54 protein-coding genes and 3 tRNA genes (1 of these 57 running past the window's edge) are annotated in these 56292 nt (G+C 68.9%); 37 read left to right on the forward strand and 20 right to left on the reverse strand.

Features of this window, described 5'->3' with window-relative positions; all coding sequences use genetic code 11:
- Positions 1-19 precede the first annotated feature (19 nt).
- Positions 20-691: an ACT domain-containing protein gene (locus B840_RS05165; RefSeq protein ID WP_042621259.1), complete on the reverse strand. Its 672-nt coding sequence runs from the start codon at positions 689-691 to the stop codon at positions 20-22.
- 159 nt (positions 692-850) lie between these two features.
- Between B840_RS05165 and gatC the strand changes: the two genes are divergently transcribed.
- From gatC to B840_RS05180, 3 genes are all read left to right on the forward strand, one after another.
- Positions 851-1147: an Asp-tRNA(Asn)/Glu-tRNA(Gln) amidotransferase subunit GatC gene (gene gatC, locus B840_RS05170; protein ID WP_042621260.1), complete on the forward strand. Its 297-nt coding sequence runs from the start codon at positions 851-853 to the stop codon at positions 1145-1147.
- Between the two features lie 6 nt (positions 1148-1153).
- A complete protein-coding gene (gatA, locus tag B840_RS05175; RefSeq protein WP_042621261.1) occupies positions 1154-2638 on the forward strand; it encodes an Asp-tRNA(Asn)/Glu-tRNA(Gln) amidotransferase subunit GatA in 1485 nt (494 codons plus the stop codon).
- A 118-nt stretch (positions 2639-2756) separates the two neighbouring features.
- The gene (locus tag B840_RS05180) at positions 2757-3533 is read left to right on the forward strand and encodes a siderophore-interacting protein (RefSeq protein ID WP_042621262.1); all 777 of its coding nucleotides are present in this window, start codon (positions 2757-2759) and stop codon (positions 3531-3533) included.
- Between the two features lies 1 nt (position 3534).
- Here B840_RS05180 and B840_RS05185 read toward each other — a convergent pair whose 3' ends face one another.
- Positions 3535-3858 carry a hypothetical protein gene (locus B840_RS05185; protein ID WP_042621263.1) on the reverse strand — a complete coding sequence of 108 codons (324 nt, stop codon included), beginning with the start codon at positions 3856-3858 and terminating at the stop codon, positions 3535-3537.
- A gap of 53 nt (positions 3859-3911) precedes the next feature.
- Between B840_RS05185 and B840_RS05190 the strand changes: the two genes are divergently transcribed.
- Genes B840_RS05190 through B840_RS05200 form a run of 3 tightly spaced genes read left to right on the forward strand, consistent with a single transcriptional unit; the run spans position 3912 to position 6906 of the window.
- Positions 3912-5315 carry a DHA2 family efflux MFS transporter permease subunit gene (locus tag B840_RS05190; RefSeq protein ID WP_042621264.1) on the forward strand — a complete coding sequence of 468 codons (1404 nt, stop codon included), beginning with the start codon at positions 3912-3914 and terminating at the stop codon, positions 5313-5315.
- Between the two features lie 10 nt (positions 5316-5325).
- Positions 5326-6357 carry a 6-phosphofructokinase gene (locus B840_RS05195; protein ID WP_042622538.1) on the forward strand — a complete coding sequence of 344 codons (1032 nt, stop codon included), beginning with the start codon at positions 5326-5328 and terminating at the stop codon, positions 6355-6357.
- A complete protein-coding gene (locus B840_RS05200) occupies positions 6358-6906 on the forward strand; it encodes a mismatch-specific DNA-glycosylase (protein WP_042621265.1) in 549 nt (182 codons plus the stop codon).
- Here the strand turns inward: B840_RS05200 and B840_RS05205 are convergent.
- Positions 6878-7873: a PrpF domain-containing protein gene (locus B840_RS05205; protein WP_042621266.1), complete on the reverse strand. Its 996-nt coding sequence runs from the start codon at positions 7871-7873 to the stop codon at positions 6878-6880. The genes B840_RS05200 and B840_RS05205 overlap by 29 nt on opposite strands.
- 31 nt (positions 7874-7904) lie before the next feature.
- Here B840_RS05205 and gatB point away from each other — a divergent pair, with 31 nt between their 5' ends.
- The 3 genes from gatB to mgrA all read left to right on the forward strand — a co-directional run bounded on the left by gatB (position 7905) and on the right by mgrA (position 11806).
- Complete coding sequence (gene gatB, locus B840_RS05210) at positions 7905-9410, forward strand: Asp-tRNA(Asn)/Glu-tRNA(Gln) amidotransferase subunit GatB (RefSeq protein ID WP_042621267.1); 1506 nt, start codon at positions 7905-7907, stop codon at positions 9408-9410.
- 413 nt (positions 9411-9823) lie between these two features.
- On the forward strand, positions 9824-10690 hold the full coding sequence (locus tag B840_RS05215; RefSeq protein WP_042621268.1) for a CPBP family intramembrane glutamic endopeptidase: 867 nt from the start codon (positions 9824-9826) through the stop codon (positions 10688-10690).
- Positions 10691-10717: 27 nt separating this feature from the next.
- Positions 10718-11806 carry an L-glyceraldehyde 3-phosphate reductase gene (mgrA, locus tag B840_RS05220; RefSeq protein WP_042621269.1) on the forward strand — a complete coding sequence of 363 codons (1089 nt, stop codon included), beginning with the start codon at positions 10718-10720 and terminating at the stop codon, positions 11804-11806.
- Positions 11807-11812: 6 nt separating this feature from the next.
- Here mgrA and B840_RS05225 read toward each other — a convergent pair whose 3' ends face one another.
- Positions 11813-12481, reverse strand: a complete 669-nt coding sequence (locus B840_RS05225; RefSeq protein WP_042621270.1) for a LysE/ArgO family amino acid transporter — start codon at positions 12479-12481, stop codon at positions 11813-11815.
- 70 nt (positions 12482-12551) lie between these two features.
- Between B840_RS05225 and B840_RS05230 the strand changes: the two genes are divergently transcribed.
- Positions 12552-13427, forward strand: a complete 876-nt coding sequence (locus B840_RS05230; protein ID WP_042621271.1) for a LysR family transcriptional regulator ArgP — start codon at positions 12552-12554, stop codon at positions 13425-13427.
- On the opposite strand, the gene B840_RS05235 is transcribed toward B840_RS05230, so the two are convergent.
- Entirely contained in the window at positions 13424-14509 is a 1086-nt protein-coding gene (locus B840_RS05235) for a glutathione S-transferase family protein (protein ID WP_042621272.1), read from the reverse strand. The two genes, B840_RS05230 and B840_RS05235, sit on opposite strands and share 4 nt — an antisense overlap.
- Before the next feature lie 164 nt (positions 14510-14673).
- Here B840_RS05235 and B840_RS13785 point away from each other — a divergent pair, with 164 nt between their 5' ends.
- The gene (locus B840_RS13785) at positions 14674-15645 is read left to right on the forward strand and encodes a DoxX family membrane protein (protein WP_042621273.1); all 972 of its coding nucleotides are present in this window, start codon (positions 14674-14676) and stop codon (positions 15643-15645) included.
- Here B840_RS13785 and B840_RS13790 read toward each other — a convergent pair.
- From B840_RS13790 to B840_RS05260, 4 genes are read right to left on the reverse strand one after another with little or no spacing between them, the layout of a single operon-like run.
- Positions 15629-16891: a glycosyltransferase 87 family protein gene (locus B840_RS13790; protein ID WP_229676573.1), complete on the reverse strand. Its 1263-nt coding sequence runs from the start codon at positions 16889-16891 to the stop codon at positions 15629-15631. The genes B840_RS13785 and B840_RS13790 overlap by 17 nt on opposite strands.
- 10 nt (positions 16892-16901) lie before the next feature.
- Positions 16902-18740: a dihydroxy-acid dehydratase gene (gene ilvD / locus B840_RS05250; RefSeq protein ID WP_042621274.1), complete on the reverse strand. Its 1839-nt coding sequence runs from the start codon at positions 18738-18740 to the stop codon at positions 16902-16904.
- A complete protein-coding gene (locus tag B840_RS05255) occupies positions 18737-19297 on the reverse strand; it encodes a PH domain-containing protein (protein WP_042622540.1) in 561 nt (186 codons plus the stop codon). The genes ilvD and B840_RS05255 overlap by 4 nt, the downstream gene beginning before the upstream one ends.
- Before the next feature lie 10 nt (positions 19298-19307).
- Entirely contained in the window at positions 19308-20840 is a 1533-nt protein-coding gene (locus B840_RS05260; protein WP_084603077.1) for a mechanosensitive ion channel family protein, read from the reverse strand.
- Positions 20841-21154: 314 nt separating this feature from the next.
- Between B840_RS05260 and B840_RS05265 the strand changes: the two genes are divergently transcribed.
- The 3 genes from B840_RS05265 to ilvC all read left to right on the forward strand — a co-directional run bounded on the left by B840_RS05265 (position 21155) and on the right by ilvC (position 24690).
- Positions 21155-23029, forward strand: coding sequence for an acetolactate synthase large subunit (locus B840_RS05265; protein ID WP_042621275.1), 1875 nt, complete (start codon positions 21155-21157; stop codon positions 23027-23029).
- Positions 23030-23033: 4 nt separating this feature from the next.
- On the forward strand, positions 23034-23549 hold the full coding sequence (gene ilvN, locus B840_RS05270) for an acetolactate synthase small subunit (RefSeq protein ID WP_042621276.1): 516 nt from the start codon (positions 23034-23036) through the stop codon (positions 23547-23549).
- Between the two features lie 127 nt (positions 23550-23676).
- On the forward strand, positions 23677-24690 hold the full coding sequence (gene ilvC, locus B840_RS05275; RefSeq protein WP_042621277.1) for a ketol-acid reductoisomerase: 1014 nt from the start codon (positions 23677-23679) through the stop codon (positions 24688-24690).
- Between the two features lie 158 nt (positions 24691-24848).
- Here ilvC and B840_RS05280 read toward each other — a convergent pair whose 3' ends face one another.
- Genes B840_RS05280 through B840_RS05290 form a run of 3 tightly spaced genes read right to left on the reverse strand, consistent with a single transcriptional unit; the run spans position 24849 to position 27317 of the window.
- Complete coding sequence (locus B840_RS05280; protein WP_042621278.1) at positions 24849-25574, reverse strand: ABC transporter ATP-binding protein; 726 nt, start codon at positions 25572-25574, stop codon at positions 24849-24851.
- The gene (locus tag B840_RS05285; RefSeq protein ID WP_042621279.1) at positions 25567-26340 is read right to left on the reverse strand and encodes an ABC transporter permease; all 774 of its coding nucleotides are present in this window, start codon (positions 26338-26340) and stop codon (positions 25567-25569) included. Before B840_RS05285 ends, B840_RS05280 begins: the two co-directional genes overlap by 8 nt.
- On the reverse strand, positions 26337-27317 hold the full coding sequence (locus tag B840_RS05290; RefSeq protein ID WP_042621280.1) for an ABC transporter substrate-binding protein: 981 nt from the start codon (positions 27315-27317) through the stop codon (positions 26337-26339). Before B840_RS05290 ends, B840_RS05285 begins: the two co-directional genes overlap by 4 nt.
- A gap of 142 nt (positions 27318-27459) precedes the next feature.
- On the opposite strand from B840_RS05290, the gene B840_RS05295 reads away from it, so the two are divergent.
- The 12 genes from B840_RS05295 (at position 27460) to B840_RS05350 (ending at position 40705) form a co-directional block, all read left to right on the forward strand.
- Entirely contained in the window at positions 27460-29250 is a 1791-nt protein-coding gene (locus B840_RS05295) for a GmrSD restriction endonuclease domain-containing protein (RefSeq protein WP_042621281.1), read from the forward strand.
- A 100-nt stretch (positions 29251-29350) separates the two neighbouring features.
- Positions 29351-30961 carry a phosphoglycerate dehydrogenase gene (serA, locus tag B840_RS05300; RefSeq protein ID WP_042621282.1) on the forward strand — a complete coding sequence of 537 codons (1611 nt, stop codon included), beginning with the start codon at positions 29351-29353 and terminating at the stop codon, positions 30959-30961.
- 207 nt (positions 30962-31168) lie between these two features.
- A complete protein-coding gene (locus B840_RS05305) occupies positions 31169-31717 on the forward strand; it encodes an OsmC family protein (RefSeq protein ID WP_042621283.1) in 549 nt (182 codons plus the stop codon).
- Between the two features lie 2 nt (positions 31718-31719).
- The gene (locus B840_RS05310) at positions 31720-32748 is read left to right on the forward strand and encodes an acyl-CoA dehydrogenase family protein (RefSeq protein WP_042621284.1); all 1029 of its coding nucleotides are present in this window, start codon (positions 31720-31722) and stop codon (positions 32746-32748) included.
- 3 nt (positions 32749-32751) lie between these two features.
- Positions 32752-33252 carry a flavin reductase family protein gene (locus tag B840_RS05315; protein ID WP_042621285.1) on the forward strand — a complete coding sequence of 167 codons (501 nt, stop codon included), beginning with the start codon at positions 32752-32754 and terminating at the stop codon, positions 33250-33252.
- A 233-nt stretch (positions 33253-33485) separates the two neighbouring features.
- On the forward strand, positions 33486-34100 hold the full coding sequence (locus tag B840_RS05320; protein WP_042621286.1) for a hypothetical protein: 615 nt from the start codon (positions 33486-33488) through the stop codon (positions 34098-34100).
- 71 nt (positions 34101-34171) lie between these two features.
- Entirely contained in the window at positions 34172-35185 is a 1014-nt protein-coding gene (locus B840_RS05325) for a 3-isopropylmalate dehydrogenase (RefSeq protein ID WP_042621287.1), read from the forward strand.
- A 42-nt stretch (positions 35186-35227) separates the two neighbouring features.
- Positions 35228-36709 carry a hypothetical protein gene (locus B840_RS05330; RefSeq protein WP_042621288.1) on the forward strand — a complete coding sequence of 494 codons (1482 nt, stop codon included), beginning with the start codon at positions 35228-35230 and terminating at the stop codon, positions 36707-36709.
- A 59-nt stretch (positions 36710-36768) separates the two neighbouring features.
- A complete protein-coding gene (locus B840_RS05335; protein WP_042621289.1) occupies positions 36769-38625 on the forward strand; it encodes a DUF294 nucleotidyltransferase-like domain-containing protein in 1857 nt (618 codons plus the stop codon).
- Complete coding sequence (locus B840_RS05340) at positions 38625-39281, forward strand: exonuclease domain-containing protein (protein WP_042621290.1); 657 nt, start codon at positions 38625-38627, stop codon at positions 39279-39281. Before B840_RS05335 ends, B840_RS05340 begins: the two co-directional genes overlap by 1 nt.
- Before the next feature lie 30 nt (positions 39282-39311).
- Complete coding sequence (locus B840_RS05345; protein ID WP_042621291.1) at positions 39312-40112, forward strand: fumarylacetoacetate hydrolase family protein; 801 nt, start codon at positions 39312-39314, stop codon at positions 40110-40112.
- 2 nt (positions 40113-40114) lie between these two features.
- Positions 40115-40705, forward strand: a complete 591-nt coding sequence (locus B840_RS05350) for a class I SAM-dependent methyltransferase (RefSeq protein WP_042621292.1) — start codon at positions 40115-40117, stop codon at positions 40703-40705.
- On the opposite strand, the gene B840_RS05355 is transcribed toward B840_RS05350, so the two are convergent.
- The gene (locus B840_RS05355; protein ID WP_042621293.1) at positions 40702-41814 is read right to left on the reverse strand and encodes an isochorismate synthase; all 1113 of its coding nucleotides are present in this window, start codon (positions 41812-41814) and stop codon (positions 40702-40704) included. The two genes, B840_RS05350 and B840_RS05355, sit on opposite strands and share 4 nt — an antisense overlap.
- Before the next feature lie 111 nt (positions 41815-41925).
- On the opposite strand from B840_RS05355, the gene B840_RS05360 reads away from it, so the two are divergent.
- Positions 41926-42813 (forward strand): CE1 family esterase, encoded by an 888-nt coding sequence (locus tag B840_RS05360; RefSeq protein WP_052491101.1) that lies wholly within the window; start codon positions 41926-41928, stop codon positions 42811-42813.
- Positions 42814-42821: 8 nt separating this feature from the next.
- Positions 42822-44318, forward strand: coding sequence for a glutamate--tRNA ligase (gltX, locus tag B840_RS05365; protein WP_084602806.1), 1497 nt, complete (start codon positions 42822-42824; stop codon positions 44316-44318).
- Here gltX and B840_RS05370 read toward each other — a convergent pair.
- The gene (locus B840_RS05370; protein ID WP_042621295.1) at positions 44315-44536 is read right to left on the reverse strand and encodes a helix-turn-helix domain-containing protein; all 222 of its coding nucleotides are present in this window, start codon (positions 44534-44536) and stop codon (positions 44315-44317) included. The two genes, gltX and B840_RS05370, sit on opposite strands and share 4 nt — an antisense overlap.
- A complete protein-coding gene (locus B840_RS05375; protein ID WP_042621296.1) occupies positions 44536-45000 on the reverse strand; it encodes a DUF2975 domain-containing protein in 465 nt (154 codons plus the stop codon). The genes B840_RS05370 and B840_RS05375 overlap by 1 nt, the downstream gene beginning before the upstream one ends.
- A gap of 239 nt (positions 45001-45239) precedes the next feature.
- Here B840_RS05375 and B840_RS05380 point away from each other — a divergent pair.
- From B840_RS05380 to B840_RS05400, 5 genes are all read left to right on the forward strand, one after another.
- Positions 45240-45311 (forward strand) — tRNA-Gln (locus B840_RS05380).
- Positions 45312-45349: 38 nt separating this feature from the next.
- Positions 45350-45422, forward strand: a tRNA-Glu gene (locus B840_RS05385).
- A gap of 705 nt (positions 45423-46127) precedes the next feature.
- Positions 46128-46200 (forward strand) — tRNA-Glu (locus B840_RS05390).
- An 84-nt stretch (positions 46201-46284) separates the two neighbouring features.
- Positions 46285-46752, forward strand: coding sequence for a nucleoside deaminase (locus B840_RS05395; protein WP_042621297.1), 468 nt, complete (start codon positions 46285-46287; stop codon positions 46750-46752).
- A gap of 15 nt (positions 46753-46767) precedes the next feature.
- Complete coding sequence (locus B840_RS05400; protein ID WP_042621298.1) at positions 46768-47337, forward strand: HD domain-containing protein; 570 nt, start codon at positions 46768-46770, stop codon at positions 47335-47337.
- Here the strand turns inward: B840_RS05400 and B840_RS05405 are convergent.
- A complete protein-coding gene (locus B840_RS05405) occupies positions 47318-47887 on the reverse strand; it encodes a DUF2202 domain-containing protein (protein ID WP_052491102.1) in 570 nt (189 codons plus the stop codon). The genes B840_RS05400 and B840_RS05405 overlap by 20 nt on opposite strands.
- Positions 47888-48044: 157 nt before the next feature.
- Here B840_RS05405 and B840_RS05410 point away from each other — a divergent pair, with 157 nt between their 5' ends.
- A complete protein-coding gene (locus B840_RS05410) occupies positions 48045-48989 on the forward strand; it encodes a pyridoxal-phosphate dependent enzyme (RefSeq protein WP_042621299.1) in 945 nt (314 codons plus the stop codon).
- On the forward strand, positions 48986-51637 hold the full coding sequence (locus B840_RS05415; RefSeq protein ID WP_042621300.1) for an FAD/NAD(P)-binding protein: 2652 nt from the start codon (positions 48986-48988) through the stop codon (positions 51635-51637). Before B840_RS05410 ends, B840_RS05415 begins: the two co-directional genes overlap by 4 nt.
- Here B840_RS05415 and B840_RS05420 read toward each other — a convergent pair.
- A complete protein-coding gene (locus B840_RS05420; RefSeq protein ID WP_042621301.1) occupies positions 51634-52197 on the reverse strand; it encodes a DUF2202 domain-containing protein in 564 nt (187 codons plus the stop codon). The two genes, B840_RS05415 and B840_RS05420, sit on opposite strands and share 4 nt — an antisense overlap.
- A gap of 90 nt (positions 52198-52287) precedes the next feature.
- The gene (locus B840_RS05425; RefSeq protein WP_042621302.1) at positions 52288-52998 is read right to left on the reverse strand and encodes an IclR family transcriptional regulator; all 711 of its coding nucleotides are present in this window, start codon (positions 52996-52998) and stop codon (positions 52288-52290) included.
- Positions 52999-53054: 56 nt separating this feature from the next.
- Here B840_RS05425 and leuC point away from each other — a divergent pair, with 56 nt between their 5' ends.
- Positions 53055-54473, forward strand: a complete 1419-nt coding sequence (leuC, locus tag B840_RS05430; RefSeq protein ID WP_042621303.1) for a 3-isopropylmalate dehydratase large subunit — start codon at positions 53055-53057, stop codon at positions 54471-54473.
- A 10-nt stretch (positions 54474-54483) separates the two neighbouring features.
- The gene (gene leuD / locus B840_RS05435) at positions 54484-55080 is read left to right on the forward strand and encodes a 3-isopropylmalate dehydratase small subunit (RefSeq protein ID WP_042621304.1); all 597 of its coding nucleotides are present in this window, start codon (positions 54484-54486) and stop codon (positions 55078-55080) included.
- Between the two features lie 72 nt (positions 55081-55152).
- Here the strand turns inward: leuD and B840_RS05440 are convergent, their stop codons facing one another.
- Both B840_RS05440 and B840_RS05445 read right to left on the reverse strand, forming a co-directional pair.
- Entirely contained in the window at positions 55153-55716 is a 564-nt protein-coding gene (locus B840_RS05440; RefSeq protein ID WP_042621305.1) for a DUF4395 domain-containing protein, read from the reverse strand.
- Positions 55717-55800: 84 nt separating this feature from the next.
- A protein-coding gene (locus tag B840_RS05445) for an NUDIX hydrolase (RefSeq protein WP_042621306.1) crosses the window boundary here: on the reverse strand, positions 55801-56292 show its 3' end. Its footprint extends 513 nt past the window's final position; only the last 492 of its 1005 coding nucleotides appear in the window; its start codon lies beyond the right edge, outside the window; its stop codon occupies positions 55801-55803.

Consider the following 56292-nt stretch of genomic DNA (forward strand, 5'->3'; position numbering starts at 1 on the left):
ACGGAGCTGCGGGCCGGCGTCAGCTCAGGATCGCACCGACGATGCCGCCGATGTGGCCGAGATGCTGGACCTCGGTGGCCAGGAAGTCGGGCCCGCCGGTGCGTCCGACGACCAGCACCATGCCGGTCTTGCCCAGGGGAGTGGCGGCCAATGCCGAGTCCAGCAGCCCCCAGGACTCCGGCACCCATTCCTCGGCGTCGGGGTTGAGGATGCGGGGGCTGGCGATGTCGACGTCGACGGGGGAGGAGCCGTCATCCTCCGGCGCCGCCTGGGAGGCGGCGATGCGGGTGATCGGGGTGCCGGGCGCGGTGTTGTCGAGCACGACGGCCCACGAGGCGGTCATGGACCGCGGGATGACCGTGACCAGCTCCTCCATTGCGCGCGGGAGGTTGCGGGAGTGGGAGGCGACCTCGGCGAGCATCTGGATCTGGCCGCGGCGGTCCACCCGTCCGGAGAAGGGGCGGATGGAGTCCACCTCGACGCCTTCGACCGTGCCGGCTGCGGTGATCAGGGTGTCGGCCATGACGCCCTTGGGGAGTGTCACCACGATGTCGTCCATCACCGTGCCGTCGGGGAAAGTCTCGACGACGTCGACGGACTGGATGTTGCCGTCCACCAGCCCGATCGCTTCCGCGAGCTGTCCGAGGCTCCCCGGGATATCGGGGAGCAGGACACGGATCAGAAATGACATGGCGGAGGGAACTCCCTTTCGGAGGGCAATAATTCAGGTTGACTTCATCATAGGTAACAACTGTCCTATGCCGTGCGGGCACCTCACCTGAGGTCGTGTCACGGGCCTGCAGTAGCATGGGGAAAGTTCATTTAACGATGCGTAAAGGATGTAGTCCCCGTGTCCGAAATTTCACGTGATGAGGTGGCACACCTCGCCATGTTGTCCCGACTCGCCCTGAGCGAGGACGAGCTCCAGCTCTTCGCCGAGCAGATCGACGAGATCGTCGGCGCCGTCTCCGCGGTGCAGAAGGTCGACACCGAGGGGGTTGAGCCGATGAGCCACCCGCACTCGATCGCGACCGCCATGCGCGACGACGTCGTGGTGCCCACCCTCACCGCCGAGCAGGCCCTCGATCAGGCCCCGGCAGTCGAGGACGGCCGTTTCATGGTTCCGCAGATCCTGGGCGAGGAGTAACCCCACATGACCACGTACACACTGCCCGATTCCGGGCTGACCTCCCTCACTGCCGCCGAGCTGGCGGACAAGATACACTCCCGCGAGGTGTCCTCCCGCGAAGTGACCCAGGCGCACCTGGACCGCATCGCCGAGACCGACGGTCAGATCAACGCCTTCCTGCATGTCGGCGCGGAAGCTGCGCTGCAGGCGGCGGACGACGTCGACAAGCGCCTCGATGCGGGAGAGGCCCCGGCCTCCCCGCTCGCGGGTGTTCCGCTGGCGCTCAAGGATCTCATCGTCACCACCGACGCGCCGACGACCGCCGCGTCGAAGATCCTCGAGGGCTGGATGAGCCCCTACGATGCCACGGTGACCCGCAAGATCCGCGAGGCCGGCATCCCGATCCTGGGCAAGACCAACCTCGACGAGCTCGCGATGGGTTCCTCCACCGAGAACTCCGCATTCGGCCCCAGCCGCAACCCCTACGACCTGGAGCGCACCCCCGGCGGCTCCGGCGGAGGTTCCGCCGCGGCGCTCGCCGCCGGCCAGGCCCCGCTGGCTATCGGCACCGACACAGGCGGCTCGATCCGCCAGCCGGCCGCGCTGACCAACACTGTCGGCGTGAAGCCGACCTACGGCTCGGTCTCCCGCTACGGCCTCATCGCCGCGGCCTCCTCCCTCGAGCAGGCCGGTCCCACCGCCCGCACGGTTCTCGACGCGGCGCTCCTGCACGAGATCATCGCCGGCCACGACCCGTTCGACGCCACCACCGTCGACCGTCCGGTCACCGGCCTCGTCGACGCGGCCCGCGCGGGCGCCTCCGGCGACCTCACCGGCCTGAAGGTCGGCGTGGTCAAGCAGTTCGACCGCGACGGCTGGCAGCCCGGAGTGATGAGCAGCTACCACGCGTCCCTGGAGCAGCTCGCCTCCCAGGGCGCCGAGGTCATCGAGGTCGACTGCCCCCACTTCGACGACGCGTTGGCCGCCTACTACCTGATCATGCCGTGCGAGGTCTCCTCCAACCTGGCGCGCCTGGACGGCATGCGTTACGGCCTGCGGGTCGGCGACGACGGCACCCACTCCGCCGAGGAGGTCATGGCGCTCACCCGCGCCGCCGGCTTCGGGCCCGAGGTCAAACGCCGCATCATCCTGGGCACCTACGCCCTGTCCGTCGGCTACTTCGACGCCTACTACCTGCAGGCGCAGCGCGTGCGCACCCTCATCGCGCAGGATTTCGCCAAGGCCTTCGAGCAGGTGGACGTCCTGGTCACCCCGACGACCCCGTCCACGGCGTTCAAGCTGGGCGAGAAGATCTCGGATCCGGTCGAGATGTACAACTTCGACCTGTGCACCCTGCCGCTCAACCTGGCTGGCCTGTGCGGCATGTCCGTGCCCGCCGGTTTCGCGGAGGACTCCGGGCTTCCGGTGGGCCTGCAGATCATGGCGCCGGCCTTCGCCGATGACCGTCTCTACCGCGTGGGCGCGGCCTTCGAGGCGGGCCGCAGCTAACTTCCGCAGTCGAATGGGCGATCACCGCCGTCCCGTGAGGGGCGCCGGTGGTCGCCCTTTCTTAAGTCTCCACCACCTGGTAGGTTAGGGTCACCTAATAAACACCAGGAGATGATCCATGACCACCCCCACCCGCCCGAAACGCCCCCGCAGAACCGCCACGGTGACCCACGTCCGGCGACTGACCGACGATCTGGTCCGCATTACCTTCACCTGCCCGGAGCTGATCGGCGCGGAGCTGCCGCACACCGACCACTACATCAAGATCGTCTTCGGCGGCGAGGACCAGCCGCGGCCGGTCACCCGCACCTACACTTTCCGCCGGATCAACACGGAGACCGGGCTTTTCGACGTCGATTTCGTCACCCACGGTGCCGAGGGGCTGGCGGGCCCCTGGGCGCAGCAGGCCGAGGAGGGGCAGACGATCACGTTCCAGGGCCCGGGCGGCGCATGGCACCCGGCCGGGGAGTACGGGCATTTCGTGTTCGCCGGGGATGAGTCCGCGGCTCCGGCGATGGCGGCGGGCGTCGAGAAGCTTCCCGCGGGCGCGACGGCCGACGTCTTCGTGGAGGTCGCCGACGAAGGGTCGACCTTCGAGATGCCGGAACCCGAGGGCGTGCGCCTGCACTGGGTGCCACGCAACGGGGCGACCCACGGAACCAGGTTATCGGCCGCCGTGCGCTCCGCCGGAATTCCGCACCACCGCACCAGCTGGTTCGTGCACGGGGTGGCCGAAATGATCAAGGAACTGCGCCGTTTCCTCTTCGTCGACTCCGGCGTGCCGCGCGAGGACGTCTCGATCTCCGGCTACTGGCGCATCGGCATGACCGAAGACCAGTGGCAGGAATCGAAGAAGGACTTCAACGCGGAACTCGAGGCCGCGGAGGCCCGCTAGCTTACTTCGCGTCGGAGAGCGCGTACGCGGCGCCGGCGGCGACCGCTGTGACCGCGCCGACGGCGGGCCACGAGCCGATCTTCTTGGCCAGGGGGTGCGAGGCTCCGAAGGAACCGACGTAGAGCGCGGTAAGCGCCGCGGTTGTCGCCGGGTTGGTCTTGGCGAGCCAGGAGCGGCCGGCCCAGCCGCCGGCGGCGGCGAGCACCGCACCGCCCAGGGGCCGGATGCCGGTCTCGCGGGCGGTGAGCCAGCCGCCGAGTAGGCCGAGCGACACGACGGCCGCGGTGGAGACGTTTTCAGGGGACTTGATGTCGATCATTGCCATGGGGGACAGCCTACGGGAGCGTGCCGGAGGCAGGCGGTACTAGAGTTCTCGCCATGAGCACCACCCCCGCCGCGTCGACGGTTCTGCCCGCACCCCAGGCCTGGCGGGCCCTCGCCGCCCTCTGCCTGGGCTTCTTCATGATCCTCCTGGACCAGACCATCGTCGCCGTCGCCACACCGGGCATCATGGCCGATTTCGGTGCCCGCCTGGACCAGGTGGTGTGGGTGACGTCCATCTACCTGCTGTGTCTGGTGGTCCCGCTGCTGTTCACCGGCCGCCTGGGCGACCGGTTCGGGCAGCGCACCCTCTTCCGGCTCGGCGTGGTCGTGTTCACGGCCGCCGCACTGTGCTCGATGCTCGCCCCCACCCTGGAGCTGCTCATCCTGGCCCGCGCGGCGCAGGGCGTGGGCGCGGCGATCCTCACCCCGCAGACGATGAGCGTGATCAACCGCGTCTTCCCCCGGGAACGCCGCGGCGCGGCCCTCGGGGCCTGGGGTGCGGTGGGGTCGGTGGCCAGCCTCGTCGGCCCCGTGCTCGGCGGCTTCGTGGTGGGGGAGTTCGGGTGGCGTGGCATCTTCATGGTGCACCTGCCGGTCGGCGTGCTGGCGTTCATTCTGGCGGGGCTGTGGGTTCCCCGGCTGCCCACCTTCGCCCGGCACATCGACCGGTCGTCGGTCGTCGTCTCCCTGCTGGGGATGGTCGCCGTCGTCGTGGCCGTCCAACAGGGGCCCGGGCTCGGCTGGCCCGCATGGTCGGTCGGGCTGGGGGCCGCGGGTGTGGCCCTGGTCGGCCTGTTCATCAGGCTCCAGTCGACCGCGGCGGGGCGGGGGAGCGAACCCCTGGTGCCGCTGGAGATCTTCCGGAACCTGAACTACTCGCTGGGCGTGTTCTCTATCGCGACGATGGGTTTCGCGGTCTCGTCGATCATGCTGCCCATCATGCTGTGGCTCCAGGACGGTCGGAGCCTCAGTTCACAGGAGGCCGGCCTCATGCTCATCCCCATGGCGCTGGTGGCGGGCTTCGCCTCCCCGCTGATCGGCCGGGCGGCCGACCGCGTGCATCCCCGTGTCCTGTCCGTCACCGGCTTTGCGTCGATGGTCGTGGCACTCGGGTTCACGTCGTGGGTGATGCTCGCGGGCGCTCCGATCAACCTCTTCCTGGTCTCCGCCGTCCTCCTGGGGGTCGGCAACGCGCTGGTGTGGGCGCCGAACTCCGCGACCGCCATGCGCTCGGTCGATATCGCGCACATGGGCGCCGCCTCCGGCGTCTACAACACCGCCCGGCAGACGGGCGCCGTCCTCGGCGCGGCGGCGGTCGGCGCCGCCATGCAGGTCGGGGCCGAGATGAACGGTTTCGTCCCGGGCCTGGCTGGTGCCCTGCTGCTCCCGGCCGCGGTCCTCGGACTCGGTCTGGTGGCGGTCGCGTTCTTCCGTGCTGATCCCCCCGCGGCGGGTTAGAGTGGTGCGCATGCGACTTGCCACCCTCACCTCCGGCGGCGACTGCCCCGGCCTCAACGCCGTCATCCGCGGCATCGTCCGCACCGCCAGCGCGGAGTTCGGTTCCACCGTCGTCGGCTACGAGGACGGCTGGGTCGGCCTGCTCGAGGACCGCCGCGTCGACCTCTACGACGACGAGCACATCGACCGCATCCTCCTGCGCGGCGGCACGATCCTGGGCACCGGCCGTCTCCACCCCGACAAGTTCAAGGCCGGGATCGACCAGATCAAGGCGAACCTGGCGGACGCCGGCATCGACGCCCTTATCCCGATCGGCGGCGAGGGCACGCTCAAGGGCGCGAAGTGGCTGGCGGACAACGGCATCCCGGTCGTGGGCGTGCCCAAGACCATCGACAACGACGTCAACGGCACCGACTACACCTTCGGGTTCGACACCGCCGTGGCGGTGGCCACCGACGCCGTCGACCGTCTGCACACCACCGCGGAATCCCACAACCGGATTCTCATCGTCGAGGTCATGGGCCGCCACGTCGGCTGGATCGCGCTGCACGCGGGTATGGCCGGCGGCGCCCACTACACCGTGATTCCGGAGGTCCCCTTCGATATCGCGGAAATCTGCAAGAAGATGGAACGGCGCTTCCAGATGGGTGAGAAGTACGGCATCATCGTCGTCGCCGAGGGGGCCGCCCCCAAGGAGGGGACCATGGAGATGAAGTCGGGCGAGGTCGACCAGTTCGGGCACGAGACGTTCACCGGCATCGGGCAGCAGATCGCCGACGAGATCCACGCCCGCCTGGGCCACGACGTCCGCACCACCGTCCTCGGCCACATCCAGCGCGGCGGCACCCCCACGGCCTTCGACCGCGTGCTGGCCACCCGTTACGGCGTCCGCGCCACCCGCTCCGCCCACCGCGGCGAATTCGGCACGAGCGTCGCGTTGCACGGCGAACGGATCGTCAACATCCCGCTGCAGGAGGCGGTGGGCACCCTCAAGACCGTGCCCATGGACCGGTGGATCACGGCCCAGGCCATGTTCGGCTAGGTGCGCGACCTCCACCTCGGCACCTGCCGCCTGCTGGTCGTGGGCATCAACCCCGGCCTGTGGACCGAGCGTGTCGACGCCCCCTTCGCCCGCCCAGGCAACCGCTTCTGGCCGGCGCTCCACGCCGCCGGGATCACCGAGTGGCCCGTCGACGCCCGCGAAGGTCTCAGCGACGAGGACGCCGCCATGCTCGCCCGGCGCGGACTGGGCTTCACCAACGTCGTCGCCCGCGCCACCGCGGTGGCCTCCGAGCTGACCCGGGAGGAATTCCGCACCGGCGGCGCCGCGCTGGAGTCGGCGGTCGCGGAGCAGCGCGCCGCCCGCGGCGGCCCGCAGATCGTCATGGTGGCGGGTATCGGCGCCTACCGCACGGCCTTTTCCCGGCCGAAGGCGCGGGTCGGCCGGCAGGAGCACTCCATCGGCGGCGCGGAGACCTGGGTGGTGCCCAACCCCAGCGGCCTCAATGCCCACGAGACCGTTGATTCGCTGGCACGCGCGTACGCGCAGGTCTACGCGCGGCTCACAGGGATGCCTCGCCCCGCAGGATGATCCGCGCGCTGCGCGCCAATGCCACCCACTCCAGGCGGCCGTCCAGCACCTGCGCGGACACCGTCGCCTGACCCTTCGGGTGCCGGATCACGGTCTCGGGCGCGGGCGGCAGGTCGATGACCGAGCCGCCGAGCGCCACCGCTGCCCCCAGCGCCAGCAGGCCCGTGCCCGGCAGCGCGTGGTGGACCCGGCCGACCGAGGTCATCCGGGCCAGCAGGCAACCGTCCCCGCCCGGTGCCACCAGGGCCACCCGGGGAACGACCCGGGAGGGGGCCAGCCCCATCGCGCGGGCACCCTCCGCGCGCAGCTCCTCCAGCCGGGCCAGCAGGCCGGCGTCCGCGTTGAGCTCGGCGGGGCCGGTACCCGCGTCCACCCCGAGGTCGGCGGCGCGCAGGATGACCACCGGGTTGGCCACGTCGATGAGGGTGGCCTCGAAGCCCGACAACCGCGCACCGGTGACCGAGCCGCCGGGCCGGAGGAACCGGACGTCGATACGCGCGGCCGTGCCGGGCACCCCGTCCAGGCGGAAGTCGCCGGCGGGGGAGAGGCGGCCGTCGAGAAGCGGATGGGAGAGCTCGAACACGGAGCCGGTGTTGAGGTTGCGGACCCGCACGTCCGCCTGCCGGCCGCGCAACCGGAGCATGCCCTCATCGAGGGCGTAGGCGGACACCGCCGCGGAGATGTTGCCGCAGTTGCCCGCCCAGTCGACGTCGCGTTCAGCGGGGGAGACCTGCGCGAAGAGGCTCTCCAGGTCGGCTCCGGGGCTGGTGGCGGGGCCGACGAACATGACCTTGCTGTTGGAGCTGACCCCGCCGCCGAGCCCGTCGACGGCCACCGGGTCCGGCGAACCGATCAGCCGCAGGCACAGCTCGTCGCGCGCCGCGGGGTCGGCCGGCAGCTCCGACATCGGCAGGAACACGGCGCGGCTGGTGCCACCACGGACGATGGAGACGGGGACGGTGCTCATGGCCGCACAGCCTAGCGCTAGACTGTCTGCCATGACTGCCGCGATTCATGAGTTGATGGACTTTGATGAGGTCCTGGAGACCTTCGACCCCGTGATGGGCCTGGAGGTCCACGTCGAACTGGCCACGGAGACCAAGATGTTCTCCGCCAGCTCCGCCCACTTCGGCGCGGAGCCCAACTCCAACGTCGACCCCGTCTCCCTCGGCCTGCCCGGCGCCCTGCCGGTGGTCAACGCCAAGGGCGTCGAGTGGGCCATCAAGATCGGCCTGGCGCTGAACTGCTCGATCGCCGAGTCCTCCCGCTTCGCCCGGAAGAACTACTTCTACCCGGACCAGCCCAAGGGCTACCAGATCTCCCAGTACGACGAGCCGATCGCCTACGACGGCTACCTCGACATCGTGCTCGACGACGGCACCGACTGGCGCATCGAGATCGAGCGCGCCCACATGGAGGAGGACACCGGCAAGCTCACCCACGTCGGTGGCCAGTCCGGACGCATCCACGGCGCGACCACCTCCCTCGTCGACTGCAACCGGGCCGGCGTCCCGCTCATCGAGATCGTCACCAAGCCCATCGAGGGGGCCGGCGCCCGCGCCCCCGAGGTCGCCCGCGCCTACGTCACCGCGCTGCGCGAGCTCGTGGCCGCCCTCGGTGTCTCCGACGCCCGCATGGACCAGGGTTCCATGCGGGTGGACTCCAACCTCTCGCTGCGCCCCATCGGCCAGGTGGAGTTCGGCACCCGCACCGAGACCAAGAACATCAACTCCCTCAAGTCCGTCGAGCAGGCCGTCCGCTACGAGATGATGCGCCAGGCCGCGGCCCTGGTCAACGGCGAGGAGATCATCCAGGAGACCCGCCACTACCAGGAGCTCGACGGCTCCACCCGCAAGGGCCGCCGCAAGGAGTCCGCCGAGGACTACCGCTACTTCAACGACCCCGACCTCCCGCCGGTCCTCGCGCCGAAGGAGTGGGTCGAGGAGATCCGCGCCACCCTGCCCGAGCTGCCCTGGATCCGCCGCGCCCGCATCCAGGCCGAATGGGGCCTCGCCGACGCCGAGATGCGCGACCTCGTCAACGTCGGCGCCCTCAACGCCATCATCGCCACCGTCGAGGAGGGTTCCACCCCGGACGAGGCCCGCGCCTGGTGGGGCAACTACATCGCCGCCAAGGCCCGCGAGACCGACACCGAGCTCGTGGACCTGGCGATCACCCCCGCCCACGTCGCCCGCGTTATCGCCCTGGTCAAGGAAGGCAAGTTGACCACCAAGCTCGGCCGCCAGGCAGTCGACGGCGTCCTGGCGGGGGAGGGCAACGTCGACGAGGTCATCGCCGCCCGCGGCCTGGAGGTCGTGCGCGACGACGGCGCCATCGAGGCCGCCGTCGACGAGGCGCTGGCCGCCAACCCCGACATCGTGGAGAAGTACCGCGCCGGCAACACTAAGGTCACCGGCGCCATCGTCGGCGCCGTAATGAAGGCGACCCGCGGCAAGGCCGATCCGGCCCAGGTGAACAAGCTCATCGCGGAGAAGCTGGCGTAGCTGTTTTTCTGGTGAAGGCGTGCAGGCCGACGGCCTGCACGCCTTTCCCGTGCGCCGTGCCCGCGTGTTCGCCCCTGAACTGGTGGCCCGTCATGTCAGATAAGACAACGGGGCGTTTTTTCCGACACACAACACGTCATATCAATCCCGTGAGCTGCGCATATGAAAATACGGTTCTTCGTCAAATGTGACATTTGACGAAGGCCCGTATTTTCCGTTCCGGCGCGGTGCGGTCCGGCAGGGCGGAAGACCGGAAGATATCCAGCCGCAGGCTGGGCACCGCCGTTGAGGGGTGGCCGCCGGTGAAGCGGGGGACACGGGGACCTCCGCACCCTAGGCTCAAGGGGGCACGGGCTTTCATCGCCCTCGGCGGGGAGGCCGTCCCGACCGAAGGAACGTTTCGAGGCTGTCAGATGTCTTCTCCCCATGGTCCCTCCGTCCGAGCCACCACCACGCCGTGGCTGATCCTGGTCGTCGCCGTCACCATCATCCTCACGGCGGGCATCCACCTGCTGCTGAGAGCGGGCGTGTTCACGCCCCTTGTCCGCGCCACCGACGGGCTCATTCACCGGTCGTTGCTGGGGAACGCGATACTGCTTCTCGTCGTCGTCGGCGGGTTGATCCTCCATGTCGGCGGGTTAAGCCCCCGGCAGGTCGGGTTGATCCCCCGCCGGCTGCCCCTCGCGGTGGCGGTCACTCTGGGGGTGTGGCTGCTGATGCAGGCGATCCAGCTGGTCTTCCACCTCCTGGCAGACGGCACCGCCCAGGTGTCCCCGGTCTGGGCGGGGGGCGGTGCCACCGTTCTCGTCGGCGGCCTGATCGCCCAGTTCTTCGGCACCGCCCTCGTGGAGGAGATCATTTTCCGGGGTTACCTGCTGACTCAGGTGCGGGAGAAGCTGCACCGCAGATGGTCCGGGTCAGCCCGCCGGGCGCTCATCCCCGCGCTGTTGATCTCGCAGTTCTCGTTCGCCGCCTTCCACCTGCCCGGCCACATCGCCAGCGGCCTTGGTCCGATCGACATTGTGATTGATCTGGTGCGTTTGACCCTGCTCGGAACTCTGTTCGCGTTGCTCTACCTGCGGACCGGGAACCTCTTCATCGGCATCGGAATCCATTCGCTCTCCAACAACCCCACCGCGTTGTTCGTCCCGGACCCGAACCAGGATTCGCTCCTCGCACTCGCCTTCGGAGCCCTCATCATCATCTTCTGGCCGCGGCGTCGGGAACGGGAGTCAGAGACTACGGCGCGGAGCTCAGCGGCCGGGCCACGGATCCAATAGCACCGCCGGCGGCGGGGACGGGGCACAATGGTCCCCATGAGTTCCTATGTTCCCGCATCTGACCGTTACACCTCCATGCCCTACCGTCGGGTGGGCCGGTCCGGCCTGAAACTGCCCGCCATTTCCCTGGGCCTGTGGCACAACTTCGGCGACGACAAGCCGCTGGAGACCCAGCGCGCGATCCTGCGCCGGGCTTTCGACCGCGGTGTCACCCACTTCGACCTGGCCAACAACTACGGCCCGCCCGCGGGCTCCGCGGAGATCAACTTCGGGCGCCTGCTCAAGGAGGATTTCCTGCCCTACCGCGACGAGCTGATCATCTCGTCCAAGGCGGGCTGGGACATGTGGGAGGGCCCCTACGGTTTCGGCGGTTCACGCAAGTACCTCATGGCCAGCCTCGACCAGTCGCTGGAGCGCATGGGCCTGGACTACGTCGACATCTTCTACCACCACCGCCCGGACCCGGACACCCCGCTGGAGGAGACGATGTACGCGCTCCGCGACATCGTCGCTTCCGGAAAGGCCCTGTACGTGGGGATCTCCTCCTACGGCCCCGAGCTGACTGCTGAGGCCGCCCAGTTCATGGCAGAGGAGGGGTGTCCGCTGATCATCAACCAGCCGAGCTACTCCATCGTCAACCGGTGGGTCGAGGAGCCGGGCGAGGACGGCGATTCCCTGTTGACCGCCGCCGCCGACTCCGGCCTGGGCACCATCGCCTTCTCCCCGCTGGCGCAGGGTCTGCTCACCGACCGCTATCTCGGCGGCGTCCCGGCCGATTCCCGTGCCGCGGCCGCCAAATCGCTGTCCGGCGACATGCTCAGCGAGGAGAACCTGACCATGATCTCCCGCCTCAACGACATCGCCCAGGAGCGCGAGCAGTCCCTGGCCCAGATGGCCCTGGCGTGGGTGCTGCGCGAGCAGGGCGAGTACGGCGTGGAGACCGTCACCTCGGCACTCATCGGCGCGTCCAGCGTCGCGCAGCTCGACGAGAACCTCGACACCCTGGACAACCTCGAGTTCTCCACGGCCGAGCTCAAGGCCATCGACGACGTGGCCCGCGACGCCGGCATCAACATCTGGGCCGACGCCACCGCTTCGCGCCGGCACGCAGACTAGCGCCGGTCAGATCAGCGCCAGCTTCACCGCCAGCCCGGCCAGCACTGCCGCGATGGCCACGTTGAGCACGCGCCACACCTTCGGGCTCGACAACGGCCCGGCGAGCAGTCCGGCCCCGTAGCCGACGACGGGGAACCAGATGAAGCTGGCGAGCAGCGCACCGCCGGTGAACAGCCAGCGCCCGGGGTCGCCGTACTGGTTGGCCAGCCCGCCGATCATGACCAGGGAATCCAGGTAGGCGGAGGGGTTGAGCCAGGTCAGCGCCACCGCGGCCAGGGCGGGCCTGACCCAGGTGCGCTGCGGCCGCACGCGGGTGGCCAGGGCGGTTCCGCCTCCGCCGTGCTCTTCGCCTCGTGGTTCCCCGGTGGAGACGACGAGGGCGCCGACGCGGCGGTGGGCGCGGAGGGCGTCGCGCAGCGCCGCGAAGGCGAACCACGCGAGGTAGGCCACGCCGGCCCATTTCAAGGCCGTGAGGACGAAGGGGGCGCGTTCGACGAGGACGCCGACGCCCAGGGTGCCGAGGGTGAGCAGGGCGACGTCGGAAAGCAGGCAGACGAGGATGACGGCGGTGACGCCTTCGCGGCGGGCCCCCTGGCGGATGAGCAGCAGGTTCTGCGGGCCGACGGCGATGATGAGGGAGAATCCGAGCAGCAGCCCGGCGAGCACGATCGACATGCCTGACAGTCTCGCGCGCTCAGCCGATTAAGGCCAGTGATATTTCCTCACCCTGGTTTAGAATTGCTTCATGAACCCGGTCCACCTGCAGACTCTGCTCGCCATCGTCGAGGAGGGCAGCTTCGAGGTCGCTGCGGCGGTGCTCGGCGTCTCGCCCTCGGCGGTGAGCCAGCGCATCAAGGCGCTGGAGAAGGAGACCGGGCGGGTCCTCGTGCGGCGCACCAACCCGGCGACGGCGACCGAGGCGGGGGAGGTGCTCGTGCAGGCGGCGCGGCGGATGGCGCTGCTGCAGGCCGAGACTAACTCCCGGCTGCGCGGCCGGCTGGAGAGGGTGCCGCTCTCCGTGGCCGTCAACGCGGATTCGCTGGCCACCTGGTTCCGTCCGGTGCTCGCCGACGTCGCCGGTTTCCGCTCCGCCACCCTGCGCCTGCGCATCGAGGACGAGGCGCACACGCTGGCGCTGCTGCGCCGCGGCGACGTCCTGGGCGCGATCACCCGGGAGGCCGCGCCCGTCTCCGGTTGCGACTCGATGCCGCTGGGCATGATGCGTTACCGCGCGGTGGCGACTCCGGAACTCCGCGACGCCCACACCCGCGACGACGGGGTCGACTGGGCGAACATGCCCGCCCTGCGCTTCGGCCCCAACGACGCGCTGCAGGACTCCGACCTGGAGGGAAGGCTCGACGACGCGGTCCGCCGCCACCGCGCGATCTCCCAGATCCCCTCCTCCGAGGGGTTCCTGGAGGCGACGCGCGTGGGGCTCGGTTGGTCCCTGGCGCCGGAGCTGCAGGTAGACCGACTGATCGCGTCCGGCGAACTCGTGCTTCTCGACGCCACCGTCGTCCAGGTCCCCCTCTACTGGCAGCGTTGGCGCCTGGAATCCGACCTGCTCGAACGCCTCACCGCCAGCGTCGCCGCCGCGGCGGCCGCGTTGCCGGCGCTTTAGCCCTGGAACGGTTCCGGGTTCTTCAACCCCTCGCCGACGGGCACGGGCCCGGGCAGGGTGGTCCCGTCGGCGAAGGGGCGGCCGCCCAACGCCTCACGGCCGTGCGGGGTGGCGAAACCGCTCAGGTCCGGGCCCTTGGGCACGATCTGGGTGGGGTTGACCTCGGTGTGGACGATGTAATAGTGCTGCTTGATCTCGGTGAAGTCCGTGGTGTCGCCGAACCCGGGGAGCTGGAAGAGTTCGCGCAGGTACCCCCACAGGTTGGGCATCTCGGTGATCTTGTTGCGGGAGGCCTTGAAGTGGCCGTGGTAGACGGCGTCGAAACGCACCAGCGTGGTGAACAGGCGGATGTCCGTCTCGGTGACGTGGTCGCCGACGAGGTAGCGGCGGGTGGACAGACGCTCCTCGAGGGTGTCCAGGGCGGCCCAGAGGCGGTCGTAGGCGGAGTCGTAGGCCTCCTGGGAGCCGGCGAAGCCGCAACGGTAGACGCCGTTGTTGACCTCGGTGAACAGCCACTTGTTCAGCTCCTCCATCTCCGCGACGTGTTCGGCGGGCCACAGGTCCGGTGCGCCGGCGCGGTGGAACTGCCCCCACTGGGTGATCATGTCGCGCACGAGGGTGGGGTAGTCGTTGGTGACCACCTTCCGGCTCGACTCCTCGACGATCGCCGGCACCGTGATGCCGCGCGGGTAGTCGGGGAAGCGGTTGAAGTAGGCGTCCTGCAGGCGGGGCAGCTCCAGCACCGGGTCGACGCCGCCCGGGTCGAGGTCGAAAGTCCAGGAGCGTTTGTCGTGGGTGGGGCCGGTCAAGCCCAGTGAGATGACGTCCTCCAGACCCATGAGACGGCGGACGATGACGGCGCGGTGCGCCCACGGGCATGCACGGGCCGCCACGAGCCGGTAGCGGCCGGCCTCAACGGGCCAGCGGAAGGTGCCGTCGGACTGCTCGGTCGCTTCACCGGCGGGGGCGTCGGAGGTGATGCGGTCGTTGATGTACTGGGTGTCGCGCACGAATTCGCCGTCGGGGGATGCGTTCTGCGCGTCGCCGGCCCAGGAGTCGTTGCCATTGCTATCTGTTGTCATATCAACAACCTTAGCCGGGGATGTCCCTGCCGTCAACGGCGGCCACCCCGCTCCGCCCCTCGTCGCCCCGGCAGGGCCATCCGTGACGCATTCGTAGGCTTTCCGCAACGCGGCTCGCCCGCTCAAGTCGGACCTGCAGCGCGGGATTGTCCTAACCTGGCGGTATGAGCGACAAAAACCAGAACCCCGACCGAGCAGGGTCCTACGACGCCGACGGCCTCGATGTGCCCACCTACCGGCAGGACGCCCCAGCCGCCGACCAGCCCGCCGGTTCGACGGCGGCCAGCGCCCGCCCCTCGGGTGGCAACGACGCCACCACGCAGTTCCCGGAGACCTCCGGCACCGCCGCCACTACCGGCGCCTTCGGCCGGACCGGCCGCGCGGAGCCCCAGGAGATCCCCCCGGCGCAGCCTTCCGCCCCCTCCGCCCAACCTACCTACGCCGACCAGGACTTCGCGGCGCCGGGCGGCAGCACCGCGTACGAGACCTTCGCCTACGACCGTGCGCAGGAGCAGCCGACCACCGTAGCACCAGCCCCAGGCCCAGCCTCGGCTCCGGTGGCCCCGGCCCCGGCCCCGGTCGCTACGGCGCCGGTGGATGAGGCGGACGTCCGCGACCACCGCCGCGGCACCATCGACTTCGGCCTTTTCATCATCCGTCTCATGCTGGGGCTGTGGCTCATCCTCGAGGCCGTGGGCACCTTCTTCCGTCTCGGCGGCAACCCCGGCCTGTCCGGCCTGGAGGCCGACTACTCCGGTTACCTCGCGCCCGAGGGCCTGGCCATCGTCATCCCGTCGCTGCAGCTCGCCGCCGGCGTGTTCCTCGTCCTGGGCCTGATCACGCCGGTCTTCGCCATGCTGGCGACCATCGCCACCTCTTTCACCGCCCTGCACGAGCTGACCACCTCCGGCGCGGGAATCGATGTCTTCGCCTGGCCGGAATCGGTGTGGCTGTCGTTGGTGCTCCTGGGCAGTTCCCTGGCACTGCAGTTCACCGGCCCGGGCTTCGTCTCCCTCGACTACGGCCGCAGCTGGGCGCGTCGCCCGCTGCTCAGCTCCTGGCTCTTCGTCCTGCTGGCCATCGCCGGCGGCGTGGCACTGTGGTGGTTCGGCGCGGGCATCAACCCGCTGGCTTAACCCGCCGCAGGGCGAATGCCCAGGCCACCAGTACGGCGATGCCCAGCCACACGAAATCGGAGACGAGGAATTTCTCGACTCCGGTGAGATAGTGGACGTCGATGGCGTCGCCGTACCACCATTTCGGGGGCTGGGTGAGCACGAGCGCCGCCCAGGTGAACACCAGGGCGGAGAGCGCGACGGGGGCGCGCAGGACCGTCAGGCAGCGCCATGCCAGCACCGGGAGGATCAGCGTCAGCCAGATCCAGTGGTGCGACCAGGACACCGGGGAGATCAGCAGCATGATGAGGGCGTTGACCAGGGCGGCGTCGACAAGCATGTCGCGCCGGAAGAGCGCGACCATCAGCCACCCGCCGAGCACGATCGTCAGCAGCGCCGCCACCAGCCAGATGACGTTGGTCAGGGTGCTGTTCGCGTCGAGTGCCGCGTCACTGGTCCACCAGCGCATGAGCATGCCCTTGAGCGAGCTGTTGGACTGGTAGACGGTGCTCACGCCGAACTCGCTGTCGGTGCCCATACCCAGCAGCACAGTGGAGAAGTAGTCGACGGTGGCGTCCCAGCGGATCAGGGCCGCGACGCCCGTGGCGAGGAGCGCGGAGGCCCCAGCGACGAGGATCGCGCGGAAATCACGGCGCAGCAGGAAGAACAGCAGCATCGCCAGGGGAGTGATCTTGATGGCCGCGGCGATGCCGATGAGGCTGCCCTGCGGCAGGAAACGCTTGCGCGGCACCAGGTCGAGGATCACCAGCGCCATGATCACCACGTTGATCTGCGCGAACCCGGAGTTCAGCCACACCGGCTCGATGAGCAGCGCCACCGGCCAGGTCGCCGCTGTGAGGGCGGCGAGACTCAGCTTGTCGACGCTCCCGCGGGCCACCGCCCCCAGCACGAACCACAGGCAGGCGATGATCAGCGCCGAAGAGACCATGATCATGATGTCGCCGGCGAGATCGCTGTGGATGACGTCGAAAATGCTCAACGGCACGAGGATGAGGGCGCCGAACGGGGGGTAGATGAACGGCAGCGCCAGGTCACCTGCGTACATGGGCACGGAGTACATCTCTCCGCCCTCGAGGAAGGCGCGGACACCCGACCGGTAGATGATCATGTCGACGGGGAAGTCGGTGATCATCAGCTGCCGCCCGGTCACGCCGAAGCCCGCGACCAGTCCCAGGGCCGTCACCATCTTGAGAATGGTGTCCGTGGGAAGAATCGCGGGCTTGGGGGACGTGTCGGGGGAACTCACCCGGCCGATGTTAGTCGACCTGGCGGACCGCACCCTTATCGGCCGAGGTGGCCATGGCGGCGTAAGCACGCAGTGCCTTGGAGACCACGCGCTCGCGCTTCGGGGTCCACGGCTTCTCGCTGGCCTCCATCTCGGCGCGGCGGGCCTCGATCTCCTCGTCCGGCAGATCCAGCGAGAGCCGGCGCGTCTGCACGTCGATGGTGATCGGGTCGCCGTTGCGGACCAGCCCGATGATGCCGCCGTGGGCTGCCTCGGGGGAGATGTGGCCGATGGACAGCCCCGAGGTGCCGCCGGAGAAGCGGCCGTCGGTGATCAGCGCGCAGGCCTCGCCCAGGCCAGCTCCCTTGAGGAAGGACGTCGGGTGCAGCATCTCCTGCATGCCCGGGCCGCCGGCCGGACCCTCGTAGCGGATGACCACGACCTCGCCGGGCTGGACCTCCCGCTTGAGGATGGTGGAGACGGCCGCTTCCTGGGAGTCGACGACGCGGGCCGGACCCGTGAAAGTCCAGAGCTCCTCCTTGACTCCGGCGGTCTTGAGCACGGAGCCGTCCGGGGCGAGGTTGCCGCGCAGGACCACCAGGCCGCCGTCGGCGGAGTGCGCGTGCTCCACGTCGTGGATGCAGCCGTCCGCCGCGTCGGTGTCCAGCGAGCTCCACCTGTTGTCCGTGGAGAAGGGCTGGGTGGTGCGGACGCCGCCCGGGGCGGCGTGGAAGAGCTCCACGGCCTGCTCGGTCGCCTTGTCGCCGCGGACGTCCCAGTCATCCAGCCACTCGCCGAGCGAGTCGTAGGAGATGGTGTGGACGTCCTCGTTGAGCAGGTTCGCCCGGCGCAGCTCGCCCAGGATCGCGGGGATGCCTCCTGCGCGGTGGACGTCCTCGACGTGGTAGATGCCGTTCGGGGCGACCTTGGACAGGCACGGGACCCGGTGGGAGATCTCCTCGATGTCCGAGAGGGTGAAGTCGATCTCGCCTTCCTGCGCGGCGGCGAGGGTGTGCAGGATGGTGTTGGTGGAACCGCCCATGGCCATGTCCAGCGCCATGGCGTTGCGGAAGGCGTTCTTGGTGGCCACGTTGCGCGGCAGGACGGACTCGTCCTCCCCGCCGTAGTAACGGCGGCACAGCTCGACGATGGTCTCGCCGGCCTGCTCGAACAGCTGGCGGCGCGCGGAGTGCGTGGCCAGGGTGGTGCCGTTGCCCGGCAGCGACAGCCCGAGGGCCTCGGTGAGGCAGTTCATCGAGTTCGCGGTGAACATGCCGGAGCAGGAGCCGCAGGTCGGGCAGGCGGACTCCTCGATGGTGGCCAGGTCAGCGTCGGAGACGGCGTCGTTCGCGGAGGCGGCGATGGCGGTGATCAGGTCGGTGGGAGCCTGGGCCACGCCGTCCACGACGACGGCCTTGCCGGCCTCCATCGGGCCGCCGGAGACGAAGACCGCGGGGATGTTCAGCCGCAGCGCGGCGTTGAGCATACCCGGGGTGATCTTGTCGCAGTTGGAGATGCAGACCATGGCGTCGGCGGTGTGCGCGTTGACCATGTACTCGACGGAATCGGCGATGATCTCGCGGCTGGGCAGCGAGTAGAGCATGCCGCCGTGGCCCATGGCGATGCCGTCGTCGACGGCGATGGTGTGGAACTCCTTCGGCACGCCGCCGGCGGCGCGGACGGCGTCGGCGACGATGTCGCCGACGTTCTTCAGGTGCACGTGACCCGGGACGAACTGGGTGTAGGAGTTGACGATCGCGACGATCGGCTTGCCGAACTCCTCTTCCTTGGTGCCGGTGGCGCGCCACAGGGCACGGGCGCCTGCGGCGTTACGGCCGACGGTGGTGACGCGGGAACGAAGCGGGATCACTGAATGCTCCTTGAATTATCTGTGTTATCGGGGAGGTCCTTCGCAGGGAGGTCCTCGGCGGCCTCCCTCGCGGCCTGACGAGCAGCGTACTCCTCCTTGGTCACGAGGATTTCCTCGCCGTCGCGCCGGATGATGGTCACCTTGTCGTCGGCGGCCTCCCGGGCGGAGGTGAGCACGTCCGGAATCCGGCCGCGCGACGCCTTCGACAGCTCCGGCAGGGAGTTGAAGGAGATGCCGGGCATCGGGTGCGTGCGGCCGTCCTTGGTGGTCAGCAGCGCGCGTGCGCCCTTGAACCCGATTCCGGCCAGCTTGTCCCAGCCGATGGAGCGGGATCCGCGGAAGGCGTACCGGATATCGACGCCGTCTTCCCCCACCGTCGTCCGGGCCCGCAGGACCCAGTAGAGGAAGGCCAGGGGGATGAGGAGGATCCAGAACAGGTAGAGCGGGGCGGACCCGATGATCAGCAGTGAGATGCCGATCATCAGGACGGCAGCGAGGACGTTGGTTCGTTCCGGCTGGAACTGCACGGAATCTGCGGGCGCAGCGTCTGAACTCATGCGGCCCATGCTAGTTGAGGGTGGTGGGCGCGCCGGTCTCCGGGGTGACCTGCGGCTGCGTCCCCGTTTCCGTTCCTGCTCCCGTCCCCGTTTCCGGGGCGGGCGCCTGGTTCGGCTGCGGTTGCTGGGCCGGGGCGGTGCCCTGGCCGGGTGCCGGCGTCGTGGTGCCCTCCTGGGTGGGGATCGGCTGCGTGGGCGTCGGGGTCGCCGGCTGCGTGGGCACGGTGGGCTCGGGGGCGACGTCCGGCGTGGGAGCGGCGGGCGGGGTGGTGGGGGCGGTGTTCGCCGCCGGCGGGGCGAGAATCCCGGAGGGCCCTTCCCCGTCCTCGCCAGCCTCGACTGTCAGGCTCTTGAGCACCAGGAGCACGTAGAGCGCGGCGAAGAGGTACGTCGTGGAGGGGCGGACCCGGCCGCCGACGGAGGCGAGGCGGTTCCACCGGGAGTTCGGGGAGGTGTTGCGGAATACGCCGCCTGCCGGGGTTTCCTCCTCGACGGTGTCCTCGGGCTCGTCGCCCTGGACACCGCGGTCGACGACGGCCGGGTCGCGGCCCTCCTCGTCCGCGAATTCCGGCGGGACGGTCGACTCCTCGTCTCCGGCGGAGTCGTGGACGCCGGGCATGGGGGCGTCGATGAGCGGGGCGCCGGACATGGCTCGGGTGGTGACCGACTCGACGCGGTCCTTCACGTCGCCGGTGATGGTCGGGGCGGAACCGTACTCGCTCCAGAACTCGTCGAGGATCTCGGCGCGGATGGCGCGTTCGACCAGCCACTGGGAGCCTGCCTGGACCTGGATCATGAAGCGCATGTCCATGGTCCACGGCATGCCGACGGTCGCCGGTGGTGTGACGTTGACCGCCGGGTGGACGTCGAGTTCGCCGATGAGCTCCTTCGCCACATCCGGGCGGCGCAGGGCGCGGCGGGTGGCGGCTTCGGAGCGGTCGATGGCCTCCTTCGTGTCGGTGGATCCCAACAGGGGGACGGGCATGACCACGACGGCGCGGGACCAGTAGTTGGAGGAGTTGATGGCCACCCGGGCGGTGGAGTTGGAGACGATGACCGTCTCCTGCGCGAGTGTGCGGATGCGGGTGGCGCGCATCGTGACCTGGATGACGGTGCCTTCGACGACGATGCCGTTGCCCTCGAAGCGGACCCAGTCGCCGACGCCGAACTGTTTCTCCGTGAGGATGAACAGGCCGGCGAGGAAGTCGGCGATGATCGACTGCGCGCCGAAGCCGACGGCCGCGGAGACCACGGTGGCGGGGATGGCGGCGCCGGCCAGGGAGAAGCCGAGGGTCTGCAGGAGAAAAACCAGCAGCACGAAGAAGGCGATGATCTGGGCGATGTAGACGGCCACGCCGGTCAGGGCCAGCCGTGCCTTCGACTCGTCCGCGTCGGTGTTCTCCTCGATGCCGTGGGCCAGCCATCGCTGGGCGAAGCGGGCGACACGAGGGATAAGGAGGGCGATGACGAGCAGGATCGCGAGGGTGAGGCCCACATCGGCGACCCACCGCCAGGCACTGGTGAGTAGATAGGTGACGGGCATGCCGACCACGATACGACTTCCGCAAAATCGGTGTGTATGATCGTGACCATGATCAACATTCGACTCGTGGTAGTAGCTGCGCGGCGCCTGCCGTAACGACTCGCTACCCGGTCGTATCGACAAGCGCCCTCGACAGCACCCACCATCAGTGCCTGTTCGGGGGCTTTGTCATTAGTGGTCATCAGTGGTCAACAATGGTCACAGACAACTTTTGTCGCCGCCCGCCGTCCGGCGTCGCCGCCCCGCACCAGGGGGGTCGGCTCCCGGACAGCGTCCCCAACTGCATTGTCCTTGTGAATTAGGAGCTAAATAACGTGGCAGCTTCGCAATCGCCCACCCCGGCCACGGTCGCCAAGAAGGCCCCGGGTGCGGCAGCCGCCCCGGAGCGGATGACCGGTGCCCAGGCGATCGTCAGGTCCCTCGAGGAGCTGGGCACCGATATCGTCTTCGGCCTGCCCGGAGGAGCCATCCTCCCCCTGTACGATCCCCTGTTCTCGTCCACCAGGCTGCGTCACGTGCTGGTGCGCCATGAGCAGGGCTCGGGCCACGCCGCCACCGGTTACGCCCAGGTCACCGGCAAGGTCGGCGTGTGCATCGCCACCTCCGGCCCGGGCGCGACCAACCTGGTCACCCCGCTGGCCGACGCCAATCTGGACTCCGTCCCGATGGTCGCCATCACGGGCCAGGTCGGCCGGAGCCTGCTGGGCACGGACGCCTTCCAGGAGGCGGACATCCGGGGAATCACCATGCCGATCACGAAGCACAACTTCATGGTCACCGACCCCAACGACATCGCCCGCACCCTGGCCGAGGCATTCCACCTCGCGCTGACGGGGCGCCCGGGCCCGGTCCTGGTGGACGTCCCGAAGGACATCCAGAACGCGGAGTTCGACTTCGTCTGGCCGCCGAAGATGGACCTGCCGGGCTACAAGCCGGTCACCACGCCGCACTCCCGCCAGATCACCCAGGCGGTCCAGCTCATCTCCGAGGCTGAGCGTCCCTGCCTCTACATCGGCGGCGGTGTCATCAAGGCCGACGCCAACCGGGAGCTGCTGGAGTTCGCCGAGTACACGGGCATCCCGGTCGTGACCACCCTGATGGCACTGGGCGCTTTCCCGGAGTCCCACCCGCTGCACATGGGTATGCCCGGCATGCACGGCACCGTCCCGGCCATCGGTGCGATGCAGCGTTCCGACCTGCTCATCGCCATCGGCGCGCGTTTCGACGACCGCGTCACCGGCAACCTCGAGTACTTCGCCCCGGACGCCAAGGTCATCCACGCGGACATCGATCCGGCCGAGATCGGCAAGATCCGCGAGGTCGCCGTCCCGATCGTCGGCGACGCCCGGGAGGTCCTCTCCGCTTTGCTGCGCACCTACCGCTCCCAGAAGAACCTCAACACACCGGCCGTCGGCCCGTGGGTCGAGTACCTCACCGAGCTCAAGGGGCGCTTCCCGCGGGGTTACGAGGAGCAGTCCGACGGCATGCTCTCCCCGCAGTTCGTCATCGAGACGCTGTCGAAGGAGGTCGGGCCGGACGCCATCTACGTCGCCGGCGTCGGCCAGCACCAGATGTGGGCAGCGCAGTTCATCGACTTCGAGCAGCCGCGCACCTGGCTCAACTCCGGCGGCCTGGGCACCATGGGCTACGCCGTGCCCGCCGCCATGGGCGCGAAGGCCGGCCTGCCGGACAAGGAGGTCTGGGCCATCGACGGCGACGGTTGCTTCCAGATGACCAACCAGGAGCTGACCACCGCCGCCGTCGAGGACTTCCCGATCAAGGTCGCCCTCATCAACAACGGCAACCTGGGCATGGTCCGCCAGTGGCAGACCCTGTTCTACGAGGGCCGCTACTCCAACACCAAGCTGGGCTCCGGCGACACCTACGTCCCGGACTTCGTCCAGCTCTCCGAGGCGCTCGGCTGCGCCGCGATCCGGGTGACCAAGGCAGAGGAGGTCATCCCGGCGATCCAGAAGGCGCGCGAGATCAACGACCGCCCCGTCGTCGTCGAGTTCATCGTCGGCGAGGACGCGCAGGTCTGGCCCATGGTCGCCGCAGGCGCCTCCAACTCGGACATCGAGTACGCGCGCGGCCTGCGCCCGTTCTTCGACGAGGAAGAGTCCGCCGGTGAGTCCCCGGCCGCCATCGATGAGGTCATCGACGAGTCGTTCGAGCAGAAGGAGAACTAGGAACATGGCTCCCACCGATATCGTCCGCAACACGCTCAGCGTCCTCGTCCAGGACGTCGACGGCATCATCTCGCGCGTGGCCGGCATGTTCACCCGCCGCGGCTACAACCTCGTCTCGCTGGTCTCGGCGAACACCGAAACCGCGGGAATCAACCGCATCACGATCGTGGTCGACGCCAACGAGCTGGTCATCGAGCAGGTGACCAAGCAGCTGAACAAGATCATCCCGGTGCTCAAGGTCGTCCGCCTCGAGGAGGACTCCACCATCGCCCGCGGCATTATGCTGGTGAAGGTCAACGCGGACAACACCAACCGCCCGCAGGTGGTCGACGCCGCGAACATCTTCCGCGCCCGCGTCGTCGACGTCGCGCAGGATTCCGTCGTCATCGAGGCCACCGGCACCCCGGGCAAGCTCCGTGCGCTGCTGGAGGTTCTCGAGCCCTTCGGCGTGCGCGAACTCGTCCAGTCCGGACAGATCGCGCTCAACCGCGGCCCGAAGACGATGGCACCCTCCAAATAAAACCCAAGAAAATCCCACCTGGTGAGACGGTCTGGATATTAAGTCCACCTGGTGGGGTAGTCCTGTCTCATGATGTGGTACAAACAACATCAGCATCTGTATAAAACGAAAGGCGAGAATTTCTCCCATGGCTATTGAACTGCTTTACGACGCTGACGCAGACCTCTCCCTGATCCAGGGCCGCAAGGTCGCCATCATCGGCTACGGCTCCCAGGGCCACGCCCACGCCCAGAACCTCCGTGACTCCGGTGTCGAGGTCGTCATCGGCCTGCGCGACGGCTCCAAGTCCGCCGAGAAGGCCAAGGAGGCCGGCTTCGAGGTCAAGAACAACGCCGACGCTTCCCGCTGGGCCGACGTCATCATGCTGCTGGCCCCGGACACCTCCCAGGCCTCCATCTTCACCAACGACATCGAGCCGAACCTCAACGACGGCGACGCACTGCTCTTCGGCCACGGCCTGAACATCCACTTCGACCTGATCAAGCCGGCCGACAACGTCGTCGTCGGCATGGTCGCCCCGAAGGGCCCGGGCCACCTCGTCCGCCGCCAGTTCGTCGACGGCAAGGGCGTCCCCTGCCTCATCGCCATCGACCAGGACCCGAAGGGCGACGGCCAGGCGCTGGCACTGTCCTACGCCGCGGCCATCGGTGGCGCCCGCGCGGGCGTCATCCCCACCACCTTCGAGGCCGAGACCGTCACCGACCTCTTCGGCGAGCAGGCTGTCCTCTGCGGTGGCACCGAGGAGCTCGTCAAGACCGGCTTCGAGGTCCTCACCGAGGCCGGCTACGAGCCGGAGATGGCCTACTTCGAGGTCCTCCACGAGCTCAAGCTCATCGTCGACCTGATGTTCGAGGGCGGCATCGCCAACATGAACTACTCGGTCTCCGACACCGCAGAGTTCGGCGGCTACCTCTCCGGCCCGCGCGTCATCGACGCCGACACCAAGCTCCGCATGAAGGACATCCTGACCGACATCCAGGACGGCACCTTCACCAAGCGCCTCATCGCCAACGTCGAGAACGGCAACACGGAGCTCGAGGGCCTGCGTAAGCAGTACGCCGAGCACCCGATCGAGGAGACCGGCGCCAAGCTGCGCGACCTCATGAGCTGGGTCAAGAACCCGCTCACCGCGACCGCCTAAACAGTCGCGATCGTCAGAACAGGCTCCCGGGCTCCTGCCCGGGGGCCTTTCTGTCTGTCCGCCCCACGCCCTGAACCCGGGGTTTCTGGTTGTCCCCGCCGCATCTGCGCAGGGGACAACCAGAAACCCCGGGTTCAGGGCCGGTCGAGGCCCGCAGCCTAAGCGGACCTCGGATGCAACAGCCCCAGCAGTTCGCGTCGCAGCTCGGCGGGGGGCTCGACATCATGGCGGGGGCGGGGAAGATCCACCGCGATGTCGGCGATGACGGTGGCGTCGGGGGAGGGCGACATCACCAGGATGCGGTCGGAGAGCAGGATCGCCTCGTCGACGTCGTGGGTGACCATGACGACGGTGCGGCGGTCCGCCTCCCAGAGGCCCAGCAGCTCCAGCTGGAGTTCGCGGCGGGTGAGGGCGTCGAGGGCGCCGAAAGGTTCGTCGAGAAGCAGGATCTCGGGTTCGACGGCGAAGGCGCGGGCGATGCCGACGCGCTGCTGCATTCCGCCGGAGAGGCGGGCGGGGCGGCGGTCGGCGGCGTGGGCGAGGCCCACCAGGTCCAGGTGCCGGTCGGCGATCTCACGGCGTTCGGCGGCGGAGAGTTCCGGTCGGACGGAGCGCAGGCCGAATTCGATGTTGCCGCGGGCGGTGAGCCAGGGGAGCAGGGCGTGGTCCTGGAAGACGACGGCGCTGCGCCCCCCGACGGTGACTTCGCCGGTGGAGGGCTGGTCGAGGCCGGCGATCATGGACAGGATCGTCGATTTCCCGCAGCCGGAGGGGCCGAGGAGGGAGACGAACTGGCCCGGGGCGACGTCGACGGAGGTCGGCGCGATGATGCGGGTGGGGCCGTAGGAGCGGGTGATCTGCTCGAGGGTAATGGTGTTAGTCATAGCGGACCGTCTTCTGCAGTGCTCCGATGAGGTGGTCGAGGATGAGGCCGGTCAGGCCGATGAGGACGATGGCGACGACGATGGCGTCGATATCCAGGCGGTTCCACATGTTCCACACGAAGAAGCCGATGCCCTGGCCGCCGACGAGCATCTCCGCGGCGATGATGACCAGCCACGAGGTGGACAGGGACAGTCGCAGGCCCGTGATGATGCCGGGCAGGGTGGCCGGCAGCCAGACCCGGGTGACCGCCAACCACAGGGGCGTGCCCAGGGTGGTGGTCAGTTTGAGGTAGGTCGGGTGGATGTGGAGGACCGCGTCGATGGTGTTGATGAGGATCGGCCACAACGCGGACAGGACGATGACGAAGACGGCGGTGCGCTCGGCGTCGAGGAGCAGGGCGAGGCCGATGGGCAGCCACGCGAGCGGGGAGACCGGCCGGAGGATCTGGATGAGGGGGTCGACGGCCCAGCGCAGGATCTGCACCCGGCCGAGGAGGAAGCCCAGCGGGATGGCGATCACCGCGGCGATGAGGAAGCCGACGACCACCCGCTGCAGGCTGGTGAGCAGGTGCCAGAAGATTCCGACGCTGCCCGGGCCCTCCCGGTAGAAGGGGTCGGAGAGGATCTCGACGCCGCGCGTCCACACACCGCCTGGGGTGGGGGCGAGGTCGGCGATCAGGCCGGTGGAGACCGCGCCCTGCCAGCCGAGGATGAACAGGACAAACAGAACCAGACCGAGGAGTCCGGCCTTCAGGCGGTCGGTCATGCGAGCTCCCAACGGGTGAGCTGTTCGCGCATCCAGGCGGTGGCGGCGGGGTCGGTGGAGTCGCCGAAGTGGATGCGCTCGGGGTCGACGACGTCCTCGCCGGCCCAGTTCCGGTACGCGCCCTGCAGGACGGGGGAGATGAGGGCGGCGGGCTGGTTGAGGTAGATCTCGCGCGAGAGCATGCTGGCGGCCTCGGCGTGGTTGCCCGGGGCGTTGAGGAAGGAGGATGCCTCGGCCAAAGCGTCGGTGACGGCGAGGGCCTGGTCCGGATGTGCCTGCCTCCAGTCCTCGCCCATGGCGACGGCGCAGCAGGGGTGGCGGTCCCAGAATTCCTTGGTCATGTGCAGGACACGGCCGGAACCGGTGGCCAGGGCGCGCTGGTTGAAGGGCTCCGGGCCGATGAACCCGTCGATGCCGCCGACCTCGAGCTGGGCGACCATGTCGGCCGGGCGCAGGAGGCGTAGCTCCAGGTCGGCGACGGGGTCGACGCCGTGGGCGGCGAGCTGGTCGCGCAGCAGCAGCGAATGGATGGAGTGCTCGAAGGGGATGCCGATGACCCGCCCGCGCAGGTCGGCCAGGCCGGAGACCTCGGAGTGGAGGCGGGAGGCGATGGTGACGGCCTGGCCGTTGGTGTTGAGGGTGTAGGCGAGCGAGGTGGGCCGGGAGGTCGGCGTCACGGCCATGGGGGAGAGCATGTGGGTGACGTGCAGCTGGCCGGTGAGGTAGGCGGACCACAGGTCGGCCCAGCCGGCGAAGCGGCGGAGCCGGACGTCGAGGCCACGCCGCTGAAAAGCGCCGAGAGCGTCGGCGGCGAGCAGCGGGGAGGAGCACGCGATGGGGACGTAACCGATGGTGACGGTGTCCCCGGGGCCGGGATCCGGGCCGGACGGCACGGCACCTACGGCGCGGCCGCCGAGGACCCCGAGTGTGCCGAGGGCGGTGGCGCCGAGGAAGGTGCGCCGGGTGAGTGCGGCCACGTGGAACCTCCGGTTCAGAATGTATAGACAGAACGGTCTTGTCTTTGACTCTGTCACCATACAGGTCGGTTCGGCGATCTGTCCAGATATCATTCGCCGACCGGCGCAGCGGCGCCGGTCGGCCGGGGATAGACTCATCGCCATGGGTTTCACCACGCCGAGCTACGACCTGCCGGATCTTTTCGCGCGCATCGACCGCGGGGATCTGCAGCTCCCGGATTTTCAACGTTCCTACGCCTGGGACGTCGACCGCATCCGCGCGCTCCTGGTCACCGTGCTGCGGGGCTACCCCGTCGGCTCGCTGCTCTCCCTCGACACCCGGAATACCCCCACGCGATTCCGGCCGCGGCCGATCGCCGGAGCGCCCGCGCCGACCTCCTCCCCGGGGCTGCTGCTGCTCGACGGCCAGCAGCGCCTCACCACCCTCTACCACTGCCTGCGCGGGGACGGCGCGGTGGACACCGTCGATTTCCGTTCCAAGCGGATCCGCCGCACCTTCTTCGTGGACGTCTCCCGGGCGGTGGAATCCGAGGTGATGCCCGACGAGGCGGTGTTCTCCGTCGACGAGGACGGGACGGTCCGCTCCCACTTCGGGCCGGAGGTCCCCGGGGGCATCACCGACCGCGGGGCCGCGGTGGAGCACGGTTGCATCCCCGTGTCCGCGCTGCTCTGGGAGTCGGGCACGGACCTGCTCTTCGATGTCGCCGCCCACGACCCGGGCGCCCGGGAGGACGTGAAACGCTTCTACGACCGCGTGATCAAGCCCCTCGCGGCCTACGACATCCCGATGATCCGCCTGGCCAGGGAGACCGCCCAGACGGGTATCGGGTCCATCTTTGCCCAGGCCAATTCCGCCGGCCTCCAGATGGACGTGTTCGAGCTGCTCACGGCGGTGTTCGCCACGGAGGACCCAGACTTCTCCATGGCGGGGGACTGGGAGGAGACGGTCCGCGATCTGCGCCGGTACCCGGTGCTCGACCGGATCGACCGGACCGATTTCCTCACCGCCGTCTCCCTTCTGGTCACCTCGCGCCAGGGCCATGCGAAGGGGCAGCGGGAGGACATCCTCAACCTCACCCTGGCGGACTACCTTGCGGCGCGGGCCGAGCTGCGGATCACCTTCCGCGAGACCGCGGAGTTCCTCTCCCAGCGGTGCATGTTCACCATCGGGCAGCTGCCGTACAATGCCCAGCTCATTCCGCTGGCGGTCATCTTCGCCCGCCTCGCCGAGACCCCGAAGGCGCTGGCGTCGGCCCGGGCGTGGGACAGGCTCAACCAGTGGTTCTGGTGCGGCATCTTCGGCGAGCTCTACGGCTCGGCGGCGGTGACCAACCGGGCGGCCCGGGACGTCGACCAGGTGACCGAGTGGGTCTGCGACGTCTCCGCCGAGGTCCCCAAGACCATCCGGGACGCCACATTCTCCGAGTCGCGGCTGTTCTCGGTGCGGGAGAACTCCGGCGTCTACCAGGGGATCTACGCCCTGCTCATGGGTCGCGGTGCTCGGGACTGGCGCACCTCCCAACCCTTCGACCGGTGGACCTTCACTGAGCTGCAACCCGGTTTCCACCGGGTGTTCCCCTCCGAATGGTGCCGGGACAACGGCATCGAACCGGTCGTGGCGGACAGCGTGCTCAACCGCACTCCCATGGGCAAGCGCACCGAGGTGGTCATCGAGAGTTACCCGCCCACGCAGTATCTCTCCCGGGTGCAGACGAAGTCGCTGCTCGACGACGCAGACTTCGACACCGTCCTGGCCACCCACGAGCTCGACCCGGTCCTGCTGCACCGCTCCGATTTCCACGGTTTCCTCCGGGACCGCCGGTCCAGGTTCCTCGGGATGGTGGAGCACGCGATGGGCAAGCCCGTGGTCAGGGACGTCGACGACCGCGATTACGGTGCCGGCGACGAGGGGCCCGACGCCTTCCGGGAGTGAACGGGGGTGGCGTGGACGTGGCGTGGCTCATAAATAGGCAGGTCATGGCACGGCGTCAAAGTCCACCGACTAAAGTGTCATTCGTTCCACGCCCTCATTAATGAAGCAGGAGTACACACCCGTGAGCAAGCCCGTCGTCCTTATTGCCGACAAACTGGCACCGTCCACCGTAGACGCGCTCGGAGACGCTGTGGAGGTGCGCTGGGTCGATGGTCCGAACACCCCGGAGCTGCTGGCCGCCGTCCCGGAGGCTGACGCACTGCTGGTCCGTTCCGCGACCACCGTCACCCGCGAGGTCCTCGAGGCGGCCCCGAAGCTGAAGATCGTCGGCCGTGCCGGCGTCGGCCTGGACAACGTCGACATCGACGCCGCCACCGAGCGCGGTGTCATGGTCGTCAACGCTCCGACCTCCAACATCCACTCCGCCTGCGAGCACGCCGTCGCACTGCTCATGGCCACCGTGCGCCAGATCCCCGCCGCCGACGCGACCCTGCGCCAGGGCGAGTGGAAGCGCTCCTCCTTCAAGGGCGTCGAGATCTTCGGCAAGACCATCGGCGTCGTCGGCTTCGGCCACATCGGCCAGCTGTTCGCCCAGCGCCTGGCAGCCTTCGAGACCGAAATCATCGCCTACGACCCCTACGCGAACCCGACCCGCGCCGCGCAGCTGGGCGTCGAGCTCGTCGAGCTGGACGAGCTCGTCTCCCGCGCGGACATCATCACCATCCACCTGCCCAAGACCAAGGAGACGGCCGGCATGTTCAACGCCGAGCTGCTCGCGAAGTCGAAGAAGGGCCAGATCATCATCAACGCCGCCCGCGGCGGCCTGGTCGATGAGCAGGCGCTGGCGGACGCCATCCGGTCGGGCCACATCTGGGGCGCGGGCTTCGACGTGTTCTCCACCGAGCCGTGCACCGATTCCCCGCTGTTCGAGCTGCCGCAGGTTGTCGTCACCCCGCACCTGGGTGCTTCCACCGAGGAGGCCCAGGACCGCGCGGGCACCGACGTCGCCGCTTCCGTGCTCAAGGCCCTGGCCGGCGAGTTCGTGCCGGACGCCGTCAACGTCTCCGGCGGCCGTGTCGGCGAAGAGGTCGCCCTGTGGCTGGATCTCACCCGCAAGCTGGGCCTCCTGGCCGGTCAGCTGCTCGGCTCGGCGCCCGTCGACCTCGAGGTCGAGGCCCGCGGCGAGCTGTCCACCGAGGACGACCTGTCCGTGCTCGGTCTCTCCGCCGTCCGCGGCCTGTTCTCGGCCACCACCGACGAGCCGGTCACCTTCGTCAACGCCCCGACCATCGCCGAGACCCGCGGCCTGGGCTACAAGGTCGGTACCGCCACCGAATCCACCACCCACCGCTCCTCCGTCGAGGTCAAGGTCATCGGCGCGGACGGCACCTCCCGCACCGTGGCCGGCGCCCTCACCGGCCTGGACCGCGTGGAGAAGATCGTGCGTATCGACGAGCGCGGCCTCGACATGCGCGCCGAGGGCCGTAACCTCTTCCTCGAGTACACCGATGCCCCGGGAGCCCTGGGCAAGGTCGGTTCCCAGCTCGGCGAGGCCGGAATCAACATCGAGGCGGCCGCCCTGACCCAGGCCGCCAAGGGCGACGGCGCGATCCTCATCCTGCGCGTCGACGCCGAGGTCCCGGCGTCCCTGGAGAAGCAGATCGCCGAGTCCCTGGGCGCATCCGCGTCCGTCCAGCTCGACCTGGACTAGACTGACCGGTCTTCGGACCCCGAAAGGCCCCCGCCGCACATGCGCGGCGAGGGCCTTTTATTCATGTCTAGTGCCACGAAAAGTCCTGGTTGATGCGCATAGTGGACAGACCGGACCGACTAAACAGACTGATCGGTATGGCAATTATATACAAGATGGGTTAGTCTCTCTGAAAGTAAAGCCCGTTCGCGCACATAGGAGACAACCATGTCCGACCTCACCCCGAACCGCCAGCCCGGTCAGCCCCTCGAGCCCATTGACGCCGAGAAGCTCTCCCAGCTCGCGGAGAAGAACATCAACAACCCCGAGGGTGGGCGCAAGGTCATCCGCACCCACACTGAGGCCGACGGCAAGTTCCGCAACTACACCCGGGTGCGCAACCTGGAGCCGGTCCTGGTCTCCGAGCCGCCGGCCCTGCTGGGCGACGACACCGCCCCCAACCCCACCGAGATCGCCCAGGCCGGACTGGCTGCGTGCATCTCGGTCGGCATCCAGGCCATCGCCACGCACCGCGGCGTCACCCTGACCAAGATCGACATCGACATCGAGTCCGACATCGACGTCTCCCCGACCTGGGGCGTCGGCGACCTCGCCGAGGACAAGCGTCCCGGCGTGTCCGACGTGCGCGTGAAGATCGACCTCGAGGGGGACGCCGACCGTGAGACCCTCGACCAGATCCAGAAGGACGCCATCAAGTGGTCCCCGGTGGTCAACACCTACACCCGCCCGGCGAACCTGACCTCTGAGCTGGTCTGAGCATGAGCACCGCCATCCTGGAGAAGATCTCCGAGAACGCCAAGGCCGTCGACAAGAATCAGATCCCGGCCCGCTACGGGCTGGAGCTGCTCGGCGCGCAGAAGCTGTTCGTCCGCGACAGCCTGCGCGACACTGCCCGTCAGCTGCGTCAGATCGCCGGCGAGGATCTGTCCGTGGCCTTCGGCATCTGGGCCCACACCATGGTCATCACCTACCTGCGGACCGCGGGCACCGAGTACGCCCACCGCATCCTCCCGGCCCTGGAGACAGGCGAGCGTCCCGGTGTAACCGGTATGGCCCCCGCCTTCAAGGAGGCCGCCGGCGCCGGCACCATCGACCTGACCGCCACTCCGGTCGACGGCGGCATCCGGCTCAACGGCCGCCTCGCCTGGGCCTCCAACCTGGCCGACGACGCCGTGATCGTCACCGCCGGCCGCACCCCCGCCGGCGAGCGCCTGCTCCTGGCCTTCGACGGTGACGCCGAGGGCGTGACCCTGGGCGCCCCGTTCGCGCTGCTGGGCCTCAACGCCACCTCTTCCGCGTGGGTCACTCTGGAGGACGTCTTCGTCCCGGAGGGGCAGATCCTCTCCCGCGACTTCGAGGCGTTCATCTCCGCGGTGCGCCCGACCTTCATGATCCTGCAGACCTCCGAGTGCCTCGGCGTGGCCGATGCCGCCATCAGCGCCGCCGCCACCCGTCTGACCGGCATCAATGCGGTTCTCACGGAGGATGTGGAGCGGGTCCGTGACCAGGTCACCCATCTCATCCACACCCAGGAGCTCATTGCGGCGGTGCTCGACGACGCCGCAGTGGTCGACCGCGTCAAGCTCCTCGAGCTGCGCCTGGCCGCCGCCGAGGTCGCGTCCGCCGCGGCTGCCCTGGAGGTCCGCGTGGCCGGCGGTGCCGGGTACGCGCAGAGCTCCCCGGCGTCGCGCCGTTTCCGTGAGGCCGCCTTCATCCCGGTACAGTCGCCGTCCGAGACACAGCTCAAGTGGGAGCTGGCCCGTGCGAAGGCACAGAAGGAGAACTGACAGATGACGTGCGCCGATCTCACCGTGACCGGTGACCAACTGAAGGCGGCCGTGGGCACCTTCCCGTCCGGGGTCACCATCGTGACCACGCGTTCCGAGGGAGAGGACGTCGGACTCACAGTCAGCGCCTTCTCGTCGCTGTCGCTGGATCCGGCGATGGTCGTGCTCAGCGTGGCCAACTCCTCGACATCCCTTCCCCACCTCACCGTCGGCGCGCCTGTCGGGGTCTCCGTGCTGGCCGAGGGGCAGGGCGGGTTGGCCAGGCAGTTCTCCGTCCGCGGTATCGACCGTTTCGCCGGGGTGGACCTCGTCCGCCGGGGCCGCGGAGTGGCGCTCATCGACGGCGCCGCGGCCTGGTTCGCCGGAGAGATCGTCAACGCCTTCCCGGGCGGGGACCACACCATCCTCACCATTTCGGTGGCGGAGTGCGGCACCGGGGACGACGCCCGGCCGCTGCTGTACCAGCGCGGCCGCACCCATGACTGGGCCGCCGACGCCTCCTAGCGGCGCTTTCGCCGGGCGCGGCCGCGCTCATCCGCCGTCGTTGAGAAGTGCGCCACAAATTTTGCGACAATAAGATAATACGATTTACGTCTAAACGTATTACTATTACAGAGGTCGTTGCGCCTGTTTCCCTCCCGCCTGTCGCCGGCTCCGTTTCGGGCCCGTCTTCCAGCTCCCTGACCGGGACCGTCTACCGAACACTCGCCCTCATCGTCGGTGTCATCATCCTCGCCGTGGGGATCGCCGCGCTGGCCGGCGGTCGCTTCGCCGACGGCTTCATCGCCGAGGAGATGGACCGCCAGAACATCACCATGCCCACCGCGGAAGCTATTGACGGTCAGCTTGCGGGCGGCCGCATCGACCAGCATGCCGCCGAAGAACTGCGCCCCTTCGCCGGTGAACTGATGTCCAACGGCAACCATGCCAAGGCCTATGCCGGCTACATCCAGGACCACATGGCCGCTTCCGGCGCCGCCTCGGGTCTCCCGCCGGAAAAGGCCACCTATTCCGGCATCGGCTCCGCCTACTCTGAGGTTCAGGCGGAACTGACCGGCGAGGTCGCCGCCCGGAACCCGCAGGCGTCCGAAGAGGACATTTCCGCCCTCGTCGCCCAGGAGATCGCGGATTCCACATCCCGGTACGGGACTGCCCGTGAAGCTGCTTCCCTGGATTTGCTGCGCTTCGACACCATGTTCAACGGCAACATGCTCGTCGGCACGCTCCTCAACGTCTACGGCTGGGGCCTGATCGGCACAATCGCCACCTGGGCCGGCGTCGCCCTCGTGTTCTTCGGTGCGCTCCTGATCCTGGGGGGCTTCCTCCTTCGTCCGCGCCCCAACCGCCGGTAGCGCTCCGCCGGCCCCTGCGCGGCTGGTAGGATTCGGATGAAGTCCATCAGGTGAGAAAGGGATCCCACATAATGAAACTTGCAGTCATCGGCGGAGACGGAATCGGCCCGGAGGTCACCGACGAGGCCCTCAAGGTCCTCCGCGCGGTCCGCGACGACATCGAGACCACCGACTACGACCTCGGCGCGCGCCGCTACCTGCGCAACGGCGAGCTCCTCACCGACGCTGACCTGGCCTCCCTCCGCGAGCACGACGCCATCCTGCTGGGCGCGATCGGCGCCCCGGGCGAGGTCCCGCCCGGAATCCTCGAGCGCGGCCTGCTGCTCAAGATGCGTTTCGCACTCGACCACCACGTCAACCTGCGCCCCTCCAAGCTCTACGAGGGGGTCGAATCCCCGCTGAAGAACCCCGGCGAGATCGACTTCGTCGTCGTGCGCGAGGGCACCGAGGGTGCCTACACCGGCAACGGCGGCGCCATCCGCGTGGGCACCCCGCACGAGGTGGCCAACGAGACCTCCGTGAACACCCGCTACGGCGCCGAGCGTGTCGTCCGGTACGCCTTCGAGCTGGCGATGACCCGGAACAAGCACCTCACCCTGGTGCACAAGACCAACGTGCTGGTCCACGGCGGAGGCCTCTGGCAGCGCACCGTCGACGAGGTCGCCACCGAGTATCCGGAGGTCACCGTCGACTACTCCCACATCGACGCCGCCACCATCTACCTGGTGACCGACCCCTCGCGTTTCGACGTCATCGTCACCGACAACCTCTTCGGCGACATCATCACCGACGAGGCGGGCGCCATCTCCGGCGGCATCGGCCTGGCCGCCTCCGGCAACATCGACGCCACCGGCGCCAACCCGTCGATGTTCGAGCCGGTCCACGGCTCCGCCCCCGACATCGCCGGCCAGGGTATCGCCGATCCGACGGCGGCGATCCTCTCCGCCGCCATGCTGCTGCGCCACCTCGGGGACGAGGACAACGCGGCGCGGATCGAGGCCGCGGTGGCCGCGGACGTCGCGAAGCGGGAAGGCCGGATCCGCACCACGGATGTCGGAGACCGCATCGCCGCGGCCCTCAAGTAGGGTGAACGCGACCGCATAAGTTCACCACCCGAAGGGGCCCCCATGAGGCGACTGGCTGCCGCAATTGCCATGACCACCACTCTCACACTGGTGGCGGGGTGCACAACCTCGGCAGGCGAGAACGGCGAGGAGGGACAGTCGCCCCTCCCTATGGACTCCTCCGAGGTCCTCGCGGACGCGGACACCGTCGGCCGCCTCTTCGAATCCGCCGACGTCGTCGTCGTCTCGGGCCCCGCGCCCGCCGAGCAGCGCCGCGCGGCGGAGATCGCCGTCGCCGCGGGCGCGCCGCTGCTTGCCGACGCCGCGCTCTACAGCGCCGAGGTCGACCGCCTCGGCGCCACGCGCATCATCGCGGTGGGGGAGACCGGCCCCCTGCCCGAGGGCCCCGAGATCATCACCGCGCCCGCCGGCGAGAATCCCGAACCCGTCACGGTGGCGGACATCGCCGCACTGGCGCCCGGGGAGACCGCGGGCCTCGAGGGGCTCGGGGGTGTCGAGCCGGCTGAGGCGGACTATGCGATGCCGCCGGTGCTGGTGACGCCGGAGACCTCGGTGGCCGCCGCCGCCACAGCGCGCGCCGCCGGTGCCGAACTGACCGTCCTCGACTACCCGGACCCGCGCCTGACCAGCGAATCCATGTCGCTGGTCACCGAGCAGGACGTCCTGGCCCTCGGCGAGCAGTTCGGCGACCAGGCACGCTTCGACCGCGCCGTCGAACTCGCCGCCAACGGGGAGCTGCCCGGCGGCGGAGGCCTCGTCTTCCCCGGCCGCCGCATGATCGCGTTCTACGGCCACCCCTGGGGCGGGGACCTCGGAGTGATGGGCGAGCAGCCGCCGGCGGAGGCTGTCGCGCGCGTCGAGGAGCACATCAAGAACTACCAGGCGCTGGAGGAGCTGCCGGTCGTCCCGGCCTTCGAGATCATCGTCACCGTCGCCTCCGAGTTCCCCGGCGAAGACGGCAAGTACACCAACGTCGGCGACCCGGCCGAGTTCACCGGCTACATCGACGCGATCACCGAGGCCGGCGGCTACGCCTTCCTGGACCTCCAGCCCGGCCAGGCCAGCTTCCTGGAGCAGGCCAAGGTCTACGAGGAACTGCTCGCCCGGCCCAACGTGGGCCTGGCGCTGGACCCCGAGTGGAACCTGCAGGCCGGCGAGCAGCCGCTCCAGCGCGTCGGCCACGCCGAGGCCGCGGAGATCAACGAGGTCGCCGACTGGCTGGCCCAGCTCGTGCGCGACAACGACCTGCCGCAGAAGGGCCTGATCGTCCACCAGTTCCAGATGCAGATGCTGCGCGACCGCGAGCAGATCAACACCGACCACCCCGAGCTGGCCTTCATCCTCCACGCCGACGGCCACGGGGTCGCCGAGGAGAAGTTCGCCACCTGGGACGCGGTGCGCCAGGGGCTGGACGAGGACTGGTTCATGGCGTGGAAGAACTTCATCGACGAGGACAAGCCCACCTTCACCCCGGAGCAGACCTACGGCATCGAACCCCGTCCCTGGTTCGTCTCCTACCAGTAGGCCAGCCCCTTTCCGGCAAACCCCCGCCCGGCGGGCGGCGGGGACCTACGCTGGAGGCCATGACGGTCGAACTCGACGAGGTCCGCGACTTCATCGCTGACATAGAGCCCTTCACCCGCCTCCCCGACGCGGAGCTGGATCAACTGCCCGCGCACATGACCATGGAGTACGTGCGCCGCGGTGAGACGATCATCCGGCACGGGGAGGGCAACGACAATCTCCGCATCATCCGTTCCGGCGCGGTCGACGTCCTCGGCGAGGACGGGGTGCTCCTCGACCGGCGCGACGCGGGCCGCAGCTTCGGCTACTCCACGCTCGTGGGGGAGAACTCCTCCCGGTACACCATGGTGGCGGTGGAGGACAGCCTCCTGCTGATGCTTCCGCGGGAGGAGTTCCTGGCGCTGACCGAGCGCAACCCCGACATCCTGCGCTTCTTCTCCTCCCAGTCTCTCCGCATCAGGGCGGCTGCGGCGGAACTGCGCGAGGACCAGTCCACGGATGTCCTGCGGACCCGGCTGGGCGACTTCAAGATCGACAACCCCGTCTCCATTGCCCCGGAGGCGAGCATCCGGGAAGCCGCCGAGCTGATGGAGCAGCACCGGGTGTCCTCCCTGCTCATCACCGGCAACGGTGGGCTGTCGGGCATCGTCACGGACCGCGACCTGCGGGGGCGCGTCGTGGCCAAAGGCCTGGACAGCTCGCTGCCGGTCTCCGGGATCATGACCCCGAACCCGCGGACCGTCACCTCCGAGACCCTGGCCTTCGAGGCGATGATCATCATGGCGGAGATGCGCATCCACCACATCCCGATCGTCGACGAGGGGGAGCTGACGGGCATCGTCACCACCGCGGACGTCATGCGCCTGCTGCGGCACGACCCGATCTACCTCACCGCGGACCTGTCCCGGCGGAACTCCCCGGAGGAGCTGCGCAACGCCTATTCGCAGGCGTCCGAGGTGGCTGTGCGTTTCATCGAACGCGGCGCCTCCTCCGAGGAGACCTCCGGCATCATGACGATCGCAGCCGACGCCCTGGCCCGGCGCCTGCTCAAACTGGGCGAGGACCGGCTCGGCCCGCCCCCGGTGCCCTACACCTTCGTGGTCCTGGGTTCCCAGGGCCGGCGCGAGATGGGGCTGGCCTCCGACCAGGACAACGCGATGGTGCTGTCCGACGACTACGTCGAGGCGGAGCACGGCGAATACTTCGCCGAGTTGAGCTCCTACGTGTGCAACGGCCTGGACACCGCGGGCCAGGTCCTGTGCCCGGGGGACATGATGGCCTCCAACCCGCAGTGGCGGATGACGGTGTCCCAGTGGATCGACACCTTCCACGTATGGGTGACCGCGCCGGAGCCGGACGCGCTCCTGCACGCCCAGACCTTCTTCGACTTCCGCGGTATCTGGGGCGACATCGGGCTGGGGGACACCGTGCACAACAACGCCGTGGGCATGGCCCGTGGAGCCCGCCGCATGCACGCGCACATGGCGGCGCTGGCCGCCCGGCGCGAGCCGCCCCTCGGGTTTTTCCGCGGGCTAGTCGTCGACCGCTCCGGTGAGTACGCCAACACCCTCAACGTGAAGAAGGGGGGCACGGCCGGCATCGTCCAGATGGCCCGGCTGTTCGCCCTGTCCAGCGGCGTGACGGCACTGGGCACCAGGCGCCGGCTTCTCGACGCCGCCGCCGCCGGCGGCGTGTCCGCCAAGGGCGCGCAGGATCTTGTCGACGCCTTCGACTATCTCAGCTCAATCACCCTGCGGCACCAGTCCCTCCAGCTGCGGGAGAACGTGACGCCGGACTACCAGATCGACCCGAACAGGCTGGGCAAGATGGACCGGGAGCACCTGCGCGACAGCTTCCAGATCATCAAGGACATGCAGAACGCTTTGGCGTCGAAGTATCCGGTGAGGAACATCTGATGTGGCCGTTCCGCAGCGATCCCGCGGTCAAGGCGACCGGCCCGCTCAAGGAGTTCTACGCCACCCGGCCGCCCGCGGACAACACCCCGCTCGACGAGCTCCCGCTGCTCGCCGTCGACGTGGAGACCACCGGCCTGAAACCCGGTAAGCACCAGCTGGTCTCGATCGGCTGGGTCCCGGTCGACGGCACCAGGATCGACCTGTCGGGCGCGGGCTACGTCGTGCTGCGCGGGGCGGAAGGTTTCACGGTGGGCTCATCCGCGACGATCCACCAGCTCACCGACGACCAGATCGCGGCGGGCATCGACCACGCCGACGCGGTGGGGCAGCTGCTGCGGGCCCTGACCGGGCGGGTGCTGCTCGGCCACTTCGTCGCCATGGAGGAGGGCTTCCTCTCCCTCGCCTGCGAGCGGCTTTTCGACGCCCCCCTGAAGGTCCCCATGGTGGACACCTTCGCCATCGAACGCCGCCACATGGAGCGGATGGGCACCTACCCCCGGGGGGAGGACCTGCGGCTCGCCCGCGTCCGCCAGCGTTACGGGTTGCCGGACTACCACAACCACAACGCGCTCACCGACGCGCTGGCGTGCGCGGAGCAGTACCTGGCGCACCGTGCCACCCTGCCGATGTCCACGTTGAAGGACGTCATGGGGTGAGCGGAAGGCGCGCATTGTAGAGTTGTCGCCATGCGCTTTGGAAGAATTGCCCACCCTGAGGGTTTCAGTTTCGTAGTCATCGACGGCCAGGACGACAAGGACCTCGTCGCCAAGGAGATCAAGGACACGCCGTACACCGAGCCGGAATTCACCGGCCGGGAGTGGCCGCTGGCCGACGTGAAGCTGCTGGCACCCACCCTGCCGAGCAAGGTCGTGGCCATCGGCCGCAACTACGCCGACCACGTCGCCGAGGTGTTCAAGGAGTCCGCGGAGCACCTGCCGCCGACCCTGTTCCTCAAGCCGCCGACCGCGGTCGTCGGCCCGGACGCCGCCATCCGGATCCCCGAGTTCGCCACCAAGGTCGAGTTCGAGGGCGAGCTCGCGGTGGTTGTGGGCCAGGTCGCCAAGAACGTCAAGGCCGCCGACTGGAAGTCCGTCGTCCGCGGCTTCACCATCGTCAACGACGTCTCCTCCCGCGACCTGCAGTTCGCCGACGGCCAGTGGGCCCGCGCCAAGGGCATCGACACCTTCTGCCCGGTCGGCCCGTGGATCGAGACCGACATCGACGCCTTCGACCTGGACAACCTGTCGATCAAGGCCCACCTGACCCAGAACGGCGTCACGGAGACCAAGCAGGACTCCAACTCCAACCAGATGATCATGAAGATGGGCGAGATCATCGAATTCATCACCGCCTCCATGACCCTGCTCCCGGGAGACGTCATCTGCACCGGCTCCCCGGCCGGCACCGAGGCCATGAACCCGGGCGACGTCATCGAGATCGAGGTCGCCGGCCTGGGCACCCTCCGCAACCCGGTGGAGCGCGCCTGACCATGCACCATGACCACGGCGGCCACCACGAAGATTTCGACGAGTTCTACGCGGGCGGCCCCCAGTGGTCGGGCAACCCGAACGAGGCCCTGGTCCACGAGGCGTCCGACCTGACGCCGGGCAGGGTCCTCGACATCGGCGCCGGCGAGGGGGCCGACGCCGTCTGGCTGGCCGAACACGGCTGGCAGGTCACCGCCCTCGAGCCGGTGGCCGCGGCCGTGGAACGGGGGCGTGAGCTGGCGGCACGGCGCGGCGTCGATAAGCAGATCACCTTCGAGGCCGCCACCCTGTCGGAGTTCCTGGCGGGCGCGGGCGGGCAGAGTTTCGACCTGATCTGCGCCTTCTATTTCCCCGCGCCCGTCCCGGACGGGGAGGTGCGCGCGCTGGCGGAGCTGCTCGCCCCGGGCGGCACGCTGCTGTGGGTCGACCACGACTGGGAGGGTCAGCGCCCCGGGCGGATGAACCCCGCCGCCATGGAGTCCCTCCTCGAGGGACTCACCGCCAGGTCCGAGCTGCGGCGCAGCATCCGCGACGTCTCGCACGGCGCCGGGGCGCACCACCACGAGGACCTCATCCTGCGCGCGGAGCGTTAGAGCCCGAGCGAACGCAGGATCGTGCGCAGCTTCGCGGTGGTCTCGGTGAGTTCCTCCGCAGGGTCCGAGTCGGCGACGATGCCGCCCCCGGCCCACGCCCGGGCGAAGCGGCCGTCGCCGGTCACCTCCGCGCAGCGGATCGCCACCATGTACTCCCCGTCGCCGGAATCATCGCACCAGCCGACGACACCGGCGTAGAAACCACGGTCGGCCTCGGCCGTCTCGATGAGTGCTTCCGCCGCGTCCGTGGGAGTGCCGCAGATCGCCGGGGTGGGGTGCGTGTGCACCGCCAGCTCCAGGGCGGTGACCGCCGGATCCTTCAGCGTGCCCACGATCGGCGTGGCGAGGTGCCACATTTCGTTGGTGCGGGTCACTTCGGGACGTTCGGGGATGGACAGATGGGCGCAGAAGGGGCCGAGCTTCTCCCGCAGGTGCTCGACGACGTAACGGTGCTCGTCGAGGTCCTTGGCGGAGTCGGCGAGCCGCCTCCCGACGTCCAGGTCGGCGTCCGGGTCCGCCTGCCGTGGCGCTGAACCCGCCAACGGATACGCCGTGACGGTCGAGCCCTGACGCTTGACCAGTACCTCGGGGGAGGAGCCGACGATCATGTCGCCCGGCCGGCCGGCGGGGCTGAGGTCCGCGATGAAACCGTCGCAGTTGTAGGAGTTGTCGATGAGCCGGGCGGCCACCAGCAGCGGATCCACCGCCGGGCTGAAAGCAATGTCCACCGCCCGGGCGAGGACGACTTTCTCCAGCTTCGAGGCACGGATCGTGCTCACGGCCGCTTCCACCCGGCGCAGGTGCTCCTCCGGTTCAGGATCCACTCCGACGATCCTCGCATGCAGCACCGAGCCCGGGCCCTGCCGGTAATAGGAGTGGGGTTCGAGGGGCCCGTCCTCCCGGATGACGTGCTCCGGGACGGTCAGGGCGGCCGGAGCCGACCGGTCGAAGGGCAGGGCGCCGACAACGATGGGCACACGCCCGGAGCGGAGCGCCTCAATTGCCGCCCAGGGGTCGGTGAAAGTTTCCAGAGACCCCTGGGTGCGCACCGAGCCGTGCGCCCTGGACAGAAGAAAGTCCGGCGCGGTGACAGGTCGGTGGGCACACATGTCGAGACAGTCTAGTTCGTCGCGCAGGTGCCGTCATGCACCGCCCTGGGTTGAGTTTCAAACGGTGAAAAGCCGTGCTGGAGGGGGTCCGCGTTGTTATTGTTTCCTATCGTGAACCAAACGAAGAGCCTCCGCCGCGTCCTGCCGGCCCTCGTGGTGATGTTCACCCTGATTCTGTCTCAGGGGACCCTGCAGCCGCCCCCGGCCGCCGCCCAGCCGTTCTCGTCCAGCTCCCTCCTGCCGGGCAGCAGCCGGGGCGTGGGCGGGCAGACCTTTCCGCTGGCGGTGGGGCAGCGGGACGTCCTGGTCTCCCTGCCGGAGAACTACGACCCGGCGCTGGCACGCCCGGTGCTGCTCGCCTTCGGCGGTTGGGGCGTCGCCCCCGAGGAGATGGCGGCAAGCACCGGCCTGCGCCCCGGCTCCGACGCGATCATCGCGTATGCGCGCGGCGTCGACAACGCCTGGGCCGGCGCGCCCTACGCGCGCACGAGCCTGGAACAGGACACCGCCTACGCCCGCGCCATCGTCGACGCGATCGCCGAGCACCACCCGGTCGACCGCGCGCGGGTCTACGCCATCGGCCACTCCAACGGCGGAGCCTTCGCCACAGCCCTGGCCTGCCGGGCTCCGGACCTGGTGGCAGGGGTGGTGAGCGTCGCCGGGATGTTCTACAACCAGGTCGACGAGGGCTGCCCAGGCGGCGGAGTGCCCGTGATGCTCATCCACGCCACCAACGACGACGTCGCGCTCATCGACGGCGGAGTGCGCCACGGCGCACCCTTCCTCTCCACCCGGGAGGTCTTCCAGCGTTGGGGAGCCCGCAACGGTTGCCAGCCGGTGACCACCGGACAGATGCTGCCCGCCATCGGCGCCACCCACCAGGCCTGGTCGGGCTGCCGCGCAGACACGGAGCTGGTGGTCTCGGAGTCCGCCGGCCACCAGTGGCCGGCCCACGCCCCGGCCCTGGCGCGGGACTTCCTCTCGCGGCAGTTCGGCTGACCAGTACCATGACGGACATGACTGACGTTCGTGTTCGATTCTGCCCTTCGCCCACCGGCACCCCGCACGTGGGCCTGGTGCGCACCGCACTGTTCAACTGGGCCTACGCCCGCCACAACCAGGGCGCCATGGTGTTCCGTATCGAGGACACCGATGCCGCCCGCGATTCCGAGGAGTCCTACGAAGCGCTTCTCGACGCCATGAACTGGCTCGGCCTGGACTGGGACGAGGGCGTGGAGAAGGGCGGCCCGCACGAGCCCTACCGGCAGTCCCAGCGCATGGACATCTACGCGGACGTCCTGGAGAAGCTCAAGGCCGCCGGCGAGGTCTACCCGGCCTACTCCACCGCCGAAGAGGTCGAGGCGCGTCACAAGGCCGCCGGCCGGGATCCGAAGCTGGGCTACGACAACTTCGACCGCACCCTGAGCGAGGAGCAGATCGCCGCCCACGAGGCCGAGGGACGTCAGCCGGTGTGGCGCCTGCGTATGCCCGACCAGGACTGGAAGTGGAACGATCTGGTCCGCGGCGAGGTCGAGTTCAAGTCCTCCACCCAGCCCGACTTCGTGGTCGCCCGCTCCAACGGTGCCCCGCTGTACACCCTGGTCAACCCGGTCGACGACGCGCTGATGCGCATCACCCACGTCCTGCGCGGCGAGGACCTGCTGGCCTCCACCCCCCGGCAGCTGGCACTCTACGAGGCCCTCAAGCGCATCGGCGTCACCGATTTCACCCCGGAGTTCGGCCATCTTCCCTTCGTCATGGGGGAGGGCAACAAGAAGCTGTCCAAGCGCGACCCCCAGTCCAACCTCTTCCAGCACCGCGAGAACGGCATCATCCCCGAGGGCATGCTCAACTACCTCGCGCTGCTGGGATGGTCCCTGTCCGGCGACCGCGACATCTTCAGCGTGGAGGAGCTCGTGGCCAACTTCGACGTCGCCGACGTGCTGGGCAACCCCGCCCGCTTCGACCAGAAGAAGCTCGAGGCGATCAACGCCGACCACATCCGTCTGCTTCCGGCCGACGAGTTCGAGGAGCGGTTGCGCGCGTACCTCACGGAGTTCACCGACTTCCCCGCGGACTACCCGGCGGACAAGTTCAAGCTCGCCGCCGAGCTGACGCAGACGCGCATCAAGACGCTCTCCGAGGCCTACGGGCTGCTGAAGTTCCTCGTCACCGCCGACGAGGACCTCAAGCTCAACGAGAAGGCCGCCAAGAAGAACCTCAAGGAGGCGGCGATCCAGCCGCTCGACGCCGGCATCGCCGCGCTGGAGGGGCTGGAGACCTGGACGACCCCGGGCATCGAGGCCGCCCTGAACACGGCGCTCATCGAGGACCTCGGCCTCAAGCCGCGCGTCGCCTTCGGCGCGCTGCGCGTGGGTGTGTCCGGCGAGGCCGTCTCCCCGCCGCTGTTCGAGTCCATGGAGCTGCTCGGCCGCGAATCGACGCTCGCCCGTCTCCGCGCCGCCCGCGCCGCCACGCCCTTCGAGGCCGCGCCGGCGTCCTAGTCCTGGACGGGAAGGTCGGGGGAGTAGCGCAGCAGCTCCCCGGGCTGGCAGTCCAGCGCCTCGCACAAGGCGGCCAGGGTGGTGAACCTAACTGCCTTGGCCCGCCCGTTCTTGAGCACCGAGAGGTTGGCCGGGGTGATGCCGACCTTCTCGGCCAGCTCGCCCACACCCATCTTCCGGCGCGCGAGCATGACGTCGATATCCACCACGATGGCCATCAGATGACCGCCTCGAGCTCGGCGGAAAAACCCGCGGCCTGCGCGAGGAGCATCCGCTGCACGTAGACGATCAGTGCGACGCCGGCGATGAGCAGCGAGAAGACCGTTGACAGCAGGATGAGGCCGGGAGCATCGTCGACCTCGGCGACGACGTAGCCCGCCAGCAGCACGAAGAACGCCACGCCGCCGATCGCGGCGATGATCGCGTCGACCCAGCGGAAAGCGACAGGGGAGAAGACCGTCTTCTGCCGCACCAGCGACACGAGGCGCCACACCGAGACGATTGCCACCTGGACGCAGGCGAATCCGAGCACCGCGGCGGCCGACAGCACCACCTTGGCGGGCAGGGGGGCTGTCCCGTCGCCGAAGAGCAGGCCTCCGCCGACCACAATCTGGGCGGCGAGACTGACGAGGAACCCGACGACGAGGATGCCCCGCAGCAGGGTAGTGACTGGTAACGGCATGGGAGAGCCTTTCTTGACGGGTATCGATAAGAATATATCGTAATTCGATAGATAGCTCCAGGGTGCCGTCAGGTGGCCCTTTCCTGGCCGGGGCGGGTCTCGTGCTGACGGAAATGATCTATGAGCTGGCGATTTGTCAGTGTTGCAGCCTTGTGGTTATAGTTATCCACGTTGCACAGAGCGACAGCGGGAAAAAACATGAACGCAGTCAGGAAGTGTGACAGGAGACAACTCCACAATGGCCTATGGTGTAATTGGCAACACAGCGGTTTCTGGTACCGTCGTTCTAGGTTCGAGTCCTGGTAGGCCAGCTGCAGAGCAATCTGCCAGCGAGAAGAAAAGTCGCTAAGCCCCGTTCGTCTAGAGGCCTAGGACGCCGGCCTCTCACGCCGGTAACACGGGTTCGAATCCCGTACGGGGTACACATTAGTGAAGATGACTCCCGGACTCTTTTGAGTCCGGGAGTTTTTCTGATTCACCCCCGCCCTTACTTTTGGTGTGTGGATTGCACCTCAGCAAACATTGCGGTGGGGGTAACAGCAAGTAACGGATTCGTTAAATCCCTTTTAACCCGGGAACGTGCTGACATATGCTTCAGGTAAGCGGAGAGGCTCCACCTCAGACCCGGTACCAGGTAGAAGGTAGCGAGACTCCCCGGAAGGATCAACCGGAAGGAGAGCATGTGGCAGCAGGTCGAACTATCCATATCTCCGGACGCGACGCAGGCGTCCTCTCATAAGCGGCACCGCCATAATCCAGAACTTCCAGAGCGCAACGGATGCGCGAAGTACAGGAGCTAACGGGAGCGATATGAAGCGTCAGCAGTCAACCGGACCCCACGGAGCGGACAGGCCAACCCCCGACAACTAGTTCCTCAGAACTGCAGCGGACGCGACCACGACGGGATCATTACCCCGGGTCGACGAAACATTCGCAACGACGTCGGAAGTGGTGGAAGTACCACCGTCCACGGTTCGGAACCACCTCGAAACCCACCACCGAAAGTGGTGGGTTTCTTCCGTTGCCGGGGACGTGCTTTCAGGTCCTGAACTGGCGATTTGCAGTCCAAACCCTCCAGCGTTTACAGTAATGAAGTCCTCAACGGACGCCGCAATGAAAGCGAACGAGCCCCGTTCGTCTAGGGGCCTAGGACGCCGCCCTCTCACGGCGGTAACACGGGTTCAAATCCCGTACGGGGTACAAGATAAAGAGGAAAGCCGGGTCCGAAGACCCGGCTTTCCTCTTTTTCTGCCCGCAGCCGTGATCCCGTGGATAATCGTCCCCATGAACCCCGACTTCATGGCCCGCGCCATCGACCTGTCCCGGGAAGGGATGCTCGCCGGCGACGGCGGGCCCTTCGGCGCGGTGGTCGTCCGCGACGGCCAGATCCTCGCGGAGGGCCATAACACGGTGGTGGGCACCAATGACCCGACCAACCACGCGGAGATGACGGCCATCCGGCGTGCGGCGCGGGAGCTGGGCCGCTTCGACCTCTCGGACTGCGAGCTCTACGCCAGCTGCGAGCCCTGCCCGATGTGCCTGGGCGCGGTCTACTGGGCCAGGCTGGGGAAGGTCTACTTCGCCAACACCCGCGACGACGCCGCGGAGATCGGTTTCGACGACTCCCTCATCTACGGGGAGCTGGCTAAGCCGGTCGATCAGCGGCGGATCGAGTTCGAGCGCGCGCCCGATCCGCGTGCGCGCGAGGTCTTCGACGAATGGCTGGACAAGGCGGACCGGGTCCAGTACTAGAGGCAGGAGTCCACCATGATGAGTCTGACCCCGCGCCTGATGAGGGCGATCGACACGGCGGCCGTCAGTCACCGCGACCACGTGCGCAAAGGTTCGGGCATCCCGTACGTCGCGCACCTGTACGCGGTGATGCACCTGGTGTCGCAGGCGACCGGGGACGAGGACGTGCTCATCGCCGCACTGCTGCACGACACTCTGGAGGATGTGCCCGAGGTCTACCCGGAAACCCGGATGCGCGCGGAGTTCGGCGACAGGGTCACCGAGATCGTGCTGGGCCTGACCAAGGACGACTCGCTACCGGGCTGGCAGTCGCGTGCCGACGCCTACCTGGATCACCTGGAGCACCGTGCCCCGGAAGAGTCCGTGCTCATCGCGTGCGCGGACAAGCTGCACAACCTCATGTCCATCCTGGAGGACCATGCCGCGTTGGGGGACCGGCTGTGGGAGCGTTTCAACTCCACCAGGGAGCAGCAGCAGTGGTGGTACGCGCAGATCAGCAGGGTGGTGGAGAAGAGAATACCCGGCCTGCCCCTGAACAGGGAGCTGGCCGGGCTGGCGGAGCAGTTTAACCGAGCTGGCGGTTGAACGCGTTGAGGTGGTTGCGGGATCCCTTGAGCAGGTTTTCCATGACGTTCCTCACGTCGGCGTCCTCGGGGCCGAGGCCGGCGATGACCTGCTCCAGGTCGGCGATATCCATCTCCTCGATCGCCTTGCCCACCTCCAGGGCGTCGCGCGGGCTCTGCACGCCCTTGGCCACGAGCTGGTCGTGGAGGGTCTGCAGTTCGGGGTCGCTGAACTCGCCGGCGCCGAGGCGGGGGTCGGCGAGGCCGCGGGACTCCAGGAGCGGGAGGACGGCGGACTGGTGAGTGAGTTCGCTGTTGCTGATGTTGTCGAAGATGCGGGTGCCGTGCGCGTCGAACATCGCCCGGTAGACGTCGTAGGCGAGCTTCTCCTCCTCGATGAGGTAGCGCAGTTCCGCGTTGACGTCCACGGTGGTGGAGGCGGCGGCGGGGATGCCCGTCACCTGCTGTGCGGACTGTCCGTGGCGGGGTCCGGCGGCCTCCGCGGCCTGTGCGGTGGTTAGTGCCAGTGAGCCGGCGAGAACTGCTGCGCCGAATGTGCGGGTGAGTTTCATGGTCAACGTCTCCTCGGGGAGGTCTGCGGCTGTTGATCTGAATATAACTCCGCAGACCCCGGAAATTTACCCCCCAGGGTATGGGAATGATCACCTCCAGCTGCGGGAACTATTTCTCTCCTGCCTAAACGCTTCAGTCCCGCGTAAGATTTCCCGCATGATTTCCAACTCTGGTCCCACGATTGCCGACACCATCGGCGGCACGCCGCTCGTGCGGCTCGACCGGCTCACCGCCGGACATGACGTCACCGTGTGGGCGAAGCTCGAGTTCTTCAACCCCGGCGGCAGTGCCAAGGACCGCACCGCCCACGCCATGGTCGCCGCCAGCGACCTGAGGCCCGGGGACACCGTGGTCGAATCCAGCTCAGGCAACCTCGGTGTGGCACTCGCCCGGGAGGCCGTGCTGGGGGGATGGTCCTTCCACTGCGTCGTGGACCCGCGCACCAACCGGGCCACCATCGCCCACATGAAGGCGCTGGGCGCGACCGTCCACGAGGTGACCGAGCCCGACCCGGCGACGGGGGACTGGCTCACCGCCCGGCGCGCCCGCGTCGCGGAGCTGCTCACCGAGATCGACGGCGCCACCTGCCTCGACCAGTACTCCAACCCCGCGGCCTTCCGGGCGCACGACGAGGGCACCATGACCGAGATCGTCCGGCAGCTCGGCCACGCGCCCGACCATCTCGTCGTCGCGGTGAGCACCACCGGCACCGTCGGCGGCTGCCTGCGCCACATCGCCGCGCACGACCTGCCCACCCGGGTCACCGCGGTCGACGCCGAGGGCTCCGTGCTTTTCGACGGCCGCGCCGGCGAACGCCACCTCCCCGGCTTCGGCGCGGGCATGGTGCCCAAATTGGCGGAGTCGGTGCGCCCGCACCGGGTCCTGCGGATCAACGACCGCGAATCGGTGGCCGCCGCACGTAGGCTGGTCCGTCTGGAGGCGATCCTGCCCGGGGCATCGGGCGGGGCGGTGGTCGCGGGCGTCGAGAAGCTCCTTCCGGAGCTGGCGCCGGGCAGCGAGGTCGTGATCATTCTGCACGACAGCGGTACCGGATACCTCGACACGATCTACAACGACGACTGGGTGGAGGAGAACCTGTGACGAAGGTGGCTGTCATCGGCGGCGGGCCGCGGGGCCTGTGGGCGGCCGAGGAACTGCTGGAGCTCGCGCGCGAACGGGGTGCGGCGGTGGAGTTGCACGTGTTCGACGACGGCGGGCCGGCCGCGTACGACCCGCGGCAACCGGAGGAGTGGCTGATCAACGTGCGCTCCTCGGCCATCACGACGCAGCTGGGCAGCTTCGACGACTGGCGCGCCGTCCACGACGACCCCTTTCCGCCGCGGCGCCTGGTGGGCCGGTTCCTCGCGGAATCTTGGGCCGCGCTCGCCGCGCACGTGCCCCCGCGCTGCAGCCTCAGCCGGCACGAGGCGCGCGTGGAGAAGATCGATCCCGCGGGCGGGCAATGGCGGGTGGAGGGCGGGCTCTTTGACGAGGTCCTGCTGGCCACCGGCCACGCCGACGACTGGCCGGGCTCGCTCGCCCACGCAGACCTTCCCGAGGGTGTGCGCCTCATCGCCTCGCCCTACCCGGCCGAGAACCTCGCCGGGATCGGCCCCGAGGACCGGGTGCTCGTCCGCGGGGCGGCCCTGACCTTCCACGACATCACCCGCGCCTGCTCGCCGGCGGTGTTCATCCCCGTCACCCGCACCGGCCGGTTCATGGTGGTCAAGCCCGACCTCGGGGAAGTCGACGCCGCCGACATTATCGCCGCCGGCCAGGAATGCATCCGCCGGGTCGCCGATCTGCCGGAGCTGACCGGCGTGCTTGAGACGGTGGCGCGGCAGCTGCTGGCACGTGCCGGGCGGGACGGGGACCCGGCGGCGGTGCTCGCCGGGACAGACGACGGCGAGCCGCACGCGAACTGGGCCGTCGGCATCGCCTGGCGCGACCTCTACCCGGCGATCGTCGAGCGGGCCTCCTACGACGGCCGCGACAGCCTCGTCGGCTTCGGCGAGCTCGCCCGGCGCCTCGAGCGAGTCGCCTTCGGGCCGCCCCCGGAGACGATGGCGCACCTGCAGGAACTCATCGACTCCGGGCGCGTCGACCCCTCCCACCTGCACCGCGGCAACGAACCCCTGGCTGACCTCGTCCGGGAGCTCGACATCACGGTGGTCGTCGACGCCGTCATCCCGCCGCCCGGTGTGGTGCCCGGCACCCTGTGCCAGGCGCTCGTCGACGCCGGCCACGCGCGCATCCGGCCCGGCACCCGGGGCCTGGACGTCGAGCCGGACGGCACCGTCGTCGGGCAGAAACACCTCGCCGCCGTGGGGCGCATGACCGAGGACGTGGTCCTGGGCAACGACACCCTCTCGCGCACCCTCCACGACGTCCTCCCGCGCTGGGCCCGCCGCGTCGTGCCCGGGCCGCAGGCCGCCCACGGCATCCCGCCGCTGACCGCCCGCCTAAAGCCCTGGGCCGCGGAGTTGAGCGCCGACCCGGCGGCCTGCCGTGACCTGATCGCCGAGTTCGGCAGCCCCGTCAACGTGCTCGACCCGTCGCCCATGCTCGACAACGTCACCGAGCTGGTCGACGCCGGCGCGCAGATGGGCGTGGACACCCGCATCTTCTTCGCCCGCAAGGCCAACAAGGCGCTCACCTTCGTCGACACCGTCCGCGACGCGGGGCACGGTGTCGACGTGGCCAGCGAACGCGAGCTCGCCCAGGTGCTCGGCCGCGGCGTGCCGGGGGAGCGGATCATCCTCTCCGCCGCCATCAAGCCCGACCGGCTCCTGGAGCTGGCCATCGACAACGGGGTGACCGTCTCCGCGGATTCGCGCGCCGAGCTCGACCGGATCTCCGCCCTGGCCGGGAGCCGGCGCGCGAGGGTCGCCCCCCGCGTCGCCCCCGATCCCGCGTCGCTTCCTCCCACCCGCTTCGGCGAGCGTTCCGGCGACTGGGCGGAACATCTCTCCGGCCCGGTCGACGGCGTCGACATCGTCGGCCTGCACGTCCACCTGCACGGCTACGCGGCGGCCGACCGTGCCACCGCGCTGCGGGAGTGCATCTCGCTTGTCGACGCCCTCCTCGACGCCGGCCACGCCCCCGACTTCATCGACCTCGGCGGCGGCGTACCCATGAGCTACCTCGACGACGCGGACCAGTGGCGCGGCTACCACTCCGCCCGCCAGGCGGTGCTCGACGGCTACGCCCGGCCCTTCACCTGGAAGTCCGACCCGCTGAACACCACCTACCCCTACCACCAGTCGCCGGTGCGCGGCGGGTGGCTGAAGCAGGTCCTCGGCGACGGCATCGCCGAAGAGATGCTGGCACGGAACCTGCGCCTGCACCTGGAGCCGGGGCGCAGCCTGCTCGACGGCTGCGGGCTGATCCTGGCGGAGGTGGCCTTCGTCAAGACCCGCAGCGACGGGCTGCCCCTGGTCGGTCTGGCGATGAACCGCACCCAGTGCCGCACCACCTCCGACGACTACCTCGTCGACCCGATCCACGTCACCGACGCCGCGGACGGGGAGGAGGTCGAGGCCTTCCTGGTGGGCGCCTACTGCATCGAGGACGAACTCATCCTGCGCCGGCGCATCCGCTTCCCGAAGGGGGTGCGGGCCGGCGACATCATCGCCATCCCGAACACCGCCGGCTACTTCATGCACATCCTCGAGAGTGCCTCGCACCAGATCCCGCTGGCGAAGAACGTGGTCTGGCCGGCCGGGGTGCTCGACGACATCGATATCTAACGGTCCAGCTGCCGCTGGAATGCCTCCAGGTGGTTCTTCGATCCCTTGATGAGGTACTCCAGCAGGCCGGTCAGGTCCGTGTCGGATTCGGGTGCCTGCGCCAGCTCTTCCTCCAGCCCGGCGATGTCCATCACCTCGAAGTCCACGCCGACCTGGTAGGCGGCGGGGAGATTGGCGCTGCCCTGCTCGAGGAAGTCGTCGTAGAGGGTCTGCAGCTCGGGGTCGACGAACTGCCCGGGTTCGGCGAGCCGGGGATCCTCGACCCCCTTGTCCTCCATGACGGCGAGGACCTGGTCCTGGTGGCTGACCTCGGCCCCGGTGATGTTTCCGAAGACCCGGGCGCCGTACATCTCGTCGAAGGCGAGGTAGAGGTCGTGCGCGACCTTCTCCTCCTCGATGAGGCGGCGTAGGAGGTCCGCGGACTCGTATTCGCCGGCGGGGGCGGCGGACTCAGTCACGGTCACGGGTGCGGCCGACTCCTCCGGGGTGGTGCAGGCGCTCACGCCGAGGGCGGCGGTGAGGGCGAGGGCCGTGAGTGCGCTCAGGCGGCGGGTGTTCATGGCGGGCTCCTTGGGGGAGGGCGAACTTGCTCTGTCTCTTCTTTCAACCCCGCGTGAGGCCGATCTGTGCCGCCGGCGACGTCTACTGCGTCACAGCGAATCGGAGAGGTCCCGCGCGGCGTCCACCAGGTCCGCCCCCCATTTCTGCCCGGGGTGGGGGCGCAGGCGCTCGGCGGGCCCGGAGACGGAGATCACGGCGACGAGCTGCCCGGCCGGCGTGAACACCGGGGCGGACAGCGAGGCGAGGCCGACCTCGCGCTCGGCGACGGATTCGCTCCACCCGCGGTCCCGGACGTCGTCGAGGTCGGCGGGGGAGAAGCGGGCGTCGGCAAGCAGGGAGTCGCGCAGCCCCGACGGGCCGTAGGCGAGGAACACCTTGGCGGCGGAGCCGGAGGTGAGCGGCAGCTGGGAGCCGACGGGGACGGTGTTCTGCAGGCCGACGGGCGGTTCCTGGGCGGCGACGCAGGTCCGCGACGTGCCGGTGAGCTGGTAGAGCTGCACGGATTCGCCGGTGGTGTCCACCAGGCGGGCCATGACGGGTGTGGCGGCGGCGATGAGGTGGTCCTTGCCGCCGTTGCCCAGGGAAGCCAGAGCGGGGCCGGTCATCCAGCGGCCGTCCCCGCCGCGGGCGAGGATGCGGTGGGTCTCCAGGGCGGTGGACAGGCGGTGGGCGGTGGCGCGCGGGAGCCCGGTGGTCTCGCACAGCTCGGTGAGGGAGAGGGGGCGGGGTGCCACGGCCGTCATGATGGCCACTGCCCGGTCGAGCACCTTGATGCCGGAAACTGCGCTATACTGTCCCATACAGCGATACTAACATCTCACAAGGTGAGATTTCACAGATGGAAAGGTGGACATCCATGGCCGAGAAGCTCACGCTGGCCGAGAAGGTGTGGAACGACCACATCGTGGCCAAGGGCGAGAACGGGGAGCCCGACCTGCTCTACATCGACCTGCAGCTCCTCCACGAGGTGACCTCCCCGCAGGCCTTCGACGGACTGCGCCTGGCCGGCCGCAAGCTCCGCCGCCCCGACCTCCACCTGGCCACCGAGGACCACAACGTGCCCACCGAGGGCATCGTCTCCGGCTCCCTGCTGGAGATCAAGGAGGCGACCTCCCGCACCCAGGTGGAGACCCTGCGCAAGAACTGCGCCGAGTTCGGCATCCGCCTGCACCCGATGGGCGACGTCAAGCAGGGCATCGTCCACACCGTCGGCCCGCAGCTGGGAGCCACCCAGCCCGGAATGACCATCGTCTGCGGCGACTCCCACACCTCCACCCACGGCGCGTTCGGCTCCATCGCCATGGGCATCGGCACCTCCGAGGTCGAGCACGTCATGGCCACCCAGACGCTGCCCCTCAAGCCTTTCAAGACCATGGCCATCGAGGTCTCCGGCCAGCTGCAGGAGGGAGTCACCGCCAAGGACCTGATCCTGGCCATCATCGCCCAGATCGGCACCGGCGGCGGCCAGGGCCACATCATCGAGTACCGCGGCGAGGCCATCCAGGCGCTGTCCATGGAAGCCCGCATGACCATCTGCAACATGTCCATCGAGGCCGGCGCCCGCGCCGGCATGGTAGCCCCCGACCAGAAGACCTTCGACTACGTCGAGGGCCGCGAGTTCGCCCCCAAGGGCGCGGACTGGGACGCTGCGGTCGAGTACTGGAAGACGCTGCCCACCGACGAGGGTGCGGAGTTCGACACCGTCGTCGAGATCGACGGCTCCGCCCTGACCCCCTTCGTCACCTGGGGCACCAACCCCGGCCAGGGCCTGCCCCTGAGCGCCACCGTGCCTGACCCGGAGGACTTCACCAACGAGGGTGACAAGGCCGCCGCCGAGAAGGCGCTGACCTACATGGACCTCACGCCGGGCACCCCGCTGCGCGACATCGCCATCGACACCGTCTTCCTCGGCTCCTGCACCAACGCCCGCATCGAGGACCTGCGCGCCGCCGCCGAGGTGCTCGAGGGCCGCACCATCGCCGAGGGCACCCGCATGCTCGTCGTTCCGTCCTCCACGCTGGTCAAGCAGCAGGCCGAGGAAGAGGGCCTGGACAAGATCTTCACCGAATTCGGCGCCGAGTGGCGCACCGCCGGCTGTTCCATGTGCCTGGGCATGAACCCGGACCAGCTCAAGCCGGGCGAGCGCTCCGCCTCCACCTCCAACCGCAACTTCGAGGGCCGCCAGGGCCCGGGCGGGCGCACCCACCTCGTGTCCCCGCCGGTGGCCGCCGCCACCGCCGTCCTCGGCCACCTCGCCAGCCCCGCCGACCTGTAAGGAGCCCACCATGGACAAGTTCACCACCCACACCGGCGTCGGCGTCCCGCTGACCCGCTCCAACGTCGACACCGACCAGATCATCCCCGCGGTCTACCTCAAGCGCGTCACCCGCACGGGCTTCGAGGACGGATTGTTCGCCGGCTGGCGCAAGGACGAGAACTTCGTCCTCAACCAGGAGCCCTACCGCAACGGCTCCGTGCTCGTCGCCGGCCCGGACTTCGGCACCGGCTCCTCCCGAGAGCACGCCGTCTGGGCGCTCATGGACTACGGCTTCCGCGTCGTGCTGTCCCCTCGCTTCGCCGACATCTTCCGCGGCAACTCCGGCAAGGCCGGCCTGCTGGCCGCGCAGATGGAGGAATCCGACATCGAGCTGCTGTGGAAGCAGCTCGAGGCGGAACCCGGCCTGGAGATCACCGTCGACCTGGAGTCCCGCACCGTCACCGCGGGGGAGAACACCTACCAGTTCACCGTCGACGACTACACCCGCTGGCGCCTCCTGGAGGGCCTCGACGACATCGGCCTGACCCTGCGCGACGAGCCGGCCATCACCGCCTTCGAGGCGAAGCGTCCGGCCTTCAAGCCGACGATCACCGCCGACGCGTAGACCGCACAGAGCCCCAGGCCCCACCCGGGCCTGGGGCTCTGTGCTTTGCGGACCACTCCGTCGAACTCGGCCCTAGGACCCCGGGCGGGGAGTGACCAGCCCGACGTCGGCGCGCTCGATCTTCAGCGCCGCCGGCGCCACCTTCGCGTAGCGGCGGCCGACCGACGCGCATTCCTCGCAGATGTCCTCCGGGATGACGCCCAACCGCATGAGCACGCTGAAGATCCGGCAGCCCAGGCAGAAACCGAACACGGACTCCAGGGTCGCGGCCGCCACGAGGACGGCCAGTGTCGCGGTCGCGGCGGCCGTCCATCCGGCGAGCGTGAATCCCAGCGCCGTTGCGCTCACCGCCAGGCCGATGGCCTGGGCGAAACGCTTCGGCGGGCCGGCGGTGAGCCGTGGCGTGCGCCCCAGCAGCGGCACCAGCACGTGGACGGAGAGGCGGCCGAGGAGGGAGTAGCGGGGGCCTCCCGCGACGCGCAGGGCGAAGCCGAGCGTGAGGGCCACGAGCAGCGCCAGCCGCAGGGAACCTCCGGAAAGGGCCGTCGCCACGGCGAGCGCGACCACCAGGCCGGCGGTGCACCGGGCGGCATACTCGTTGACCGGGTTGGGGAAGGCGAACAGGGACCGGTTCAAGACAATCTCCTCACAGGCGGGCGGATCAGCCGAGTATACCGATTGGTCTGCTAGTTGTATACAGTCCGGTCCCGTCCGGGCCTGCTATTTCGCCGGCAGCGGGCTGGCCAGGTAATCCGCCCCCGTCAACTGCCCGCCGTTGAAGGACAGCACCCACACGGAGGCCTTTTTCGCCTCCACCTCGTCGAGCGGGAGGCGGCCGTTCGCGCTGAGCCACGCGATCATCTCGGGGATCGCGATGCCCTGACCGACCACGACGGAAGTCCCGTCGGAGTCGATGAGTCCGGTGAAACGCCGCTTGCACTCGACCTCGTTGCGCTGCCACGCCTCGTCGCCGAACAGCGGGTCGACCACGACGTCGACGTTGAGTTCGTCGGCCAGCGGGGCAGCCGTCGCCTGACACCGCTCCGGCTCAGCGGAGTACACAGCCACGGGCTTGTACGGCAGGAGCATCGGCACGAGCATCTCCGCCTGCCGCCGGCCCTTCTTGTCCAGGGGGCGCAGGTTGTCGTCACCCTCCCAGTTCCGGCGCTGGTGCGCGCGCCCGTGGCGCACGTAGAGGATCCGGGAGGTCGC

This window comes from Corynebacterium marinum DSM 44953 (genome assembly GCF_000835165.1).
In the GTDB taxonomy this organism is placed as follows: Bacteria; Actinomycetota; Actinomycetes; order Mycobacteriales; family Mycobacteriaceae; genus Corynebacterium; species Corynebacterium marinum.

Coding starts and splice junctions, on each gene's coding strand:
- B840_RS05280 (WP_042621278.1), bottom strand. CDS start 25,574: ATGACTAACACCATTACCCTCGAGCAGATCACCCGCTCCTACGGCCCC.
- serA (WP_042621282.1), top strand. CDS start 29,351: ATGAAGCAGGAGTACACACCCGTGAGCAAGCCCGTCGTCCTTATTGCC.
- B840_RS05400 (WP_042621298.1), top strand. CDS start 46,768: ATGATGAGTCTGACCCCGCGCCTGATGAGGGCGATCGACACGGCGGCC.
- B840_RS05195 (WP_042622538.1), top strand. CDS start 5,326: ATGCGACTTGCCACCCTCACCTCCGGCGGCGACTGCCCCGGCCTCAAC.
- B840_RS05225 (WP_042621270.1), bottom strand. CDS start 12,481: ATGTCGATCGTGCTCGCCGGGCTGCTGCTCGGATTCTCCCTCATCATC.
- ilvC (WP_042621277.1), top strand. CDS start 23,677: ATGGCTATTGAACTGCTTTACGACGCTGACGCAGACCTCTCCCTGATC.
- B840_RS05315 (WP_042621285.1), top strand. CDS start 32,752: ATGACGTGCGCCGATCTCACCGTGACCGGTGACCAACTGAAGGCGGCC.
- B840_RS05420 (WP_042621301.1), bottom strand. CDS start 52,197: ATGAACACCCGCCGCCTGAGCGCACTCACGGCCCTCGCCCTCACCGCC.
- leuC (WP_042621303.1), top strand. CDS start 53,055: ATGGCCGAGAAGCTCACGCTGGCCGAGAAGGTGTGGAACGACCACATC.
- B840_RS05410 (WP_042621299.1), top strand. CDS start 48,045: ATGATTTCCAACTCTGGTCCCACGATTGCCGACACCATCGGCGGCACG.
- B840_RS05335 (WP_042621289.1), top strand. CDS start 36,769: ATGACGGTCGAACTCGACGAGGTCCGCGACTTCATCGCTGACATAGAG.
- B840_RS05260 (WP_084603077.1), bottom strand. CDS start 20,840: ATGCCCGTCACCTATCTACTCACCAGTGCCTGGCGGTGGGTCGCCGAT.
- B840_RS05340 (WP_042621290.1), top strand. CDS start 38,625: ATGTGGCCGTTCCGCAGCGATCCCGCGGTCAAGGCGACCGGCCCGCTC.
- B840_RS05255 (WP_042622540.1), bottom strand. CDS start 19,297: ATGAGTTCAGACGCTGCGCCCGCAGATTCCGTGCAGTTCCAGCCGGAA.
- B840_RS05350 (WP_042621292.1), top strand. CDS start 40,115: ATGCACCATGACCACGGCGGCCACCACGAAGATTTCGACGAGTTCTAC.
- B840_RS05180 (WP_042621262.1), top strand. CDS start 2,757: ATGACCACCCCCACCCGCCCGAAACGCCCCCGCAGAACCGCCACGGTG.
- B840_RS05395 (WP_042621297.1), top strand. CDS start 46,285: ATGAACCCCGACTTCATGGCCCGCGCCATCGACCTGTCCCGGGAAGGG.
- ilvN (WP_042621276.1), top strand. CDS start 23,034: ATGGCTCCCACCGATATCGTCCGCAACACGCTCAGCGTCCTCGTCCAG.
- B840_RS05215 (WP_042621268.1), top strand. CDS start 9,824: ATGTCTTCTCCCCATGGTCCCTCCGTCCGAGCCACCACCACGCCGTGG.
- gatB (WP_042621267.1), top strand. CDS start 7,905: ATGACTGCCGCGATTCATGAGTTGATGGACTTTGATGAGGTCCTGGAG.
- B840_RS05230 (WP_042621271.1), top strand. CDS start 12,552: ATGAACCCGGTCCACCTGCAGACTCTGCTCGCCATCGTCGAGGAGGGC.
- B840_RS05375 (WP_042621296.1), bottom strand. CDS start 45,000: ATGCCGTTACCAGTCACTACCCTGCTGCGGGGCATCCTCGTCGTCGGG.
- B840_RS05405 (WP_052491102.1), bottom strand. CDS start 47,887: ATGAAACTCACCCGCACATTCGGCGCAGCAGTTCTCGCCGGCTCACTG.
- B840_RS05190 (WP_042621264.1), top strand. CDS start 3,912: ATGAGCACCACCCCCGCCGCGTCGACGGTTCTGCCCGCACCCCAGGCC.
- leuD (WP_042621304.1), top strand. CDS start 54,484: ATGGACAAGTTCACCACCCACACCGGCGTCGGCGTCCCGCTGACCCGC.
- B840_RS05345 (WP_042621291.1), top strand. CDS start 39,312: ATGCGCTTTGGAAGAATTGCCCACCCTGAGGGTTTCAGTTTCGTAGTC.
- mgrA (WP_042621269.1), top strand. CDS start 10,718: ATGGTCCCCATGAGTTCCTATGTTCCCGCATCTGACCGTTACACCTCC.
- B840_RS05305 (WP_042621283.1), top strand. CDS start 31,169: ATGTCCGACCTCACCCCGAACCGCCAGCCCGGTCAGCCCCTCGAGCCC.
- B840_RS05310 (WP_042621284.1), top strand. CDS start 31,720: ATGAGCACCGCCATCCTGGAGAAGATCTCCGAGAACGCCAAGGCCGTC.
- B840_RS05325 (WP_042621287.1), top strand. CDS start 34,172: ATGAAACTTGCAGTCATCGGCGGAGACGGAATCGGCCCGGAGGTCACC.
- B840_RS13785 (WP_042621273.1), top strand. CDS start 14,674: ATGAGCGACAAAAACCAGAACCCCGACCGAGCAGGGTCCTACGACGCC.
- B840_RS05425 (WP_042621302.1), bottom strand. CDS start 52,998: ATGGGACAGTATAGCGCAGTTTCCGGCATCAAGGTGCTCGACCGGGCA.
- B840_RS05205 (WP_042621266.1), bottom strand. CDS start 7,873: ATGAGCACCGTCCCCGTCTCCATCGTCCGTGGTGGCACCAGCCGCGCC.
- gatA (WP_042621261.1), top strand. CDS start 1,154: ATGACCACGTACACACTGCCCGATTCCGGGCTGACCTCCCTCACTGCC.
- B840_RS05165 (WP_042621259.1), bottom strand. CDS start 691: ATGTCATTTCTGATCCGTGTCCTGCTCCCCGATATCCCGGGGAGCCTC.
- B840_RS05185 (WP_042621263.1), bottom strand. CDS start 3,858: ATGGCAATGATCGACATCAAGTCCCCTGAAAACGTCTCCACCGCGGCC.
- B840_RS05355 (WP_042621293.1), bottom strand. CDS start 41,814: ATGTGTGCCCACCGACCTGTCACCGCGCCGGACTTTCTTCTGTCCAGG.
- B840_RS05285 (WP_042621279.1), bottom strand. CDS start 26,340: ATGACCGACCGCCTGAAGGCCGGACTCCTCGGTCTGGTTCTGTTTGTC.
- B840_RS05330 (WP_042621288.1), top strand. CDS start 35,228: ATGAGGCGACTGGCTGCCGCAATTGCCATGACCACCACTCTCACACTG.
- B840_RS05295 (WP_042621281.1), top strand. CDS start 27,460: ATGGGTTTCACCACGCCGAGCTACGACCTGCCGGATCTTTTCGCGCGC.
- B840_RS05370 (WP_042621295.1), bottom strand. CDS start 44,536: ATGGCCATCGTGGTGGATATCGACGTCATGCTCGCGCGCCGGAAGATG.
- gltX (WP_084602806.1), top strand. CDS start 42,822: ATGACGGACATGACTGACGTTCGTGTTCGATTCTGCCCTTCGCCCACC.
- B840_RS05235 (WP_042621272.1), bottom strand. CDS start 14,509: ATGACAACAGATAGCAATGGCAACGACTCCTGGGCCGGCGACGCGCAG.